The following is a 56834-nucleotide window of genomic DNA, read 5'->3' as shown; positions in this document are numbered from 1 at the left end:
ATGCGTTGCTGGAATAATGTCCATAAACGAGGAACGGAAATAAACAAGGTTGGACGATGCATTTTGACATCGTCGATGAAGGTATCTAGCGATTCAGGGAAGGCAACTTGCATACCAGACATTACTGAAGAGCCGAAGATATAAACTCGCTCTGTAATGTGAGCAAGGGGCAGATAAGAGAACAGACGTTCGCCTTCTTGCATGCCAATATGATCCACAAGGCGCTGTGCTGACCAGGCAAATGAGCCATAACTTAGCATCGCACCTTTAGGGAGACCTGACGTCCCTGAGGTATACACAATAGACATCAAATCATCTTGCTGATGGTCTGGTCGTTCCTGTGAAGGCTCATGTTGAGCAAGCAAGCTATTGAAGTCGTGGTCACATTTAGGGGCCGACGGGTAGTTAAAACTGATAGAGAGAATTTCAGGGTGTTTCTCCATGACAGTTAGGGCGGCTTTGCTGTCATCTAACTTACCAATGAGGACCGCTTTTGTTTCACTGTGTGTTAAACAGTGCTCAACGGTTTCTGGCCCCGCAGTTGGGAAAATAGGAACACTGATATAGCTACCCAACATTAGCGCAAGGTCTGAAATGAACCATTCCGCACAGTTTTTCGACATGATGGCGATGCGATCACCGGGTTTGAAGCCTTGGGCACGAAGGGCGCTGACAAGCTTCAGTGCTTTGTCAGCTACCTCTGCATATGTAAAATCAACAAATTGTCGGTTGATGATCTGGCGAAGATACACATCATCTGCGCGTTCTTCTGCCCATTTAAGAATCATTTCCGTTGGCAGTGGTTGAGTCATCAGAGTATCCCTTAAGCGATCCGATTGCAGAGGTAGAGTCATACTTCGATCCTTCCGTGTTATGGTAATGTTAAAATAATGCTATTTTCACTGTTTGGTCAAGCAGTTATTTACGATACGCAGCTTCTGGAAAAACATCCTAGTTACATAAAACCGTAAAAAATAATTAGTTTTCAAAGATTAAAATAGAACAAAATTCAAACAGGTGTACAATTTTTTTAATATTGCTGGCCTGTTCATAAATTCCTGTTTCTATTACAATAGTGCCAATTTCATGTAGTGAATGAAGATGTTCATGATGTTAGATTAGTTACAGCTAGTTCAAAGCACTGTAAATATTGGGTTTTAAGTGTAAATAAGCCGAAAATGTAATTTAATGTGGTCATTTCCCCCGATTGTTGATTTTCAGTATGCTAAGGCGGAGTTAATTTTTCATTTTATGACATATTTTGACTTGAAACTGACGATAGAACGGTAATATTATCGATTAACGGAATGACATCCTGTATTGTGTTACTCGTTATTAATATGACGTAGAGGCATCAATCGGATTTCAACACATTTGCTTATATGGTTACGTAGCCCGTTTGGGAATTAGGCGGGTCTTTGGGTGATCAAATAGAATCATAGAGTCAAAGCATTATGCCGAAGCGTAGTAAAGAAGATACTGAAATTACCATCCAAACGATTATGGATGCGGTAGTGGATCAAATTTTGACGTTGGGGTACGACAAAATGTCGTATACCACCTTGAGCAAGCAAACAGGGATATCTCGTACGGGTATTAGCCATCACTTCCCGAAGAAGCAAGACTTCGCGACCGCTCTCGATGGTCGTATCTTCCGGATATTTGTTGAAAAGCTTGATCTAGATAATGGCTTGGCTGGATTTACGAGTAGTTGGATTGCGGCTTTGGATGATGAAAAATTCAAGGCGACGCTACGTTTGCTGTTTCACCATATCGCCTCCTCAGAGACGACCAGCGAATTTGCAAAGCGCGGTATTGATAGACTTTATAATCTATGCCTTGAGCGCTTTGGTGAAGAAAGCCAGAAAGAACTTGAATGGTTACTAGGTAAGTCTCTTATTAGCCTAGTCCGCTAATGTAAGCTTGGGATTGAAACAGCTTCTTCGGAAGCTGTTTTTTTTCACAGGTATATAATTTTAAAAAGAGGCTGGAATTGCCTCATATGTTCAGTTTGCGAAGAGAAGATTGAGATGTTGAAATATATCGTACTGGCTTTGGTCGGTTTTGGAATTTACATCGGTGTGACCTACAAAGATCAAATTGAAGATCTTACCGATTCACGTTCGTTTGAAGACGTTCAGGATGTATTTGAAGATGTATCTGACAAAGCCTCGGATACCGCTAGCGACTTGAGTGACAAGTTCGAAGAGCTAAAGAAATAACAATTCTTAGGCCTCCTTTAAAAAAAAGACCAGCGTACGTGCTGGTCTTTTTGCTGGGTTTAACTCTGTTAGTGCGAAGAGATGATGTAGAAGTAGTAAATCATCGATGAGGCAATCAAATAGACTGACCAGTGATCTTCTTTATATCGTCCGGTTGCCAGCTTCAAGAAGGCATAGACCAGCATTGCTGCCGCAATACCATTACCAGCGTTAAAGCTAAAGACACTCATTACGACACAGACGAATGCCGGTAGGTACTCAGTGATATCATCGTAGTTGATTTTCTTCATTGAGCTCATCATGGCAATACCGATATACATCAATACGGGAGCGGTAGCGGCTGTCGGTATCATACCCGCTAGTGGAGCAAGGAATAATGTGAGACAAAAACAACCTGCTGTTACCAAGGCGGTAAACCCAGTTCGACCGCCAGATTCAACTCCCGCAGAGCTTTCAACATATGTGGTCATCACAGGGCATGAGAATAGTGCACCAAAAGTTGTGGCACTAGAATCAACGTGAAAGTTCTTTTCAATACCCGGCAAGTTACCGTCTTTATCGAGATATCCTGCTTGTGCCCCTATGCCCAGCATCGCACCGAGCGTTGAGAAAAAGTCTGGAATAAAGAATGCCAGAAGAAACGGCAGATAAGCAGGGCTTAGTGCGCCCAATACATCAAGCTGGAATGTCATGTCAGCAATGCTACCCGGCATGCTGAAAAAGTTATCAGGTATAGAGGTTATTCCCAAAGGCAGGCTAAGAAGGGTGGTGAGAATAACGGCCAGAATAATACCGCCCTGGATTTTTCTTGATACGAAAAAGAGTACCATAAAAAAGCCCAGTACAGCTGTAACCACCTCAATAGATGCAAGATCGCCGAAAATCAGAACATTTTTACGAGGATCGGCAATGACAACACCCGCTTGTTTGAACCCTAGTAGGGCGATGAACAAACCTATGCCAACACCTACCGAGACTTTTACGCTGTGGGGAATAATACGAACGACAAAGTCCCGAACGCCGAGAAAAGAGACCAGCATAAAAAGCACGCCACTGACAAAGACAATACCCGCAGCAATACTTAGTGGGACGTCATTACCCAGTAAGGTGAATGAAAAGATGGCGACGCTACCAAGCCCTGGGCCTAAAACAAAAGGTCGGTTGGTGTATAGCGCCATCGCGATAGTGGTGATCACTGTCATCAATACAGTGACGGTGAGGGCGCTTTCAAACGGAATGCCGCCTTTGCTCATCATCCCCGGTACGACTGCGACCATATAGGCCATCGTCGCAAAGGTTGTTAGGCCTGCGATGATCTCGGTTTTGAGGTTGGTATTATTTCCTTTAAAGTCAAACCACTTTGCGATGCTCAAAGCTGGTTTGTCAGCTACAGTTTCCATGGATTCCCTCTACATGTCTTTTTAATATTTATTGAGTTGATTAGCGTCGGTAGCAAATTTTCATTTCCGGCGCGATAGTTGGCTCTGCGACTAAGTTTGCTGCTAGGACATCAAACTCATAGCTCCATTCAGCCAACCATTGTTGTTTTGTCTCATCTGGCATCCAACTGGCTTCAATGCTGTTGATCATCATTTGTTTCAAGCTACCGATATCAAAACCGAAGTCTTCTACCATTACCCTGTAACAATTAGCGCTGGTAGTATTGTGAATGTGCCAGTCATCCGTACACGGGATGATATTGATCCCAGCTTTGGCCATAGCCCTAATCGGGTGATGCTGGCACCAGTCTTGGTGGTCAGGCCACTGTTTGACGTAATAAGTGTTGGATGGGATTACAGTAAAAGGGACTCCTTTTTGGGCATATTTTTGAGTGAGGGTCGGGTTCTCGATGATGGTATAACCGTGATCAATACGATCAACATCGATCAACTCAATGCCGGTTTCAACGTTACGCCAGTGCAAACCAAACTCGGAGCAGTGGGCAGTCAGCTTGTAGTTATGGTGTTTTGCTAAACGGTATGCTTTCCAGAACTTTTCAACCGGCGCATCATGCTCTTTGTAGTCAATGCCAATTCCTAGAACATAAGGGTGCGGGCTTGCAATCATTTCATCAACCATAGCAACGGCTTCTTCAGGTGACTTCTCACGGTTGATAGAAGGAATGAGCCGGATAACAATTCCCATGTCATGGTAGGCATTGTCGATAGCATCAGCTAAAGCTGTGTTAACGTCGGCGTAGCTAAGTACGGTATCTGATGGATTCCAAAACGTTTCAATATACTTCACACCACAGGCATGAGCATCTTCGGCGACTTCTCTCAAAACTCTGGCATAGTCGCTTGGCTGCTGCATTAACTGATAGAGGAAGGTTAGTGCTTCAATACCACCTTTAACGATCCCGGTCTCTTCTTGATGGGCGCGATAATACGCTTTTGCTTCAAGCTCTGTGAGAGGGACCTGGTACTTGTCTGCAAACGACAGCATGGTTTCCAGTCTGACTCCGCCAAGCAGATGATAATGGAGATCGGCTTTTGGAAAGCGATGATAAAACTCGGAGAGTGTAATAGGGGTTGAATTCACAGTTACCTCTTTGACGCAACTATTTGCGCAAACGATTGCCTTTGGCGAGAGTATCACTCCGAAATGGCGTAATGTGAAATGCAATTATTGGTATGCTAGTGCCGATTCGGCACTAGGTTAGCGGTAAATAACGTATTTGGCTCTACATCAAGCCTCTTGGGATCAATTGGGCATCTTACGTTATACGGGTTGCCAGGGCCGATTGACTTGCCAGCCTGCTTTAACGTTGTGCTGCAGGCACGCCCATAATTGCTGAGCATCATGCCGGAGGGGAGCAGAGTTTCGGTATAGCCTGATTTGATAGGGCAGTCTGAATTGTTCTGGGGCGATGGCAACAAGCTCGCCAGAGTTAAGCTCCTTGCGAATTTGAGCATCAGGTAGCCAGGCTAATCCTTTTCCTCTTAATGCCATGTCTTTGTGGAGCTGACACATTGAACTTTCAAATACTGGATAGGTGTTGAGTGTTTCAAATTGCGGCTGGTATTGCTCGATAAGCCTCGCACTGTAGGATTCAGCACTGTATTTGAGGATAGGACAGGCTTGAATAACGGGGTTGTAGAGTGCTTTTCCCTGATTATCAGTGGCTGATACAAGAAGAAAATCACCATGCCCTATGCATATGTTTTGAAAAGGCGGTTGCAGCAGTGACAAAATTTCAAAACCCAGAAAAAAATCGCAGTTAGACTCGGTTAATGATGCAACTGCAAAATCTACCCGAAGGATATCAATAGAGAAGTGCACGTCATGTTGCTGGTTGACGTATTCCGTTAAGTCTAAAAGGGTAGGTGAAGACAAAGAGTGCGGTGTGGCAATACGTATTGGATTCTGAAGCGGCTGCTCAATACCATTAAGCATTTTCACCCCATCTTCCATTTGTAAAACCATGTTCTGTGCAATGGCTCGAAATTGCCGGCCTGCTGGTGTGAGGCTTATCGGAGTTGTTGTCCGATCAATTAGCGAGTGGCCGACCGCTTTTTCCAGTGCACGGATATGGCGGCCGAACGCAGGCTGAGTGATGTGTCTGGCTTCCGCTGCACGGGAGAAGTGCTGCATTTCTGCCAGCATCAAGAAGTCTTCAAGCCATTTAGTATCTAGGTTCATTTGGTATTTAAGCTTTGGTCAGATTTTTCCGGAAAGACTATAACGGAAAAGCACCCCTAGAGGTGCTTTAGTTTAGATTTTACACTGAGGTTTCGGTGTACTATAGCTAGGTAGTTTAGCGATTTCGGCCCTCAAGTCATCAATTCGGGTTGAGTGGGAAGGGTGGGTCGATAGCAGCTCTGGTGGCTGGCTACCACCGGATGCTTTTGCCATATTCTTCCATAGATTGATGCTCTCATAAGGATCAAATCCCGCTTCGGCCATCATCCTCAAGCCTATAATATCCGACTCTGATTCTTGCGCACGGCCATAAGGCATTAACACGCCATACTGGACGCCAAGCCCCAAACCCGCCATCGCCGCATCATGGTAGTCTGTCCCGCCGATAGCAGCACTGGAAATTTGCATCCCCATATTGGCAAGCTGGGAGCGGGAAAGCCTTTCGTTACTATGTTGGGCAAGAACATGGCCAATTTCATGACCGATGACTGTGGCCAGCTGATCTTGATTCGTTGCCACGTTCAGTAGGCCGGTGTATACCCCAATTTTGCCACCGGGTAGGGCAAAGGCATTAACCTGCTCACTGTCAAAAACGACGACTTCCCATTGCCCTGTGGCTTGTTGGCCTCCTAAACGGGTCGTTAAGGTATCAGTAACGCATTGAACATATTGATTGGTTTTAGTATCAGTGTAGATCTTCTCTTGTTCTTTTAAGGCGTCAAAAGACTGTGCCCCTAGCTGGGACATATCCTGTTCAGAGAACAGCAATACCTGCTGCCTACCTGTCGGCGAGCTGCTGCAAGCTGATAGTGCTAGCGTAGAGGCGATTAAGCCTGCAATAGCAAGAGGTTGAAAGCGATTCATCCTAGACTCCTTTCATTTGTATATACCCAAGTAAACTCGCCCTCTGGGAGCCTCATCTTGAAGCTACTTGGGTAAAAACCGCAATAGCGGAATTATACAGTTGGTGTATCATTCTCTCCAAATAAGATTGTTTGGATAACGTGATGAGTATTTGGAAAAAATCCTTCACTCTTGAAAGTTTAAATGAGACTTCGGTAAATACGCTAGTTGAGCATCTCGGTATTGAGTACTCGGCATTTGATGACAACAGTTTGTCTGCTGTGATGCCTGTTGAAGCACGGACTCATCAGCCGCTGGGAATGCTACATGGTGGCGCATCTGTGGTATTGGCAGAAACCCTAGGCTCGCTAGCTGCCAACATGTGTGTCGATGAGGGTAAGTATTGTGTCGGTCTTGATATCAATGCCAACCATCTGCGAGCAATGAGGAGCGGCCACGTTATTGGTAAAGCTTCGCCAGTACACCTGGGGGCGAAGACCCAAGTATGGCAAATTGATATTACTGATCCCCGAGGCCGTATGGTTTGTACCAGCCGCCTCACAATAGCAGTCATGAAACATAAAAAGGCGGTTGATCAATGACAATTGTTTTTTCAGCTGGGCGCATCATAGCCAATCAACATGAAGTTGTTGTTCGATTAGACGGCGCTGCACGCGCATCATTACAGGCCGCGGCAGATGATATTACTTTGCTTGGGAATGGAGCGAATGTAATAACGGCGATGGGATCGGGGGTCAACTGGTCTTTCCGGCTCGACTCTGAGCAGCAGCTTGAAGAGCTGGCTGATGTACTAGGTATCGCCATTCAATAAAATGATTATACCCAAGCATCTTGAAGTTACTTGGGTATATAGGGGCAAGCCCAGCATATTACTGCCTTGCCTCTTGCTCAAACAACTTTAGCCTAATCAAACACTTCAACCTTTCTTTGTTATACCTCCTGTTTCTTGTACTTCGTCCAAAAGCACTATTTGTGAGAGGTTGAACTCATTATTGACCATGATGAACCCAAAATTGCTTCTAACAGGTTATGGTAATACAAGGTGAAGCTAATATTATCTATATAAAAACATTGCTTTAACCGATAAAGTTAATGAGTGAGAAAGGAAGCCAGATTGAGTAGATTGCAGCTAAAAAGGATTGCAGAGTTTAGCTATAAAACAATGTTTCGAAAGGCTCCACAAGTCAGTGAAATCCATGAAACATTTTATGGTTGGGTTGTTTTCTTGGCATCAGACAATGCCAAGGTCGTTGTTAAGTTTTCCCGCGAAATAGGGCGGTTAGCAAAAGAAGTTAAGGGGCTAGATCGTTTGCGTCAAGCATTACCATGTCCTGTCCCTGAGGTACTGTTTTTTGGCCGGGAAGAAGGCTACGATTTTATTATGCTGGAGTGGCTGCAAGGGATTTCGGCGCATCAAATTCCTAATGAAAAGCATGCAATCAAACGTTTTTCAGAAAGCTACCTAGAGTTATTATACACTTTGCATAGCATCTCTGATCCCAGAGGTTTCGAGCTAGAAAGCGAGCGGTTTGACACCAGTTTAAATCAGGCTTTTACGTTCTGGATGGAGCCAGTTTACCGCTATGTTGTTAGTGACGGCTCTCCCTTCACTGTTGTTCAAAAGCAAGCATACCGTTCTCTTTGGGAGAGGAAAGAGCATATTTTGTCCGGGGCCTCGCCGGAATCTTCGTTGACCCATGACGATTGCCATGTCGGCAATATTCTGGTTGATCCCAAATCATTTGAAGTTACTGCGATACTTGACCCATGTGACGTTGGTTTTAAACACCGTGAAATGGACATCTTCCATCTGTTTGATGTGAGACCAGAGATACAGCTTGCCGAGCGCTATCAGCAAGATGTGCCATTACAGCCGGGGTTTGAATTACGCCGTTGGTATTTTAGTTTGTGGGATGATGCAAAGCACAGTAGAAATATGGGGTGGTACGATGAAGCTTGGACTCAGAATAAGCTTTCTCAGTTCGATAAGATTGTAAGTGCTGAGTATGGCTCTGTTATATAATGTGATCTTACGTAGCCGCAGAATCTATTTTTAAGGTGCCATTGATTAGGCATACTATGATATAGCCAAGTATTTTGATGCTGTTTGGGTATATATTAATAATACGTATTTGGTCGTAATGCATATCTTGATGTTGTAGGGATGAATTGAATGAGAATATCGGCTATCTATATTGCGCTGTTGATGTTGGCAGGCTGTGCACAGCAATCCGGGCAGCAGACGGAGCCAACACCTGAACCGGAGATCGGGGGAGGGAATGTTGAGCAACCTGTAACACCACCGGTTGTTGATACGGGGACACCAGTCACCCCCGATCCAATTCCAGAGCCAGAGGTTAAACCGCTACCTGAGCCAGAAGTGAAGCCAGAACCCAAGCCACAACCCGTCGTGACCAAAACCGACGATGGCAAGCTGATTTTAGGTAATGAAGAGTGGTTGTGGATTTCACAAGCTCAGCAGCATATTCGGGCTAAGGTCGATGATGGTAAGACGCTTTCATCTATTGGCGTCAGCAATTTACAGGCATTTGAACGTGATGGTAAAGACTGGGTGAAATTCAAGGCTGGTGGCAAAGACGTTGAGCTACCGGTTGAGCGTTGGCTCAAGTCGAAGAAAAGCGAAAACCCACAAGCGGTTGTTAAGCTTAGGGCTAAACTCGGCGAGCTCAATGAGTTGACTGAATTTGCGCTTAGCGCAGGAAAAGGCATTGTGTTGGGTGTGAATTTTATTCGGGATGTTGCTGTTGTAGATAGCAGCAGGAAGTTTGTTCAGCCCAAAGTAAAGTAGTGTTTAGCCATATGTAAAAAACGGCTGTCGTCACTACATGTAGTTGTTGTCTCTACATGAAGATGATACACAGCCGTTTTTTATTGTCCGCTTATTGTTTGATTGTTTTGGCTGTTAGCTCTCAGGCGTATCGACTGAGACTTCATAGCTGGTGAACTTTCGAATATTTATCACACCGGTGTCAAAAATCAGGTACTGGCCTTTGATCCCCATCAGGGTGCCTTCCACCACAGGCTCTTTGTCAAAGTTGTGCGAAGCGATTTTTTTCGGGTATTCATTGACTGGGTATTGGATAGAAACAATTTCTTCATCCAGTTTCTCGACCGCGTCTTCCCCGTATAATTCAAGCAATTCGTTAATACGTTGCTCTATCTCAGGCAGTAGGCGCTGAGCTTCATCTTGAAGTGCCATATCGGCGTTATCGCCTTTTAACATGGCACGCCAATTTGTTTTATCTGCAACTAATTCAGCCAGAGCGATTTCTGCTAATCCTGAAATTTGGCGTGTTTTTACTTTCAGAATCGGCAACGCCTGTGTCGCACCTTGGTCAATCCAACGGGTTGGTAATTGGGTATGACGTGTAATGCCCACCTTTAGTCCTGATGTATTGGACAGGTATACATAATGAGGAACCATGCAGTTGGATTCGCCCCATTCTGGCTCACGGCAGGTGCCTTTTGCATAGTGGCAGGTTTCCGGCTTCATGATACACATGTCACAACGTGCGAGCTTCTTCATACATGGAAAGCAGTGACCTTGTGAATAGCTTTTCTTTGTTTTCTTACCACAGGCATCACAATAGATATTACCCGTGTGCGTAAGCTTGAGGTGCTTACCAATCAGCGGGTTTAGGGGGAGTAGTTCATCGCCAACGGGAAGTTGATATTCAACTACGTCACCGAGCTGAGATTTCATTTTGCTGAGTGTTCCTAGCATGACTTTGCTCTTTGTTATGTTTTAACTCATCATAACATTTGTCAGGTATGAGTGCTTGTTCGTGTGTTGTTAGGTGATGCGAAAGTCATCGCTCGTTCATTAAAGATGGCGATGAATACCTTGCAGGAGTTTGTTACCGTAAACACCATGGTTTGTATTTGCGATAGATGAAACTAGGGGCCGAAGGGGCAAACACTTTGTTTGTAAATCTTTGTAATCTTTAGCTCACAATCATTTACATGACTGTATCCCACTGTATCATTTCCATATGACACTAAGCACTCTCTTCTCATGATGAAAGGGCTTAGAGTTGCAATGAATGGAATAATAACAAAGGGAAAGAAAGTCATGAAGAAAGTATTGATTGCTGGGTGTATCATGTTTGCAGCCAGTGTTTCTGCGTCTCCGTTTGAGAAGCCTCAAGATGCAATCGAATATCGCCAAGCCGCATTTACGATGATCGCGACTAATTTTGGCGATTTGGCCGAAATGGTAAAAGGCCGTAAAGATTGGGATCAGCAAACGTTCAGCCAGCGTGCTCAATTTATTTCACAGCTGACCTATATGCCAGAAGAAGCCTTCAAGGTAGATGGTACAGATAAAGGCGAGACGAAAGCAAAGCCTGAAATTTGGTCCGATTGGGATGGTTTCAGTGCTAAGTTAGATAAGTTTCAAGGTGACATGGCTAACTTGGCGAAAGTATCGCTAGAGGGTGATGAGCGTGCCACCAAGCGTGCATTTGGAGAGGCGGCTAAGAACTGTAAGTCTTGCCATAGTGATTATAAATATCGCTAGTGTTTAAGATTGCCCACAAGGTAAAATTTCGTTGAAAATGCCAGACATTAGTCTGGCATTTTTTATGAGAACAAATATGCCACGACGTCTTGGGCGAGGGTGAAATATATGACAGTGCCGATAATAATAAATATCGCCCAAGCTAAAATACCATTGACCACTTTAGGAAGAGTATCACCGGCCACCTCTTTCTTTCCGGTCAGCATGGGTGTAATGAGATTGTCTTTTCGCAAAAAGTAGAGCGTGATCGCCGCTAAATGTATACAAATCGCGCCGAGGATAATATTGAAGTTGATGGCATGGATTTCAGTGAGGAAACTGCTGGTTTCACCGCTGACGAGATAGGCAAAAGGCCCTTCTGAAATAATATCATCGCTGGCAAATAAGCCGGTAGAAAGCTGAGTAATAAGCAGAAGCATGAAGGCAATAACCATATAAGCACCTGCTGGGTTATGGCCAGGCGATGAGGTACTGTCATCGTTGGCATTGCCACGGATTGTAGCGAATAAATATTGAATCGCTATTTTTGGAGAGCGGATGAAGTGGCGGAACTGCGCTGTTTCACTGCCAATAACTCCCCAAATCAGCCGAGTGGCTAATAGAGCCAGTAAGAAATACGCCAGGCTAAAGTGCCAGTCCATCAGTCCCTCGGTACCGGTATACCATAAACCACCGATAGTCATCGCTTGTAACCAATGGTAGCCGCGGATAAAACTATCCCATACGGGATGCTGATGGGGTTGGGTCATGGCGGGTTCCTTCCTGTAGTGACTTGGAGATGCCTATTTTACCCTGTTTAAACATACTTGCTACATTGTTTGTCCTTTCTTTTCATTCATTTACAATTCATTCGCTATTCTGCCAAATTAAAAGGCCCCTACAGGGGCCTAATGGTTAATGCGATTAAGGTTTGGTTATCGATTAGCGGTTCTCTATCCGGTTATAGTCAAGCAATCCTGCTTCAATCGGAAACATTAGCTGGTTTATCTCATTCAATTTGTCACTGAACGACCAGAAGTCCGGGTTGGTCCTGCGAACGCCGTACTTATCTAGGAAGGCGCGGTAGTCTTCTTCCGTTTGTATTGTACTTATTTGATTCGCTGCGGATGTTAAGTCAGCTTCTTTTACATGCCAGAAGGCTCTTGGGTAGCTTCCTAGTAGGCCACGGACCAAAGTGACTGTATCTTGCGCATAGAGTCGGTTAGATTCCTCATTAAATAGGCTGGAGATATTTTTGTGTGCACTATTTCGGATCAGAGTAAAAAGCTCTGCCTGTTGATCAGGTTGAGTCGGTTCGACCATGATAAAAGTAATCTCGGGTAATAAGTTAGCTTGTTTGCCGCTTATACGGTTCAATTTATAGAGAGCCAGTGAGCCATTTCGAGTAAACCTTGATTGAGTGAAATCATAGCGGTCGGGTAAAACGACGTTTAGCTTCTTTTGCAGCATGCCAAAAAGCTCATTTTTGGGATGTGTCGTTTGGTAATCAATACCGGTTGGCTGATCAAACTCGTTGATATCTCCCTGCAAATAATCACTCAGGTGTTTATTTGCTCCTTGATACCAATAGGCCAATTCTTGATGGCGGGCTTCAGCGGGAAGTAGTGAAAGGAAGTTTGACTCACCCTCCATGCGCAAAAAGTCCATATACATACGTGTGACAAGCTGGTGGCCGAAATTACCGTATACATCAAAACCGGCAACTAATAGATAGTGGATTCGCTCTAGTAGTGAATAATCAATTACCCAAGCGGTCTTTGGTTGACTACCGACTAGTCCTTTGGTGACCGTCGCACTATCAAAATGGCGGAATACGGTGAGACTGGCATTATCGTTATAGTTGTCACCGTCCCAAATTAATTCAGTGGTTAGGTGCTCGCCATTTGCGAATGCGTCGTTAAGAAACGCGTTCTTCGCTTTAAGGAAGCGGCCCTGCTGTTTGGAATAAGAAATCCAATTAGCGACAGGTAGGGTGTTGCTTTCATTTTCCGCCGGTAACCTTAGGTTTTCTGCCTGTGATTCATAGAACTCATCGACAGAGGGGGTATTGGCCATGGCCGGGTCGACAAAGAACACCCAGAAGTGATCGTTGATGACATTGAGTGCAAGCTGCCCACGGCATACAGGCCCCTTTATAAAGCCCATGATGGTATTTTGGGCATTGTCGATCATAAAGCGGTAGCGGCTATCAACCGGTATCTGCTTGAATGAAATTAGAGGGTTGGCAGCAACATCAGGGTGATAGCTTGGTAGATATGTTACTTCATATTTCGGCTCGATAAACAGTGTATTGAACCGAGTGAGCTTGGCACTGTTAAGTGCGTAAGGCATGTGGGTTTTATCTACGATAGTTTCACGAACAGGCTGGAAGCGATAGAACACACGTTCGACACCTGGGTCATCATAAGGACGTCGAGTGGCTATGAGGTCAATCGGCTTACCTGGTGCGGTACGGGAGCGAACCAGATTGAAAAAGGTAGGTTGCTGCTCATCAGAAAAGTACAAGTGGGAAACAAACAAATGTTCATAGATATAGCGACTAGCAAGCTGCTGCTTCAGGCTACTTCCATTAAGGAAGGCTTCCCAGTCAGCAACTTTCTCTAAAGTATTAGCACTTGGCGGTGGTGCGGTTGCCATTAAGGCACCATTGGCAAGCCAGTCCATTAGCACTTGGTTTTCTTTATCGCTTATTTGCGGTAGACCATATGGCATACCCCACTTAGGATAGTTTTGCTCAAAACGGGTCATCTCCTCGATGGTAGGACACTGCTGATCGCGATCTAGTGAAAAGTCCCAGTCATCAGGGTTAAGCACTTCTTGTCCAGGAAGAGGGTGTGCTTGCTTAAGCTGTAGCATTCGGGCCATGACCCCTGCCTGGGTATTGGCTTCTTCAGTTTGGACTCGTTCATTCAGGACGGGATTGAAGCCCTTGTCTCGCCATTCGCTGGTTGATTGAGCATCAATAAACATACGTGTGGTATTGGCCGCGAGTAGCCGAGTACCCTGATAGACTTTTTCTTTGTTAGCGCCACGATCGATGCCTTCTGCAGATGACATTTTTAACTGGCAGGGTGCGTCATAACAAGCATGGCAAACAACACAGCGGTTCTCGATAATTGGTTTGACGGTATCGATATAGTGGTTTGCAATGGACGATGATGCTGTTGCTATTCTTTCCTGAGGCTGTGGTTTTCCAAACAACTGATCTAAGTTAAGGCCAGCATAGGCGGCACAACCGGAGAGGACAAGTAGCAGCGCAACAATCCCTATACGCTTAAAGTGTCTGTTTTGTAATATCATTTTTATTTTTTCTTTTTATTTACGCAGGCAAATTGCAGTGCGTTCATAGCTAATGTTTAAGTTAAGTCTATCAAAATACGGACATAACGTGGAAAAGCTATGCTAGCTTGTTAGTCATCACCGTTATCGAAACCAAGTAACTTCAAGGTGAAGCAAGCTATTAATCGACCAGTCTGAGCGGTGACCCTGTTATTTCACCGCTTGTCGTTTGTAGTTGAAAATTTTGGCATCTTTATCACTGTTATGGACCCAAAATATGCCCACCTGATCATTTAAAACCAAATCAATATAAGGTTGCTGATAAAGCAAATAACTATAGCTGACGCTTTTACTGAGGAATTGATCTCTGAGCTTAGTCTCTAATGCTAGCGCGGTCGATAGCTCTTCAGTAATGAACTCATTTGCTTGGTACGCCCAATGGTACATCATCGGTTTTAGCTCTATTGTAGAGATAAACGGTGATTCATTTTCAACCACGGTTAATGTAGCAGAGCTGATAGACAACGCATGGTGATAGCCGGTCTTCTCTTCCGAGATAAAGTTCAAGTAGGAAAAATTAAACTTATTTTGTTCATCTCTGGTGATGTAGTGGTACACAACTTGGGAGTCGATACCGGAGTTGTCAATAAAGTTCATGTAGACTTGCGATGTAGGCTCACGGGCCAGATCTGTTTGGATTATTGGATAGGGGCGTGAAAGAGGAAATTCCATTAACACTTCACTGGTGAACTTTGTCCAACCTTCTGTGCTGATCTGGTACGAAAAATCAGTTTGTGGCAAACACTGCTTGTTTTCGTCGATGCGACACCATGCAAGAGAATAGGAGTCAGGTCCTTTATAGGCGTAAAGCTTTATATTTGTTAAATCCGGTACGTTCTCTAGTTGGACATAACGTCGATGAAGTTCATCAAGTTTCGCTTGAAGCTCGACAACACCTTCTTCACTGGTTGATATTAGTGTTACGGTGCTATTTTGCAGCATGGCATTTCGGATGACATACTGGTTTTTCTCCGGGTACTTGTATCCTGTCAACCATAGGTAACCCCCCACCAGTAGTAAAACAGCGGTTAGTAAAACGATTGAAAAATAAGGCAAGAAAGGTGCTGTCTTCTTTATAACTGCAGAGGTCGATAAGTCTGAGTATTTTTCGGTACTGACTTGGGTGATCTGATAGCCAACACGAGGGAGGGTCTCGATTATCTCGCCTTTAGTCTTTTCCTGTAGTTTTACCCGTAAGCTACGGATCGCTTGAAATAGGGATGCTTCAGAGACGACACGATCAGGCCAACCTGCCTTGAGCAAATCGTCTTTCGTCACAGGATGGCTCGCATGCTCAATAAGATAGAGCAGGATGTATTGTTCAGAGAGGTTGAGTTTTTGGCTGGTATTATCTGACTTAATTACTCCTAGAACAGGAATGAAATTAAGCCCATTGGTAAATTTGAACTGCTTTTGACCAGGCATTGATACCTCAGAACCATCTCATATTGGATATTGTAGTGATTGATTGGCGTTTAAGGTTATTAGGGGGCGACGCCTGATTCATTTAAGGTACTTATTTTATCATGAAAAAAATTAAATGGTATGCGAAAAAACAGGGAGGGCACGAAGGCCCTCCCGAGTATTAAACAATATTAATTGTAAAATGCTTATTTCTTGAAAATTTCCAGAAACTCACGCTTCATTGGCGGGTTTCGACGGGCTTTTTTCAATTGCTTACCCATATCTTTCACGCAGTTGTGAAGAACTCGGTCAAGCGTCACTGCTTTGTAGTCAGTGTACTCTTCTTCAGTCATATCAGAAGGCTTTTCTGTTTCTTGCATTTCACCTAGGAAGTCTACGCCAGAGTAGCTCTGGCTTAGAGCTACCAACGCGTGGAATTGCTCGAAGTTATCCAATACATTTTGCGCACTTGCAGGTAGCTGATCCCAAGCTTCACGAGAAGTAGGCTCAGATGCTTTGTAAACGTTAATTAGCATGTCAAGAAGCTCTTCTGGTACTTCTTCAAACTCAACAACTTGACGTAGTTCTGGTGAACAATCGTCGAGAGTGAATTTCACTTCTTCAATGGTTTGATCTTCTGTTTTCTCGATGTCAGACATAGCTAATTCCTAAAGCATGAATTGTTTAAGGGAGGGAATCCTAAAGCCCTCTATGTAAAAGTCAACAGATATAAGCGACAGGATACAAGATAGCGTAATAACCGTGGCAGTCACGTTAAATTGCTCACGTTTAGACCTTTTGGAGCTGCTAGATTAGTAAAATCTAGCAGAGAATTAAAAGGTCATATGCTCTTGTTTGCAACGAAGAACATCATCGATTGACTAGGAAGTTGTACAAAGTTATCGAAGATAGCAAAAAGCCGCGTTATTCTGTGCTATAAATAGTCTAAGGAATAGTCAATATATCAATAGGATGCTTAAATGGAAGCGATGCGGATATTACTGGTTGATGATGTGCATCTTGAAAGAATGCAACTGGCTATGCGGTTACAGCGACTGGGGCATGTTGTTGAAGCCGTAGCTTCAGGTCATGAGGCCATTGAGAAATATCCGCTGTTTGATCCTGATTTACTGTTGCTCGATGTTAGCATGCCGGATATGAGTGGCACTGAGGTGGCGGAGCAAATTAGAATCAAACACCCCGAATGGGTTCCGATTATCTTCCTGAGCGGCCACGATGAACCAGAGATGATTGCCAAAGCCATTGATATGGGCGGTGATGACTACATTGTAAAACCGGTAAACAAGATTGTACTGGCGGCAAAATTAAAAGCGATGCAGCGAATTGCTCATATGCGTCATCAACTAAAAGATACAACAAAAAGCCTAGAGCAAGCTAATGAAAGACTCTCACAACAGGTAAATGAAGACGGGCTGACAAAATTGGCAAACCGTCGTTACCTTGACACAAAACTCGCAGAGTTTATCTCTTGGCATGGCCGTAATAACTTCCCCTTTACTCTCATCATGCTGGATGTCGATCACTTCAAGTTGTTTAATGATCATTATGGGCACATTGAAGGCGACCGATGCTTGCAAGCGGTTTCATCTGAGCTAAAGAAGAAGTTTAGTCGAGCCGGTGAACTTGCGGCTCGCTACGGCGGTGAAGAATTCGTGATCGCTCTGAGTAATTGTGACAAAACGCGTGCGGTACGTGAGTGTGAGCGACTTAAAGAGTGTATACAGAAACTTGAAATTCCCCATTCCAAATCAACCACGGCTGAAATCGTCACCGTTAGCCAAGGTATGGTGTCTTGGGTGCCTACGGGTCTGGAGACAGTGGAAAATATGTACCAAATTGTTGACCGTGTGCTTTATAAAGCTAAGGAACAAGGTCGAAATCGCTTCGTTGCCGCTGAGTTTACCTAAATCTCCTCCCTCTTATTCTTTGATCCAGTTAACATTTTGTAGCTTATCAAGCGTTATTTGGCTGTTTTACAGTCAAATAACCTTTTCTATGCTTGCTGTAACTATCCGCAATGATAATCTGCTGGTAAATGAATGGCCCTGATCAGTGTACATTCTCTTGGGTAGCAGTGAATTCCTTGTGCTAATACGTACATGTTTTCGGCTATGCTCAATGGAATTTGTATTGTATGAAAAAGAAAGGGTGAGGGAAGATCATGGATATTTGCTTTTCACAGACAGAAGCACGCGTGTTAGGTTGCATGCTTGAAAAAGAGGTGACCACACCTGATCAGTACCCATTAACACTGAATGCACTGACGACAGCTTGTAATCAAAAGAGTAACCGTGAACCTGTTATGTCGCTTGACGAAGCCACGGTGCAAGATACGATAGAGGCATTAAAAACTAAGCGATTTATTCAAGAAGTTACCGCTGGAACGGGCAGCCGTGTTGCAAAGTACCAGCATCGTTTCTGCAATACTGAGTTCAGTACTTTCCAATTCAGCCAGCAAGAAAAAGCGATCCTTTGTGTAATGTTGCTGCGCGGTCCTCAGTCGCCGGGTGAACTTCGTACGCGCACCAACCGTCTTTGCAACTTTTCTGATGTGAAGGAAGTAGAGTCAGTACTCGATACTCTGTCTGAACATCCCAAAGGACCATTTGTTGTTAAATTGCCGAAAGAATCGGGGAAACGCGATTTTCGTTATATGCACCTGCTCAGTGGTGAGATAGATATTGAAGCTCTGCAGCAGCAAAGCCAGGCAGTAGCCTCGGCAGCACCTTCTTCACCAACATCTGAGCGCCTGACGGCTTTGGAAGACGAGGTTGTAGAGCTTAAAAAAGAAGTACAAGAATTAAAAGCACTGCTTGAATCTTTAACGTCGTAAGTGTTCAATACGATAAGTATGATATCAGCCCAGCTATAGCTGGGCTTTTTTGTAAGGGTAAACAGAAACATGACCGGCAAGCAGAGCGACCAGCCTAATGATATCGATATTGAATCGAATAAAGTTGGCAAATGGTCGGTCTATTTAATTAGGACGGCAGCAAATCAATTGTATTGTGGTGTCACAACAGATGTTGAAAGGCGGTTTAATGAGCACCTATCTTCTAAAAGAGGGGCCAAATACTTAAAGGGGAAGGGTCCATTACAGCTTGCTTGGTCAGAGCGCGTTGGCGACAAGCGGTTAGCTATGCAGCTTGAATATCGCATTAAGCGGCTACCTAAGCGCACCAAAGAGCAACTTGTTGCAGGCATTATCAGTGTGTTTAGCTTGGTTGAATAATGAACTATCTCAAATCACTTAACGTATAAATGTACATTGATTGATTTTTTTTAACTTGTATTTACGTATAAATCTATTTTTTATCGTTTGCTAGTCAATTGAAATTGAACCTTCTCTGTGTTCAAACTACACTGCGCTTATCATTTTTGTATTATTTTTTTATTTTCCCAGGACATTCTTATGGCACTTAAAGCCACTATCTACAAAGCTCAGTTCAATGTTGCGGATCTTGACCGTCATGTGTACATCGATAAACAGCATACACTGGCGTGCCATCCATCAGAAACGCTGCAACGCCTAATGCTACGTCTAGTTGCATGGGGCTTCAATGCTGATGAGGATTTGCAGTTTACGAAAGGGCTCTGTGAGGCGGATGAGCCTGCACTATGGAAGAAAAGCCTGACTGATGATATCGAGCTTTGGATCGACCTTGGGTTGCCTGACGAGAAGCGACTGAAGAAATCAGCACATAAAGCGGACAAGGTAATTATTGTTGCTTACGGTGATAATGCGGCACCAGTGTGGTGGAAACAACATCAGGCGAAAATTAGCCAATACGGTAATATCTCAGTTGTTTTCTTCAATGATGAAACACTTGCTGAACTAGAAGCTATGGTTGAACGCTCGATGAACCTTCAACTGACTATTGAAGCTGAGCAGGGGTGGTTAATGCTCGATGATAAGAGCTGCACTCTTACTCCGGAGTGGTGGTTACGTTAATCCAAATGGATTGATAGAGGTGGTTGTCACTCAATAGTCATTGAACCCCGTCATCATAGCTCTAGTTGCTGCCTGTTATTCAGGCAGCTTTGCATCTTCAAGCAATAAGGAGTATTGCAATGCCAACAAAAGTGCATGCGTTAGCAACCAAGGTGTGGAACTACCACCATCTTAACCACACACTCACTCCAAGTGATTGTATCTTTGTGCTCTGTAGTAATGATATTCGAGTGGCAGAATATGCGGCGAGATTGTTCCTCGAGGGCTATGCACCATATATGGTTTTTTCTGGTGGCGAAGGTGAGCTAACACGAGGTATGTATAAAGGCTCTGAAGCCGAGGCTTTTGCGGAAGTGGCATTGGATATGGGTGTACCACAGCACGCTATTCTACTTGAGCCGCAATCGACGAATACAGGGGAAAATGTTCAGTTCACCCGTGCATTGCTTGAGATGAAAGGGTTAGACCCAGAGAGCCTGATTATTGTTCAGAAACCATTTATGGAAAGGCGCGCCTATGCAACATTTCAGCAGAACTGGCCGGGCAAAAAGGTAGCGGTTACTTCACCGAATATTGATTTTGATGAATACCCAAATGAAACCTTGTCCTACAGTGATGTGATTAATGTCATGCTCGGCGATCTGCAGCGGATCAAAGTATACCCTAGTTACGGCTATTCGGTAGAACAAGAGATCCCTGAAGATGTGTGGAAAGCCTATCAACAGTTAGTCGATATCGGCTTTAAAGAACATTTACTCGCGTAGGTTGGGGGCGGGTTAGTGTATTCTCGCATTCAGTGATTTAACTGGTGTTTCTGAACACCCTCTCGGATAAAAGAAAGCCCTGTAAATTTTGACAGGGCTTCTGTTTTTTTACTTACTTCACAGCATTCATGCCTTGCTGCCAAAAGGCCACTTCCATGCGCGTTGCGGTTTTAAATATTTCACACAAGCGCTGCCCGCGTCGGCTGTGAAGCGGGATTTCTTCCAGCATTTTGTCTAGTCGACGGACAGTTTCATCGACACCGGATTGAAAATCTTCACCGCTGTATAGTTCAATCCAACTGCGGTAAGGGTTACCGTCCAAGATGGTTTGTTGCCAGCTTGCAAGGCGCTTACCGATCACTGCATAACCGATCGCACAAGGTGCCAGAGCGACGAATAAGTCAGTACGATCGCCCGCCATGCCAGTATCCAGTACATAGCGTGTATAGCTAACAGTACCGAAATCCTCTGGCTCTGCTTCCATATCCGTTTCGGTCAAACCCCATGTAGAACAATACTCCACATGGTGCGACATCTCAGTTTCTAGTAGGGCGGTAAGGCTAGGCAAAGGCTCACGCATTTCTTCAAGGGTTGTTGATTTAAAAATAGCTAAAGCATAAGCGCGGGCATAGTGTTTTAGGAATAGAAAATCTTGCTTGAGGTAGTGTAAATATGCATGCTTGTTCAACGATGACATGGCCAATTGGTTTACGAAGTCATGCTCGGTATATTCATTCCAGTCTTGCTGGCAGTAGCTAATCAAATCTTGATGGTTCATGATGAGTCCTTAACGCTTAAATATGTAATGTTTAAAATGTCAGCACGTAGTTTTTGGCTTTTGGCAGCGTTTTTATGATGTCATGTTGTTTCATAAATTCAGCATACTCGTCATAGCGTTTCAGCTCTGCAGCGCCAGGGCGTAGGGCAAAACGAGTCAATGTATCTTCCCAAGCGCGTCGGTTCAGGTCGTTATCTAATGTATCTGGTGAGTAGGCAACAAATTCCGTCCACGCTTGCTCTGGGTGGTTGATTAGGTAAACCGTTGCTTTTTCGATGGCAGTGTTGAACTTGGTGATCGTTTCTGGATCGTACTTATGTTTGTTGGCGACAAAAATCAACTCGTCGTATGGTGGTACACCATGCTCTTCAGGGTAGAAAGCTGTTGCGTTATAGCCTTCGATAGCCAACTGGTTAAGTTCGAAGTTACGCAAGCCACCCCAAATTGCATCCACTTTCCCTGACGCTAGTGAAGAGGATAGGGCCCAGCCAACATTGATAATTTTCACGCTGTCCATATCTACACCTTCCGAGCGCAGCATGGTACCAATCGTCGCATCTTCATTACCGCCGATAGCAACGCCAATATTTTTGCCTTTGAGATCCGCCAGTGACTTGATGCCTGATTTATCTAACACAATCAATGAGTTTAAAGGGCCTGAAATCAAGGTTGCCGAGCGAACGAGTGGAAGATCAGCCGCTATACTGGAAATCAATGTGCTTTGGTATGAAACCGCAAGATCAATACGACCCGCGGCAACTAATTTATCAGGCACACTTGGGTCCGCAGGCTCTTGAATTTGGACGTCCAGGCCTTGCTCTGCAAACCAGCCTTTTTCTTTGGCAAGGATAATTGGGCCATGGTTTGGGTTAACGAACCAATCCAGCATCAGAGTTACCTTCTCTTCTGCTGAAGCGCTGAATGAAGCGAGTAATAATGCGGTAAACGCAATAATTTGCGGTTTGCCCGCTTTTAAAAAAGAGGATTTCATTCTATTTCCTTGTTGTTGAGCGAAGTAAAGCATTCCGTGTTTTGTTTAACCTTGTTATTGGCTTTGCCATGGAATGGCTTTTTTTAATAAAAGATCGGTAATGAAGTACAGGCTGATTGATAAAAAGGCCAAGATAAACAAAGCCGCGAACATCTCATCGACGAACATCCGCGCATTGGCTTGGAGCATCAAATACCCCAGCCCCTCACTAGAGCCAACCCACTCACCAATGACTGCACCGATAGGTGCAACGACGACAGCAACGCGTATACCCGATGCTAAGGCGGGCAAGGCTGCAGGCAGGCGAATTTGCAAAAGCTGTTGCCAACGCGTGGCCCCCATGGTGGTTGCTAAATCTAGGTAGCCTTTAGGTGTATGACGGAGGCCGTCATAACAGCAGGTGGTGACGGGGAAAAATATGATCAGGGCCGCCATGACAATTTTGGATGCCATGCCATAACCTAGCCAAAGCATCAGGATAGGGGCAATAGCGAAAACAGGAATTGCCTGACTGGTGATCAATATGGGTAGTAGCCAACGTCTGAGAGGCTCAAATATTAGCATCTGTAGAGCGAAAAAAAGTCCCATCGCTAAGCCAAGAAGAAGGCCGAAGAGTACTTCAGTCCCTGTTACTAATGTATGGTGCCAGAGTACATCTGAACGCTCTATCAGCTTGGTGAGTACGGCAACAGGGCCAGGCAGAATAAAAGCTGGAAGGTCAAAAATGACGACGCAGGCTTGCCATAGCCCCATGATGATAGCGACGCTGATCATGAAGCGTACTACATGTTGCGAGACTAATGACTTACTGCCTTTGTTTGCTTGCTGATTGGCCGCTTGCTGTTCCAGCAAAGGATTGCTCAATTTTGACGACATGGATTGATCAGACATAGTCATTCTCCAGTTCGTTGATAATCCCTTGCTGGAGGGCCGCGAGCTCACCATCAAATTGCCGAGGCGGGATACTTAATGGTACAGGTAATGGCTTAATTGATGCTGGAAAGCCAGCCATCATGTAAATGTGGTGGCCAAGGCGCAGTGCCTCTTGGGGATCATGGGTGATCAACAAGACTGTTTTATCTGCAAGTAGGGTTGCAGACAATGACTGTAATTTATGGCGTGTGACAGCATCGAGTGCAGAGAAAGGCTCATCCATCAGCACCAAGGGTTTGTCTTGCATTAAGGTACGAGCAAGAGCCACACGCTGACGCATGCCACCAGAAAGCTGGTTTGGCATAGCATTTGACTTATCTGCAAGCCCAACTGCGTCGAGCATTGCCATTGCCTTTTGCTTATCGGTTTTTTGGGAAGAACCAAAGCGAGCACTCAAGCACACATTGTCGATGACATTTAGCCATGGCAACAGCAGGTCTTGCTGTGCCATGTAGGCAAGATTGCCACCAAGTGGTAATGCATTGCTGGTAGTGATACTGCCAGCCCAATCCACATTATCTTCAAGTAAACCGGCAAGGTGACGAAGCAGGGTGGTTTTACCGCAGCCACTTTTACCAAGCAAACAGGTCCATTTTCCTGCTGGCAATGTAACATCGAGGTGTTTGAACAGCGGGTGTACAGCATCATTATATCGAAGCGTTAGTTGATCGATATTGACGGCCATCCCTACTGCTTTGTCAGCGGCAAGAGTGTTGTTCATTTTGTTGACAGCTTCCATGCTTATTCAGGTTTAAAATGGCCGGAAAAGAAATGATTTACCGGACCGTGCCCTGAGCCAATTTGTAACTCATCCGCATGATCGATAGCCTTGGTGATATAGCTTTTAGCATGTCGAACCGCTTGTTCTAGAGGGTATTCCTGGGCAAGGAAGGAAGCTGTAGCCGCAGAGAGCGTGCACCCTGTACCGTGGGTATTGCGAGTTGCTATACGTGGTGTGCTCATGCGGATAACGTCATTCTCGAGGATGAGCAGGTCGGTACTGAAGGCGTCTTTTTCTAGATGGCCACCTTTGAGAAGGGTTGAGCGGGCACCAATGGCACGCAACGCTGAAATCATGTCAGACATTTGCTGTTCAGTTTCAGGTAGAGTTGCACCAATAAGTGCTGCGGCTTCCGGTAGGTTAGGGGTGATCACATCGGCAAGGGGCAGCAATTCTGATTTTAGCGTCGAGATAGCCTCTTGCTCCAGTAGAAGATCGCCACTCGTTGCCACCATTACCGGGTCGATAACCAAGAACTTAGGTTGGTATTGGCGCAGCTTTTTTGCCACCATGCGGATGATATTGGCATCACTCAGCATACCAATTTTGACTGCTTTAACGTCAAGATCTGAAAATACGGCATCCAGTTGTTGTTCGACAAAGGCAGGATCAATACCAAGAATGCCGGTCACACCTTGCGTATTTTGCGCCGTTAAGGCTGTGATGACCGAACAGGCATAGCCGCCAGTAGCGGAAATAGCTTTAATGTCGGCCTGAATGCCAGCGCCGCCACCGCTGTCTGAACCAGCAATCGTAAGGGTGATCGGGGTGTTTGATGGAATTGACATAGTTACCTCTATTAAGACGTAAGGTAGCCAATGCCGTCGAACCAGAAAGGGGTCGAAAAGGGGCAGTGCAGCTAGTTCCCTACGCCATTATTAAATGGATCAGGTTCAACGGGTCCCACTACGTGGTCTCAGCGCTCGGCTCCCCGACTAACGGACAAAATTTTGCTTAAAGGACCAAAGAAATGTATTGGCCTTATTAAATCTGTTTTCTGGCTTAAATGCCTGAAGATGAGGCTAATCTAAACATGTTTTTTCCTATAGGGCAAACATGTTAGGAATAAAATGAGGTGATGGATGAAGAAAAATACAGAAAGGGAATAACAGGCAGCCATAAAATGGCTGCCTGTTTAATTACATCTTTTTGCAGTAAGCCGCGATAATAACCATGTTTGTACCCGCTGCTTTACCTGAAACGTGCAATGGGTTGTCAGTTAGGCGGATACCACGTACAGCGGTACCTTGTTTGATCACAAGGTTTGAGCCTTTTACTGGCAGGTCTTTGATAATAGTTACATTGTCACCAGCTTGTAGGGGAGTGCCGTTTACGTCAATCGTTTTTATCGCGTCAAGCTCAGCGAGTGCAATGCCTTTCTCTGCCCATTCAATCATGTCTTCTTCCATGTACAGCATATCGAGCAAATCCTGTGCCCAAGTTTCAGAAGAAAGACGCTTAAGCAAACGATAAGCCATAACCTGAACAGCTGGTTCTTGGCTCCACATGCTGTCGTTTAGACAACGCCAGTGGTTTTGGTCCAGGGTTTCAGCGTCTTCGATTTCTGTACGGCAAGTGCCACATACCATCACACAGCTACCTGCTGTTTGATCAGGAGACGCAGGTACTTCATAAACGCTCAGGTTGTCTTCTGAACTACACAGTTCACATTTAGCGCCAGAGCGCTCTTTAACGATTGATTCAATGCTCATAGGAATATTCCAAGGAAGTGTAATGGTGTTAGCTACCATACAGGTAACTATTCTGTTTATTATGCCATTTAATTCTGAGAAGGAAAGGAATCAAGATCATGATCACAATACTCTCATTTACTTACGTTCAAAAAACGTGCTGAATCAATTTTTAAGTAAAAAAAATGCAACAAATTTGTATGAGGTTATGTTGGTTTGGGACTAAGATCAAAGTGCTGGTTCAAGTCGTTATAGAAAGAAAATAGGATAATTTATGAAAAAGGCACTTTTTTTACTTTCATCTTTAGTACTTATTGGCTGTGACGATGAAGACGTTGTCAATACAGTGTCTGGCAACGCCGAGGTATTTTCTGTTACAGGCGCCGAAATTGAGGGAGCACAAGGCTATACAAGTATTGATAGCATTGAAAGTCAGTACCCGATTACGTTGCCTGATGAGCTTCCGGCAGGCTCAGAGGCCGAACTGGATAACAAACTGGGGTCACTTGGAATCGATATTGAAGATACGGATTGCGGTGTAATCGATACCACTGGTGATGTCTGCTTTGGAGCCGGAAGTGATACGGTTTGTGTGCCTGATGAAGTTAACAAGTTGGGGATCAAGCTTTATACCATTGATATCGATGAGGTAAAACGCGCTTATGATAACGGCTTCTATCCGAAACTGGCTGCTGATCTGTTAGGCGATACTTATGCGAATTTTGATATAGAACGTGTAAGCTGCTCAAGCATTGGTCTATAGCTATCACCATGGCAGCCGCTTAACCATGCAACATCAAGTTGCATGGTATTGTTTTTTCATTACCCTTCTCGCAAAAGTCAATGTTTACAATGCCTTGTTATTTTATGTTTGCTAGCTTGCCCTGGTTTAGGTATCAAGGTGAGCGAAGCAATGAAATTGCAATTATTACGTATTTTCGCATTGTTAGGGCTATGTATCCCAGCGATGTCTAATGCCACTAATCCTGTAAGTTATGTGGTGGATGGAACCCTCGTTAATGATATTAGCGAGCAGAGCTGGATGGCTTCCATACGATACACACCTGCTGATACGCAACACATTTGCGGTGGCAGTGTCATAGACAAGAATTGGGTGTTGACGGCTGCTCACTGTGTTGTACATGAAGTTAACGGTAATTATAGGGTCCTGCCGCCAAACAATTTAAATGTTGTTGTAGGTACTTTGAACAAGAGCCTTGATGATCCTGCTCACCTATATATGGTCACCCATGTTGTTGTTCACCCGGATTATTCGTCTTATGCGGAGTTAGTTGTTACGGAAAATATTGACGGTTCAACGACAATAGAAGCTACCAAGTTAGCCCTTGATAACGATATCGCCTTGCTTCGTGTGGCTAGGAAGTTCCCTAGTGAATCCATTAAGCCGATTGAGCTCGCCTCCAGCAAAGTCGCCGACGAAATCCAAAAGCAACTCGATGCTCAATGGACTGGCAGCAATCGGCCCAATAATGTGTCGGTGTCTGGCTGGGGGGCGACCAATAGTGATGGCAGCGGTGAAACGGATGTACTTTTGACGGCTGAGCTTTCTTTCCTGCCTATGGATGATTGCTTTATCAGCCTTGAGTCTGGTAATGAAGGAAATTTCATACTTGATAGCCCAGTAAACCGGACGAAAATCTGCACATTACCGAGTCGTTTTGCAGAAGATGAAGATGGTAATACCCTTGATCATGGTGCTGACTCATGTTTCGGCGACAGTGGCGGCCCTCTACGTGCGAAAGATCTATCGGGTGATTGGGTTCAGATAGGCATTGTGAGCGGTGGCCCTGTTGGCTCACCAGCCTGTGGTTCATTAACTCGCGCGAGTTTCTACACTCGGGTAGGGACATATTTTGAATGGATAGAGAAGTATTTATCTGCCTTACCACAAGAGCCAGTGACACCTCCCAACTTCATCGAAGAGCAGAATGATGGTAGCGGCAAAGACGATGCGCAGAATGGCAACTGTGATCTGAATGTCTCCGGTATCAGCCCCAATAACTGTGCACTGGAATCGACAAGTGGTGGGGGCGCTGTAAATACTATAGGGTTAGTCGGTTTGCTAGGGCTTTTGTATTTTAGAAGACGTTATAACTAGACTAAAGCAAGTTATTTGCCATAAAACAAATCAGCCACCCCCGAAGGGTGGCTGATTTATTTTTAGCAAGTTAGTGGTTTAGCGACGGAAGGAGACAGGCTCTTTACCTTCCGCTAATTCGATATGGGTAACGGCTGGCTGTGTTTCCGCAATGACTTTACCTGCACGGACAGAGTAACGAACAGGTACTTGGCGGCGTACTGCATCAAACCCATTTTCGGCAGGTAGGATGAGCAGATTACCTGGCTTACCTAATTCGATGCCGTAGCGGTTTTGGATATTAAGCGTTGTGGCAGAGTTGGTGCTAATCAAGTCCAAAGATTGGTTGATTTGGTCATAACCCATTACTTGGCAAACATGTAGCCCCATGTGGAGGACTTGCATCATGTTTGCGGTACCCAGTGGATACCATGGGTCAAACACATCATCGTGGCCAAAGCAGACGTTGATATCAGAAGCCAACATTTCTTTTACCCGGGTCACGCCACGACGTTTAGGGTAGTCATCAAAACGTCCTTGCAAGTGGATGTTTACCAGTGGGTTGGCGACAAAACTGATCCCAGACATCTTCAAAAGGCGGAATAGTCGTGACGCATAAGCACCGTTGTATGAGTGCATGGCAGTCGTGTGGCTAGCTGTTACCTTGTCACCCATCTCAAATTTATGGGCAAGTGCTGCAAGGGTCTCTACAAACCGTGATTGCTCATCATCGATTTCATCACAATGAACATCGATTAGGCGATCGTACTTGCGTGCCAGCTCAAATACATAATGCAGAGACTCTACACCGTACTCACGAGTAAATTCAAAGTGCGGAATTGCACCGATGACATCAGCCCCTAGCTTGACAGCTTCTTCCAGCAATTCCTTGCCGTTAGGGTAGGATAAAATGCCTTCCTGTGGGAATGCCACAATCTGAATATCAACCCACTCCTTCATTTCTTCACGCACTTCAAGCATGGCTTTTAAGGCGATAAGTGTTGGGTCGGAGACATCAACATGAGTACGGACATGCTGTACACCGTTGGCGATTTGCCATTTTAGTGTCTGTTTAGCACGTGTCTTTACATCCTCGATAGAAAGCATGGACTTACGTTCAGCCCATCGTTCGATACCTTCAAATAGGGTACCGGAGATGTTCCAGCTAGGCTCACCCGCAGTTTGGGTTGTATCTAGGTGGATATGAGGCTCACAAAAAGGTGCTACAGCCATACCACCTTCGCCATCAAGGACAGGGCCGGTAAAGTCAACCTGCTCGTCCATTGGCTTGATTGAGTGAAATTTACCTTCGTTAATCAGTATCTGATGCAGGCCATCCTTGCCTTTGATGGTGACGTTTTTTATTAGCATATTTGAGGTTTGCATCTTAGTTGTCCTTACGCGTTGCTTGCACAAGCATTAGTTTCGCGATTTAGCACCGGGTTGAGAATAAGGTAGCTGATAGCACCACCTAGTACCGCATTGATAGGTACTACACCAGGCAGGAGGTGGCCGGCAGCGACACCAACAGCAACACCGATAATCGCTGCCCAGTTAACTGTTTTGAATTCGGCATTTGCGAAATCTTTGTAACGATGACGGTTTTTCAAGAAATCTGCAATGATAATTCCACCAATTGGAGGAATAGCCGCCGACAAGAAGGTTAACCAACCAACGAAGTTATTGTAGAGCCAAAGTGCACACAAGGTACCAATCAGGCCATTGGCCATTGATAGGTATTTACTCGGTAATCCCGTTACGTTTGAGAAGCCAAGACCAGAAGCGTAAAGCGCATTGTCATTAGTTGTCCAAATGTTCAGTCCAAGCACAATAACGGCGGGAATCAGTAACCCTTGCGCAATCATCACTTCAGAAATATCAGATTGGCCCGTTGCTGCAGCGCCAGCGGCACCGAAGATGAACATCAGTGAATTACCGATAAAAAAGGCCGTCATGGTGACCATTACTGCACCCATTGGTTTCTTACCAAAGCGGACAAAATCGGCAGTCAGAGTACCAGCTGAAACGAAGGAGCCAACAACCAGTGCCAGAGCCGTCGAGAATTCGATTGGGTTCTCAGGTGTAATGGCTTTCAATCCGTCAATTCCACCGGTGCTGCCGACAGCTTCGAAGACAGAATAGCCACCAAGCAGAGCGATTGCAGGAACAGCGATCGCGGAGAGTACCATCAGTGCTGCGATACCAAAGTAAACGGTCGCTGTCATTAACAGACCAGAGATCAGAATGAGAAGGTTGGTATCGATACCTGTTGCTTTATGAACTGGGATAGCAAACATGGCTACACCCACGCCGAACCAACCGACCTGTGTACCGCCAAGAAGTAAAGAAGGAAGCCAAGAGCCTTTAGAGCCAAAAGAGAATCGAGCAAGAAGGTGAGTAGAGAGGCCAGATGAAGCGCCGATGTAGCCGAGGAATGAAGTGTAAATACCGAGAATGAGGTTACCAATGAGAACAGCGAGGAAGAAATCATCATAGGAAAGGCCGGTTCCCAATGTGCCCCCTGTCCACATACTGGCTGAAAAGAAGGTCAGTCCCAGCATCACCATAGTAAGTGAAAGTACCCCTTTACGTGCCGACTGCGGCACAGGTCCTAGACTGTAGTTGTTGTCACCAGCCATTGAAACACCTCAAACGTCATTTAAATAATAGTTCTGATTTCCAGATAAACGGCGCGTATTTTAGTGAATGAAAATCTAATGTCAATTGGCATTTTGATTGATTTTGTTGTTTTAAGTCTTGTTCTTATAAATTTCCTTTTAATACAGTGGTTTATTTTTAGTGTTTATTCTGTGTTGAAAAATAGAAAACGATTTTATGGTCTAATTTTCGGCTTTAAATTGTCAAAATTTCACAAAAAAATCAGTTTTCATCTTAATGTCTTGTTTTTGATGTCTCATGGTTGCTTGATGGTATATGCAATCGATTTCCCTTGAGGCTGGGTAACTAAATTCGGCTTTCCAGTTAGTACAATATGCTTTTTTTCTAAGTTTTGTGTGGTAAATGAGCCTTTGAGTGTTGTTTTTCTTTGTGTTGTTGTTTTATGTGTGGAAACTTGGGTTTTTAGTGTGATTTTTTACCATTAAACTCGCTATGTAGTGTGAGGGTTGATAAGTGCTGAGATGTTGTGGATAACTTTGTTATCCACAAAAAGTGTGAGTAACTCTGTGGGAAATGGTTGTGAGCTAATACCCATGCTGGCTACAGTAAAGTCAATACCTCGGTTCATGAAAAAACTATAAAAACATCATGAAAAATAGAGGTTTTTGATGTAGCTCAATTTCGCTTTGTGCCTATAGAAAATAGGGCCGCTGGATGATTTAGCTGCGCTTGACGCGTACTGACATCATTATGCTCTTGATTGGGGGGAGGAGAGGTATGATAATGCTACTCAATTGATAATGATTTATATTAGTGTAATTTGTTGTGTCTAAGATCCTTGTTGTAGATGATGATATTGTTCTTTGTGAACTGCTCCAAGAAGTACTTGAGGAGGAGGGTTATGACGTTCGTTGTGAGCATTGTGGAAAAACCGGACTTGCTTACTTGCAGGAGCAGCCAGTAGATCTTGTGCTTTTGGATGTCATGTTACCTAATATCGATGGTATGCAGATGGCCCGTAGAATATGCCAACGTTTTGCAACTCCAATAATTATGCTAACGGCGTTGGGCGATGACTCTTCATTACTTGATGGTCTTCAAGCTGGAGCCGATCATTATATGGCGAAGCCATTTAAAGTCCCCGAGTTGCTCGCTAGAATAAAATCAACAATGCGACGAGTTGGTCTAGAAAAGCAACGCGGAACTAATTGTACTGGTGATATAGGTATTACGGAACAGTTAAGGCGAATACCGCTGACTGGGACCGAAAGCGAATTGTTGGAGTATCTTGTTAAACATAATGGGATGATTGTATCAAAAGCGGAACTGCAAAAAGCGGTACTAAAGAAAGAATTGAGTCCCTTTGATCGAAACCTTGACATGCACATAAGCAACATTCGCCGCAAAATAGTTCAATCAGGGTTACCAAAACAACATATAAAAACGGTCAGAGGGAAAGGGTATAGCTTCTTGGAAGTGATTGGCGTTTGAAGAAAATAAAGAGTGGCGCGAGAAGCGCCACTCTTTAGTTTTATTTACTATAGGAACTAGCAATATTATCAATACGCTGGTTAGCGCGCATTGCTTCCTGGTATGCAGCGTCTGATGCCGCACGAGCATCGTTAACTGCACCAGCCATTTGATCTTGCTGGCTTTGTAATGCGCCTACCTGATCAGAGAGCATATCAACTTTATTGGTTAGTTGCTGCATTTGGTCAACTTCATCTGAGCTAGAACAACCAATGAGTGTTGCACTCAGAATAATACCGGTAAGGATAGATAATGAACGGTTCATTTTTCTTTCTTCTCCTTTGTTTGCCACTACAGACTGATTGTTAAAAGTTCCAGTCGGCAAATTCATTATGGCAGAAGTTGCGCAAATTGCTGCTTAAAGTGAAGAAAGAGTCATATTTTTTTCTCTCAAAGATGAGAAAACCCGCCTGGGCGGGTTTATTTATGCGGAGTACAGTATTTACGCAGGTACGTTATCTTCTGCGAGAATTCGGTTGATAGCATCGACTAATATATTCGGGTTCAGGGTATGTTGGACTTTTTCTACCAAGGTGCCATCAGCGCGAAGGAAATAAAAGTAAGAGCTGTGATCTACCGCATATTCCAATGCCGATCCTTCGAGTTCTGTTCGCATGTATAACACGCCATATTTTTCAGCCAATGCTTTAGTTTGATCAGCATTTCCTGTCATACCTATAATTTTTTTATGGAAGTACTGAGCATATTGCGCACTCTTTTCTGGCGTGTCTCGCTCTGGATCCAAGGTGATAAAAATAGGCCATAACTTATTTAACTGTTGATCATCGATTTGCTTGAGTGCCGCAGACAACACAGCAAGGGATGTTGGGCATACGTCAGGACAGTGGGTATAACCGAAGTAGATAACCCGGATACGTTGGTCATTAGGGTTATACAAATCAACATTTTCTTTACCACTTTTCAGAAGGTTAATCGGTTCGCTGATTTGAGCAACAGGAGATTGGCGATCAACAATCACGCTGGTGATAAGCCCTGCAGCCAAGGCTAATGCGAGTATAATCCATTGATATTTCACTTTATCATCCTTATTGAAACATATATTGGTTGTTGTGAGCTGATGGTAGTTGCAGTGATTTTACCTTGCCAAGTCATTTCATCAGACACGCAGAACGGCAATAATAACTCTCCCGAGAACTGGTCACTACCAACCTGACGTTGAAGAGTTTGCCGATATATCCCCATCATCATTTCCTCCCCTTCTAAAGTTAGCTCAATGGTATCGGCTTCTGAAGGTAACAATGGCCATTCAACTTGAATTTTAGCGGCTTCCATTGGCCTGATGGTTGCTCTATCCAATGCAATTATTTTTCCCTGTATTTCACAAGCTTCATTACTTAATGGGCAATGATGAGATGGGAAGGTGCCATCTTCTGCGATCGATAGGGCAGCCCCTGCGCTTTTAAGGGCAGGGTAGGCGTAGTGGAAAAAACTGTAACTCCCCAAAAAAACTAGAATGGTGAGGAAAACATATCTGTAACGTTTACTACGTACCACTGTCTGTATCATCTGTCTAAGTTGCAAGGATTTGTGAATGTTATCACTGACTTGGTTAATAAAATCAGACATATGTTGAAATTTGTGAGGAGGGTAATACTTGTGAATGGCTGTATCGGTTGAAGGTTGTTAATCATGTGATTGGGTGTTAGCAACTGTTTGTAAGGTATAGATAATCAGTTAACCTCTTGAGCGCAGTCGCAAAATGTGTAGTTGGGATCACTTTTTTAATATTATAAAAAGTGATGTATACCACAAAAGTATTATCTATTTAGAATAGTATCTTATTCATTGACTTAATAATGAAATAAAAAACCATAAGGTGTTAACGATGAAGAAGAATGCTGTTTCTGTAGGTATGTTCTTAGCGGGTATGTGTTTAAGCTCTATGAGCTTCGCTGGTGATTTACCAAACATTCAGATTTTAGCGACAGGTGGCACTATTGCCGGTGCGGGTCAGTCTAGCACTGAATCAAACTATACTTCCGGCAAAGTTGGCGTTGAAGCGTTAATCGAAGCCGTGCCAGAGATGACAAAGCTAGCGGATATTTCTGGTGAGCAGGTTGTTAGCATCGGCTCACAAGATATGAATGATGAAGTGTGGCTGACACTATCTAAGCGTGTCAACGAACTGCTCGCAAAAGATGATGTTGATGGGATTGTCATTACCCATGGTACTGACACCATGGAAGAAACGGCTTACTTCCTTGATCTTACAGTAAAAAGTGACAAGCCTGTCGTGCTTGTTGGTGCAATGCGCCCTTCTACGGCGATGAGCGCAGATGGTCCAGTGAACCTGTACAATGCAGTTGTAACAGCGACAGATCCTGAATCTACTGGTCGCGGTGTGTTGGTATCCATGAATGATACGGTATTTGATGCACGCGACGTGACCAAAACCAATACAACAGCCGTTAACACCTTCCAATCACCGAATACAGGTGCGTTGGGTTACATCCACAATGGTGATGTGAAGTATCAACGCAGCCCTGAGCGCATGCATACAACAGAAACCGTTTTTGATGTATCTAAGATAGAAAGCCTACCGAAGGTGGGTATTGTTTATAACTATGCCAATGCAACAGCGTTACCGGTGCAAGCCATGATGGAAGCGAATTATGATGGTATCGTCAGCGCTGGGGTTGGTAACGGTAACATGTTCCATACCATCTTTGATGAATTAGCGAAGGCAAGTAAAGATGGCACTATGGTTGTGCGTAGTTCGCGCACGCCTTCAGGTTCAACAACCTTGGATGCAGAAGTGGACGATGATAAGTATGGATTCGTGGCTGCAGGTTCTTTGAACCCTCAGAAAGCGCGTATTCTTCTGATGCTTTCGCTTACACAAACTCAGGATTACCAAGACGTTCAGAAGATGTTCCAGCACTACTAAGTACTGTCTTCTTGATAAATGAAGGTACGGTAATAAACACCTTGTAGTGAAATACCGTAATGACCAAAAGCCGCCTATTTAATAGACGGCTTTTTTGTTGTTAATCCGTAGTGGTGTAGTGGTAATCAAACACTGATTCCGAACTAGTATTCGGCATGCTATGGATGGTATGCCCAGCCGTGGCTGTTTTGTCACCAGAGGTGGTAAGTTGCATTTCTAATAGTGTGCGATCATCTCCCTTAACCTGCGTTAACTGATAGGTGGCGACAGCTGATTTTTCGCCAGCAGTAGCAAGATGAAAGTCCAACACGCTGTTTGCAAGTGTAGATGCCGATGACAGAACGAGGGCTAGGTAAAGAAAATATGTTTTTTTCATAATTGACACTCACTAAAGCTTATCTGATAAGCAGACATTGCAGCTTACCGAGGTTAATGTTTACTTGTAAGGCTGTGCCTTAGCTGTTGGAAGTCATACTAACAAGCTGAATGAAAGTGTGTGTCTAGCTGTGTAAATCAGCGCAAATAAAAAAGCACCTTTAGTCAAAGAGACTAAAGGTGCTTTACAAAGCGGTATCTATTTTAAGGAAACAGATAGCGGCTATTTGTCAGCGACTTTCTCAAGGCCCCATACGATGCCGATTCCCAGGATCATGGCAAGGATGGCGTAGCCAAGTAGAGCGGGCTGCCCTGTTATATGTTCAAAGTTAAAAGGGGACAAATTTTGCTCAATCAGTGGGACTTGTTCACCACTGGAGTTAGTTCTCCAAGTTAATGTTTCTTTCCAAGGCCAAATTTTACTTAAGGTGCCAAGCATCAAGCCTGTGAGGAAAGTCAGCGCAATGTCGCGGTAGTTGCGCAATACCCACGACAAGAGGTGAGAAAAGGTAAGAAGACCAATGGCACAGCCGCAAGCGAACAAGCCTAAAGTAACAATATCCAGAGATTTTGCTGCACCAAGAATTGGTGTGTACATGCCTAGCAGCAGCAAAATGAAGCTACCTGAAATGCCAGGTAAAATCATTGCACAGATGGCAATTGAGCCTGCCAGTAGAATGTTAAAATAGGTTGGTTCAAGCGTAAGCGGATGAAGAACGGTAATGCCGTAGGCGAAAAGCGCGCCGGCTATAACAGCGATGATCCGTGTAGGGCCCCAGTGAGTGATCTGTTTGAACATATGGATCACCGAGATAATGATCAAACCAAAGAAAAATGACCACAGTGGGATAGGGTGTGTATGAAGCATCCAGGTAATGACGCGAGCAAGGGTAAAAATGCTGGTCAGGATCCCCGAGAGCAACAGGATAAGGAATGTGCCGTTGATATGATTGAAGGCGGCCTTGAACCCATCTTTGCGCCAAATGCCAATCAAGCTTGGATTAACACGTCGAATGCTCTCAAGAAGCGTGTCGTAAATGCCTGTAATAAATGCGATTGTTCCGCCAGAGACGCCCGGTACGACGTCAGCCGCCCCCATAGCCATCCCTTTTAGGAAGGTAAACACTTTGCTCATAGTTTTCCGTTAGTTACCGATGAGAATTAAACTGGCGCTATTATACCTACAATAAGTGAAAAAAAAGTGTTTTCCTGCTGAACCAATTTGAAATTAGACTTTTTTTTGACCTTACCATTGCTACCGTGTTTACGTAGCGGATGGTTTTGGAGCCAATTTAAGTGAATTTATTGAAAAATAGACGCTTTTTAAAGTTTGCGATTGTCGGAGGGTGCGGGTTTCTGGTGGATGTTGCTGCTACCTATATGCTATCTCAATTTGTAATTGTAGAAGTGGCGAGAGGTATCGCATTTTGGATCGCAGCAAGTTCTAACTGGTGGTTAAATAGACAGTTCACTTTTGAGGGTGTGTTGCAAGAGCGTCCGGTTAAGCAGTGGTTGAAGTTTTTGAGCGCATCAAGCATAGGTTTTTTGCCAAACTGGATTTGCTATTGGATTTTACTTAATAGCAGTGTTGAACAGGCCACCTCATTATTGATATCGGTTGATATAGCAATATGGTGGCCATATTTGGCCATGATCCCTGGGATCTTGTTAGGGATGGTGGTTAACTTTACCCTGTCTGAGCGTTGGGTTTTTCGTTTGGTTGCAGCGAAATAGTCGCGGTGCAACCTCGATACTGATTGGTTTGGTGGCTGAGGTGCCATTGATATTTACGACAGATATCAGCGGCAATTAATAGTCCCAAACCATAACCTTTTTTCGCGTTGGTGCTATTCTCTAGTCCCATGCCAGTATCTTCTACAGAAAGCGTGTCTGGTGTCATACGAATGATGACATGGCCTTGTTCGGTATAAGCAAATGCGTTTTTGATTAAGTTGCCCAGTAAGATTTTGAATGCATTTTCTGGCATCTTAATTTCAATTGGGCCTGATGCTTCAACATGCCAATTGACTGACTTTCCATGAAGTAACGAAGAGTGGGCTTTGGCTATATCTTGAACCTCTTTTAGGTCTACCTGTCTGATAGAGACCTTATCCAGATCTTCTTCCCGCGTCAGTGATAGCAAGGTTGTGACAAAATCATTCATTTCCGTACTGGCTTGCTGTAACCGTTTTTGTTGTTTGGCAATGAACATAGGATCATTTGACTGACCAAGCAGGGATATTGCTCCCTTCATAACCATAAGTGGTGTACGTAGTTCATGGCTGGCATATCGATTAAAGGACCGCTCGCGATCCAGTAACGCCTGAATTTGGGCCACATAAAGATTAAAGCTATCAACCAGTTGAAGGACTTCACGTGATGTGATTCCTGATGGGGGGGTGATAGGGGTTAGATCATCAGCATTACGAGAATCAATATCATTGGCCAATTGTGTCAATGGGTTTGTCAATCTGTCGGATACCTTGAGTACGACAACAAAGCTGATGACAAGTAATAGGATTGAGATCCCGAGCTGCTTAAGTTGGTTTAGGAAGATCTGCTCTTCGCTCACTTCATAGATATTATCAAAAAACAGTAAATAGAGATCTTTGCTTTGGCCGGCTACAGTTAGCTTAGTCACCATCGCGAAGTATTCGGTTTCGAAAGAACCACTCGCTTTTAATTCAAACGCCTTGTCTCTCGGATAGCTATCAGGGAGCGTGATCTGTGAAGGGATCAAGCGTGGATCGAGATAGGCATGCGTGAATGGTGGAATAGCGAAATGGGTAATATCATCTTGATCTTGCAGCACCTCTTCTGCAATAGCTTTAGCATGCAGTAGTCTGTTATTGGCATTGATATATTCAAAATCTTCCAATGTCGCATCAAGTAGCGAAAAATGCAGAGTAATAATGGCAAAGGCGATGATCGAGAAGTAGGTAACAGTCAGCTGCTTTGCACTTTTTACTTTAGTTAAATGCTTCTTCACCGTTAATCCTCATCAACCAATTGGTAGCCTACTTTAGGGACATTTTTGATATACGCACGCTTAAAGGGTTTATCAATTTGGTGGCGTAATTGATAAATGTGACTTCTAAGCACATTACCTTCAGGCTCATTATCACCCCATAAAGCAGAGATTAGCTCTTGTTTACTAACGACTTTAGGTGCTTTGATCATCAATAACTTGAGGATGGTGAATAGCGTTGGGTTGAGGGCGAAGGTGCAGTTTCCTCGTTCAACAGTATGGGTGCTAAGATCAAGCGTCATTTCGCTGAAACTCAGTTGGTTTACGGCGGTTTCGCCCATACGACGACGGGTGAGGGCTTTTATTCTGGCCTCCAAAATCTCTAGATCAAACGGCTTGACCAAATAGTCATCTGCACCGTGCGAGAAACCTTCCAAGGTATCTTCCCGGGTATCCCTTGCTGTCAGCATAAGGATTGGGGTATCAATGCCACGTTCTCTTAGTTTTTGGCATACTTCAAAACCGTCCATTTTAGGCAGCATGACATCAAGGATGATTAGATCATAATGTTCGGTACTTCCAAGCTCAAAACCATGTTGCCCATTGTTGGCATAGTCAAGTGTGTAGCCTTTGATCTCGAAGAAATCAAAAATGACGCCAGCAATTTCTTGGTGGTCTTCAACCAGTAGTAACTTCATGCAGGTACCTAAGCAGAAATGGAAAAGTAGTGTCTAAGGCGAATGAAAGCACCTTTGTGTGACATTTTATCATGACACAGCAAGGTGTGAAAAAAGTGTCAATGACCTTTTTCTGACATGGCTTTCAATAACCTATGACGCATTACTCATGTTATGCCATTTTTGAGGTTAACGATGTCCTCCATTACTGTTTTGTCCCAACACAGGGAGCGCCAGATACATATCAGACAACAACCCCTTTTCCTATCAGTCATCATTCCGATGTATAACGAAGAAGAGGTACTCGAGGTTTGCCATCAACGGGTGTGTGAAGCACTTGATGGCTTGGGTAAGCACTGTGAAATCATTTATGTCGATGACGGTAGCTCTGACAATAGTTGGGAAATTGCCAGTCAGCTTGACAGCCAATACCACACTATTAAAACGATTAGGTTAAGCCGAAATTTTGGTAAAGAAGCGGCGATGAGTGCCGGGCTGAAAGCGGTTAATGGTGAAGCTACTGTCTTGATTGATGCGGATCTACAAGATCCTCCTGAGCTGATCCCAGATATGGTTGCACAATGGCAGGCCGGTTTTGATGTGGTTGATATGCAACGCAGCCGGCGGTTGGGTGAAGGGTGGTTAAAGCGCTTTACCGCAGCTGCTTTTTATCAGGTTATCAATCGCCTTAGTGACATGCCTATCCCTGAAAATGTCGGTGACTTTCGGTTGATCAACCGCCGTGTTATCGATGAAATTAATAAGCTTCCCGAGCGAACACGGTTTATGAAAGGTTTGTTTGCTTGGCCCGGCTTTAAACGGGTAACACTGCAATTTGATCGGGATCCTCGCCTTGCAGGTGAAACGAAGTGGAATTACCGAAAACTCATTCATTTGGCTTTTGAAGGTATCACCTCATTTAGTACCCGTCCTCTTCGTATTGCTACTGGGGCAGGGCTATTGACGTCATTTTCTGCCTTGCTTTTAGCCGTAATTGTATTGGCCAAAACATTAATTTGGGGCGATCCCGTAGCGGGGTACCCATCAATGATGATCGTGGTATTGCTCGTTGGTGGCGTTCAGCTGCTTTCTATTGGCTTAATGGGGGAGTATGTAGGCCGTCTCTTTATTGAAGCAAAACAGAGGCCTTTATTTGTTGTTATGGAAGAAAACCAATCAACGCCAAAATTCACTGCCGGAGAAGTACAGGCATGATCACTCGTCAATTATCAAAATTAACGTTAACCCAGTTCGCCATTTTACTTACTGTCGGCACAGTTCTGGTTCGGTTAGCGACTCTGGGTTTTTATCCGTTGATGGATACCACTGAAGCACGTTACGGCGAAATGGCCCGAATCATGTTTGAGACCGGTAATTGGGTCACTCCCATGTTTGATTATAACGTCCCGTTTTGGGGCAAACCGCCACTCTTTACTTGGTTAAGTGCTGGTGGATTTGAGTTAATGGGTGTGAATGAATTTGCTGCCCGAGTACCTCATCTCGTTGTTGGTGTGGTCGTCCTTGTTCTCACGTGGCTGCTGGCTGCCAAAACACGTGAAAAACATGAGGCATGGCTAGCGACCGCAATTCTATCAACCACAACAGCGTTTATCGTGATATCTGGAGCGGTAATGACAGATACCGCCCTGACACTAGCTGTCACCTTGAGCATGGTCAGCTTTTGGTTAAGCTGGGAAAAAGGGAGCAAGCTGTGGGGATATTTATTCTTTGTCGGTTTGGCGATTGGCATGTTGGCAAAGGGCCCATTAACGATGGTGCTGGTTGGTATCAGTCTGGTGATGTGGCTTGCTCAGGAGCAAAGGTGGCGCCGTATTCCAAGTTGTTTGCCATGGAAAGGGGGGATCATTGTTTTTCTGATCATCTCATTGCCGTGGTACCTATTGGCGGAATGGAAAAGCCCTGGCTTCTTGAACTATTTCATTATCGGCGAGCACATTAAGCGCTTCGTTGTTAGTGGTTGGGAAGGGGACCTATACGGATCGGCTCATGACGAAGTGAGAGGTACTATCTGGTTGTTCTGGTTCTTGGCGGCATTGCCATGGGCTCCGATCTTAATGTATCAGGTATCACGCTTTTTCCGTGCTGGAGAAGAAGGAGTGCAAAATACCAATGGTTACATGGGTTACCTATGGTGCTGGATGCTGTCACCTATGTTGCTGTTCACTATGGCGGGCAATATTTTACCAAGTTATGTGATGCCGGGTTTACCTGCGTTAGGCTTGTTGGTCGCTGGGTATCATAGTCAGCAGAAACTCTCTGATAAAGTATTTAAGATTGGTTTGATAACACCTGTTTTGCTGGTGGTTACAGCGGTATTACTGGGTTATAACTTAACAGGTAAAGAGTCAGAAAAAGTATTGCTTTCCCAATGGGCTGAGCAAGTAGAAAAAGAAAACAGTGAATTGATATATATCCGTAAGCGACCATTCTCAGCACAGTTCTACTCTCAAGGTAAGGCGAAATTGCATCAAGCGACATTATCTGGCTTGCTTAATGAACCGACGGAAGATGCTTTTTTTGTGGTTGAGAAAGGGCAGATACCTTCTGGATTTTTATGGGATAAGTCTCGTTGTGAGCTGCGAGCCGAGTCCAATAAGCGACAGCTTGTTCACTGTAAGGCGGGTTAAGCATAAGCAGTTTGGTGCTGAGGGATATGAAAAGATAATCAGTATGGGCTTAGATTGTGATGTTGGTGGTTGGCTGTTTTTTAAACTGTGACATGCGAAGAAAAGCCCATAAATAAAATATGGAATTATGGCTTCAGTGAAATAAAAGATGGAGTCTGATTATGTACCGTGATTTATTACAAATCCCTGCAGAGCATCAGTTTGTCCGTACTGATATGAAGTGGGATATAGGGAAAAAGCAGGATATTGATACATTTTGGTATGACGAGAAAAGTCCTGGCGGTGAAGTTGTCGCAAAATATATTGTGAAAGTTATTAAGTATATTTACCCCCCAAGAAAGTCGGACATTAGCTTTAGAAAGTATTCTGCTGATGCCTTATCCTTGTTAGCTCATGGAGACTTAAGGTTTTGATACACAGTTAAAAGTGGCTTAATAGGCCACTTTTTATTTTGCTATTATGTGTGTCGATAATTTGGAGTGTGTCTCAATCGTGGATACAAGTGTTGATGCAGCATAGGTATCAGTATGACGGTTGTTAGGTGTAACTAAACGGTTGTACACAAGAGTTTGTTCACGAACGGCAGAGAGTGAAATGTACTGGAATGTGATTTACATCATGGAATGTACGCCGTCGTTATTAACGTGGTTGAATAAGATGTGGCTGGGGAATACACTACCCCGGTAGCAAGTTAAATGGAGTTAAATTTCAATATGATACCGCAAGATTCGACATTAAGAGTGGTAAGACCAACAGACAATGTATCCCAAATTGCAGCCATGTACCGACAGGCACTGGGTTTCGATTTACTGAAGCAATTTGACGATTACGAAGGTTTTGATGGTGTCGTTCTAGGGCATAAGCATCACCCATATCATATCGAGTTTGTTCACAAGATTGGTTCTGAAGTGGGCCAAGCCCCTAGCCATGAGCATTTATTAGTTTTTTATGTTGATTGCAGTCAGGCTTGGGAACGTGCTTGTAGAAAAATGATTGATGCAGGCTTCTCGGTTGTGGAGTCGAGTAACCCATATTGGGAGCAGGTCGGGAAAACGTTTCAAGATCTCGATGGCTATCGTGTTGTGCTGCAAAATCGAGATTGGGAAAGCTAATTTCTGATATTAGCCAGTATGCATAAAGCTCAAGCTTAATAACTTGAGCTTTTTTAATGCCTGTCGTCGAAATTAATGCTGTTGGCTAGCAAGTGATTGATATGCTGATTTAAACATTAATGTAAATCCTGCCTGCGTAAGATCTTTTGCAGATATATCCGCTTTTTCTAGCCGACGGTAGCACTCATCCAATGCGAGAAGAACGGTATCTGCCTGATTGTTTTTTAACTGTTGTAGTTGCATGACATTATTCCCATCAAGATAGCTTGCCAAATAGATATTGATGAATCCTTGGAATTCCTTCTAAGCATAACGCTGCTTAGGTGAATGAATTCTGAATAAGGTTGCTCGTTTTCTGTTCATTGGCAAAGATTATGAGAAATATCTTAGTCAGCCTGCGTTAGCCATCTGTCATGATATTGTCAGGGGGATGTCAGAATCGAACTTTTCGATTTAGCAAAAAGCAGCGCAATCTCAGGGGGAAGGGAAATTGCGCAATATTGGGTGCTGTTGGGGCGTTTTAATAGTTTTTATTGATTTCGTCTAATTTATGAATAAATTCCTGTATTTGCACTTCGTTATTATTATGAAATTCAGTGGTGGTTTGGTTGATCACCGACTCTGGGTCTTCATTCATGGTATGGAAGTGATAGGTATTGTGGAAATTGATATCCAGCGTGACTTTATCATCCGCAAGACTGACACTATAGCCGTCGGGTGACTCTGTACATTTGATATCATCAAGTTGGCTACCAAACTCAATGGTCTGGCCTTGGCTTTTAATTTTCTCATAGACACTGAGCAGGGTACGTACATCGACTCTGTTTTTCATTTTGGCCTCCATCATGTACTAAAGGTACAGATTCTGTATCCAGCAAGATAAGTATATAAAACGCAGCTTTCCTACCTTAAATTTAGGCGTTTGTAGCCAGTCTGCAATACAAGTCAAAAAAGGTTTAATCTAGATCAAAAACTGTCATCGATGGGCTTCACATTATTGAATTTTATAGAAAATGAAAATGTTGCAAATTCATGATGACGGAATGGAGTTGAAGTGGTAGCTTGAAAGGAATGAACGACAACTAAACGGAATTTTATCATGTTTAAGCAACTTGCCGAGGCGCAGTTAGATCCGATCCTATCGCTTTCTCTTGCTTATCGCGACGATCCTCGAGAAAACAAGGTTGATCTTGGTATTGGCGTGTATCGCAATAGTCAGGGGGAGACCCCAATTATGAAGGCGGTACAGTTAGCGCAGCAGCAAGTACAGGCGAGCCAGACAACGAAGGCATATGTTGGCCTTGCAGGTAACGAGCAGTTCAATCAGTCTATGATGGATCTGCTTTTGACCGGAACGTCTGCCAAGCCAAGGGCTGCCGCAGTACAAACCCCTGGTGCTAGTGGTGCGCTGCGTATGTTAGCTGACTTGATTCATCTTGCTGAGCCTGAGACGACAGTTTGGATTTCTAATCCAAGTTACGTTAACCACAAACCCGTGATGGAAGCTGCTGGGCTGAAGGTTCGGTACTACCCGTATTTCGATGCTGCAACAAAACAGGTAAATAGTGAGGCCATGCTGAAAGAATTGGCCAAAGCAGGACCCAAAGATGTGGTATTGCTGCACGGCTGCTGTCATAACCCAACTGGGGCTGATATTTCTTTTGCCGATTGGCAGGCTATAACTGAACTGGCCAATAAAAATGGCTTCATGCCATTTGTTGATATAGCGTATCAAGGTTTTGGCGATGGGCTGAGCCAAGATGCCGCAGGCTTGCAACATATGGCTGATAATATCGAAGAGATGGTGATTGCGACATCCTGCTCGAAGAATTTTGGCTTGTACCGGGAGCGCACCGGTGCTGCAATCTTGGTTGGTGAAAACTTACAGGAAGCGCAAAAAGCGAAAGGGCGTATTCTTAACCTCGCTCGCTCAACTTATACTATGCCGCCAGATCATGGTGCCGCTTTAGTATCGACGATTCTTAATGATGCGTCACTAACACAAACATGGAAGCAAGAGCTGAGTGAAATGCAGCAGCGTTTGTTAGCATTGCGTGCGGGCTTAGTGTCTGAAGTTCAGGCGTTGGGAACAGACCAATTCGACTTTATTCAACAGCATAAGGGGATGTTCTCGGTAACGGGCTTGTCACCAGAGCAAATCACTCGTTTGCGTGATGAGTATGCCATTTATGCGGTAGATGACGGCCGTATCAATATTGCAGGCTTGCAAGAGCAGCATTTGGGTTACTTAGCCCAAGCGCTTGTAGCGGTATCAAAATAGCAATGATGACTCTGTATTGATTTCATTGCTGTTTTAAAACACAAAAAGGCCAGTCATATGACTGGCCTTTTTTGATTGTTCAAATCGGTGACTTTATTGAGCTCTATGCAGCCATTGTATAGCGTTGAATAAATTCAATAGAATGCTGGTTGAACTCGTCTGGGCGTTCAACATTACAAACGTGACCACAGTTTTCGAATTCTGTCAGGTAGCTATGCTCGTGTTTATCAACCATTTCCTTTACCGGCTTGATGAACATATAGTCATTGCCGCCCATTAAATAAAGTGTCGGAATAGGTAGTGCTTTTTCCTTGAAACATTTCATTAAGGGGTTGACGTCTGTTGCCAGTTTAAACCAACGTTTGAATTCTTTCTGGCACAACTTTTTAGCATCGTTCACAAACATTAATCGTGATTCTTTTTGCGTTCTCTGCGGCATAACCACGTAGGCAAACAGTTTATACAGCCACATGTAAGGGATGAAATGCTTGCACATATTGCCCGCAGAAATTAACACTTGAGATCGTGTATTCAGGCGTGTAACAGCGCCACCTAACACCATGGTTTTCACTCTTTCTGGTGCCAATTCAGCCAAGCTGCGAATAATGATCGTGCCGAGTGAAATCCCGACGAAGTGAGCTGATTGTATCTTAAGGTGATTTAACACTTGTACGATGTCTGTCGTCACCGTTTTAAACGTGTAGGGATTTTTGATCATGTCTTGGAACATGTTGTTTGAGCGACCGTGCCCTCTTAAATCGAGAAGGAGCAGGTTGAAATGCTGCTTATAGGCTTTTATCTGTTTGAACCAGATAGATGAACTGCCTCCGGCACCATGAACAAATACAACCCAATCTTTGCTGGTTGGGTGATGGTAAGTTTTATGAAACAACAAAGTATCTGACATGTATCGACTCATTTTTATTTTCAGCAGGCATTATAACACGGGCCCCCTAAGACTTTGCTCCGATGTGTGACGCTTTGTAAATTTTGGGCTTAGGGGGAATTCAAGTTATTGATTGTGAGGTCAATGATAAATATTGAAAATACAATATTGTGACTGTTGTCACGTATTGGTTTGAGTGTTGATGCTCTCTTGTACGACAAATAGCAAAAATCGGCATAACCGATGGTTATGCCGATTTGCGTTACAGAAGCTGAAGGCGATCCACTTCAATTTCAGGGGTATTGCCACCTTCATATTCACCATATAGACGTAGCCTTGTTGTGGCATTGATGGCGGCTGGGATGCTGATATCGTCATCAATTTCAACTTGGATCTCTTTGGTACCGTCGCTGAAAATGAAAGTGTCTGCATTGATTTGTTTAATCAGATTACCTTCAACAATTGCCTTTTTCTCAGTAAACATGCTTGTGTCATTCAGCAGCTCAGCAACGCTGACCGTCTCTACCGGTCCAGAATAATTCAAAGCACTTTCATTCTTGTTGTGGTCTCCTGCAAAAGCAGCAGTTGGTAAAATGATAGCGGCAGTGGCGATAGCAATAACAGTATTCTTAATCATAATTCGGTCTCCTTGTGTTGATGATTCTATTAAACAACACTGGTTCTGAATTAATGATGAGTTGGCTATTCATAAATGGTTCATATACCAAATAATTTGCGCATATGAACCTTTAATTCTATTTAATTTGCCATAGGGTAGGTGAAAAACAAGAGGTGCACCAGGTTGAAAGCAAAGTGAATCACCACGGCAAATGCGAGTCGGCCTGTCCAATAGTATGTCAGTCCATAAAGCAGTCCGGCGAGTGTTGCAATGGCAATGAACAAGATACCGCCGGCAAAGTGGGCCAAGCCAAACAGAATGCTGGCAACGATAATACCTACGATGGGGTTAAAGCGTTGAATCAAGCGCTGCTGGATATATCCTCGAAACAGTGCTTCTTCAGCAACACAAGTAAACAACAGGTTGTTGATGATAAACACCCAAGTCCAAACTGGCAGCGAAGCTTCAGGCTGTACGATACCCGTGCTCCAGGCAAGAAAAGGTAGCGCGACAAACAGCAAAGCAAGAATAGTTAATTGTGGTCTCGATATCACAGTGGTTTGTTTGAGCATACTCGGAACAAGTAAAAGTAACCCGAAGACAATCAACGGTTTGTCTAAGTTTAAATACATTGTAAACGGAATACTGTTTGCACCTGTGAGGGCTTTGTCGATTACCAAAAGGTTGTTAAAGCCGGGTACTAGGTGAAGTACAAAAGCGATCGCCCAGATGATGACGAAACCATGGCAAATAGCTTTGTAAGCCCCTGTTTGACGTTGGCTCAACTTGGCAACAGCAAGGCCAATGACGACAACCCCAAGGGCTAGGGGAGAAATGCGAGAAAAGTATAGTGCGGCGACTGCTGTCAGGCTGAGTAAAGCCGGCCACATTTTGGGTTTAAAGAATAGCGATAATACGGTGCTAGCAAGAAGTAGCCAAACAAGGCCATCTGGCCATAGGTCATTAAGATGAAACATAGTATTGTAAGCTGAAATGAGCGTTATAATGATAAGATTGACTACTATGGTAACGAAAAAACGCCATGTTTTCATTGTGATAATGGATAAAGGTTAAGGAATGGCAACTGAGTTGGTACTGGGTGGGGCGCGATCGGGCAAAAGTCGTTACGCAGAATCTGTCGCCCAAAAAAATGGAAAGCCTGTCATCTATATCGCGACAGCGACCGCGGAAGATGAAGAGATGGCGGAGCGTATTGAGCGCCATCGGCAGGACCGCCCATACGAGTGGACTGTCATTGAAGAACCTACTGCTTTAGCTCAAGCCATTATTGAATCATCAAGGCCCGATAACTGTTTGTTAGTCGATTGCTTGACTTTGTGGTTAACCAATTGCTTGTTCAATCGCGATTTTAGTATTGACTGGCAACAGCAGAAAGCTGAACTTCTTGATGCGCTAAACAAGGTTGAAGGAGATGTTGTCTTAGTCAGTAACGAAGTCGGGCAGGGCATTGTGCCGATGGGCGAAATGTCGAGACGTTTTGTCGATGAAAGTGGTTGGCTTCATCAATCAATCGCAGCACAAGTTGATCGAGTGACTTTCGTTACGGCAGGGATCCCGCAGCACTTGAAGGGGGCATGAATGGCTCAATGTATAAAGACAAGAATTGATATCTTGCGTCATGGCCTGCCTGAAGGCCACGGTTGTTTGAGAGGGCATACCGACTTTCCTATTACCTCGATAGGCCTGTCACAAATGTCGAGTGCCGTAAAAGGGCTCGATGATATCGAACAAGTGATTGCTTCTCCTTTACAGCGATGTAGTGACTTTGCCAATCAATTTGCTCAGCAGTTCTCCTTACCTTGTCAGCATTTTAGTCACTGGAAGGAAATGAATTTCGGAAACTGGGACGGACAAAGTCATGATAGCTTGTGGCAACAACACGGCGGGTTATTGGAAACCTATTGGCAGAACCCATGGCTATCGACGCCACATGGTGGGGAAACGCTACAAGCGTTTGATCGTCGAATTCAACAAGCATGGGAGCAGTTGTTAGCTAACTACTTAGGCCAAAAAATATTACTGGTGACCCATGCTGGAGTGATGAAGCAACTGATGCGGATTCTATTAGAGATGCCTGAAAATACAAACTACCTTCATCGTATCGATTTACCTTACGCGGCACGTTACCGCGTCACTGTGACGACAGATGAAAATGGAATGCACTGGCCACAGATCCAGTGGCCCGTAGAACAGCAGTATTAAGCGAGAACAAATGCAATCAACAACAAAAGCCTTGATGGTGCAAGGTACGACTTCAGATGCAGGTAAAAGTGTTTTAGCTGCAGGCCTGTGTCGGGTACTGGCTCGAAAAAATATTAAAGTCGCCCCATTCAAATCACAAAATATGGCACTAAACAGTGCGGTAACCAAAGATGGTGGCGAGATAGGCCGTGCACAAGCAGTACAGGCGCAGGCAGCAAAGATTGAGCCGACGGTACACATGAACCCGGTATTGTTAAAACCAAATACCGATATTGGTGCGCAGGTTATCGTTCAGGGTAAGGCCTTGGCTGATATGGATGCAGTGGGTTACCACAACTATAAAAAAGTGGTGTTAGGCCCAATCATGGAGTCTTTCGACATTCTTCAGCAAGAATATCAAACTGTCATTATCGAAGGGGCGGGCAGCCCTGCCGAGATCAACTTGCGAGAAAATGATGTTGCCAATATGGGGTTCGCCGAAGAAGCCGATGTGCCGGTGATCATTGTGGCAGATATCGATCGCGGCGGGGTGTTTGCTCACCTTTATGGCACATTAGCCCTGTTATCGGAAAGTGAGCAAGCGCGGGTAAAAGGTTTTGTGATCAACCGTTTCCGTGGCGATATCAAATTGTTGGAATCTGGTTTGGAATGGCTGGAGCAGAAAACCGGAAAGCCCGTTTTAGGGGTGTTACCTTATTTGCACGGTTTGATGCTAGAGGCGGAGGACGCCATTGACGTTCAGCAAGTGGATGCGGACGGTGAGCAATTAAGGGTTTCTGTCCCTGTGTTGACCCGTGTTAGCAACCATACTGACTTTGATCCGTTGCGTATGCATCCACAAGTCAATATGCAATTTATCGGTAAAGGGCAGCAAATTCCGCCATCTGATCTTATCATTATTCCAGGGACTAAAAGTGTTCGCAGTGATCTGGACTACCTTAGGGAGCAAGGTTGGGACCAGCAAATCGCCCGTCATCTTCGCTTAGGCGGTAAGGTGATGGGTATTTGTGGTGGTTACCAGATGCTGGGAGAGTCCATTGCGGATCTCGATGGTATTGAAGGTGAACCGGGCACGAGCCGGGGACTTGGATACTTATCCGTATCGACAGTATTAGCCCCTCATAAACAACTTAAGCAGGTAACAGGTAGCCTGACAATGCCTGAACAGGACAGTGTTCCTGTTAGAGGTTATGAAATCCATGCCGGTGTCACAGAAGGGGTTGGTCAAGACTCGCCAATTTGTTTAGCAGGTAACAAAGATGGCAAGTTTGGTATTGATAATCAGGTGTTTGGTACTTACTTGCACGGTATTTTTGAGCAACAAGAAGCCTGTGATGCTATTTTAAAATGGGCTGGTCTAGCGGCAACTTGCTCCCCGGATTTTGATTTAATCCGTGAGCAAGGCATTGACCGAGTTGCTGATATGCTTGAGGAGTTTATGGACTTTGAAAAGTTATGGCCGGAATGGCCAGAACATTTTGGCAAGAAGGAGAGCTAGCTTCTCCTTTTGTTAACCACTGAGCCTAGAGCGAGATACGAGCTAGGCTCTGATAAGAGGGATGAATATGATTTTAGATGTGTCGCCGAGTATTAAAACTCAACGTCTTTATACCAGACCTTGGGATGATGACGATCTTGCTGGTTTATACCGGATAATGTCCAATCAATCAGTTCATACCTTTACGGAAGAAGAACCTTGGTCTGAAGAAAGGGCGAGGCATGAGTTACAGAAATTCCATGTTGATCCATCAATGGGTTATGGTCGCCGTGGTTACTTTAACTGCCCGCTTATTTTATCTGACTGCGACACTTTGATTGGCCGGGTGGGTTTGCATCCCTATGGTGACAATGAATCAACCGCTGAAATCGAGTGGGTAATTTGTGAGGACCATTGGCATCAAGGTTATGCCACTGAAATCGGTCGGGCGATTTTAGAGTATGGTTTTCGAGAGGCGGGTTTTCACAGCATCATAGGCTTTACCTGTATTCGCAATATGTCAGCACGCCAGGTAATGAAAAAAATAGGGATGGAGCACATTGGAGACAGAGAGCTTCACAACAGAAAGCTCAGTGTATTTCAAATTAAGAGGGAGCCATAAGCCGGCTCCCTCTTGCTTTTCAGTTGATTGTTTCGGTGGGTTGTTACACTGCTTCCGGATACGTACTTGCGTATAGGCTATCTTATTTGGTGATGTTTCTGAGAGTGCTTTTCAAGATAACTGAATAGCACCGAGAGTCCAAAACACAGGATGAGATAACCTGCACCTACCAGCAACCAAATTTCGAAAATAAGACCCGATGAATTGGCAATTTCACTACCAACAAAGGTTAACTCCTGAATGGAAATCAGCGAGATAATAGATGAATCTTTAACTAAAGAAATAAACTGGCCTGCCAGTGGCGGTACGATACCACTTAAAGCCTGTGGGAAAATGATAAACCGAAATCGGTCTAACCGTGACAGGCCGAGTGAGTCAGCGGCTTCCCATTGTCCTTTGGCAATGGCATCGATCCCTGAACGGACAATTTCAGCTATGTAAGCGGCAGCAATTAACCCAACACAAAGGATCCCTGAAAATAGGTTTTCCCACAGCTTGGCGGGTCCAAATAAGAAAGATTGCCAAGGGCTGATCTCGGTAGGCGTATTTCTCAATACGTTTGCTAAACCCAGTGCAGGGATCAATTGACTTGAAATGAAAAAGTAAAAGATAAATACGAATACCAGTGGTGGAATATTTCTTACCAGCTGGATATAAGCCTGTGCAGGTAGCCTCAAGAAAAACCACGTTGATCGGCGTGCTAAACCAAGCAGTAAGCCGAGTAGGCCGGCAAAAACCATACCCCATAGGCTGAGTCGCAGTGTTGCCAGCAGCCCTTGAAAGAAGTAGGGGAGCTCGCCATTGCGACCTGGCGTCATAACAAGAGAAAAAGCCTTGTCCCAGTTCCACTGGTAATGCACCCCAGCAGATGAGCGATACCAAAGCCAACCGACAGCCGCGGCTAACAGCAGGATTAATATGCCATCAAGTTTGTTCAGTTTTAATCGTGCCGAGATTTTTTCTCCCGGCATGACTTGGATCTTGTTCTGTGACAACACTTATTGTCCTTGTGCGATCTGGTCTTCCCAATCAAGGGTGGTAAACCAGTATTCATGACGCTCTTTCAACCAACCGTCCTCGGTACGAAGTAAAATCCAGTTGTTGAAGAAATTAAGCAAGTCAAATTCACCATGGCGGATTGCAAAAGCTTCAGAGCCACGGCTCAAACGCTCGTCAAAAGGAATATACAGCTTGTCACTGTATTGAATTGCCATGTGCTCTGGCTTAGGCGATGAGGCGAGGGCTGCATGGGCATTACCATTCAATACTTCTTGGAAGGCCTGTGCTTCATCATCAAATTGGCGAAGTTTGGCTTTAGGGAAGTACTTCTTCGCTGTTTGCACGGTGAAAGCACCACGGCGAACCGCTAAAGTAACACTGCGCTTGTTGTAGTCTTCAAAGCTGGATTTATCTGCTGAAAGCTCTTTGTGAGCGGCAAGTTGAACACCAGAGTGCGCGTAAGGGCTGGTAAAAAGAACGCTCATATTGCGCTCTGGTGTAATCGACAAGCCGCCGATAATAACATCGAACTTACCTGCAAGCAGAGCAGGGATAATGCCATCCCAAGCTGTTGGGATAAACTCTACTTTCAGTCCAGCATCTTTAGCCAAGCGTCGGGCGACATCGACTTCAAAGCCGACGAGTTCGCCTTGCTTGTCTCTCATCGCCCAAGGGACGAATGTAGAAAGGCCAACCCGAAGTGTTCCGCGTTCTTTGATTTCAACCAGCGCGCTTTTGTCAGCGGCCGTTGAGACGGTGGTCATTGTCAGCGCCATAACAGCAATGAATGCTGATAATAATCGTTTCATGCTTCCTTTCTCCTTGTGCAGATTTCTTTATAGTTGATTGCTTTGTGAATTAATGTGACGGTGTATTGAGCCGGTGTGCTAGCCAAGCGGCTAAGCCTGAGAGTGTTAGGGTGACAACAAGATAAATACCGGCAACGGTAAACCAAACCTCGAACGGCATGGCGGTGTCAGCGACGATGTTTCGTCCTTCAGTAGTCAAATCGAATATGGCCATCACACTGACAATCGAAGAGTTTTTGACGAGAGAAACCGCTTCATTGGTCAGTGGGGGTAAAATACGCTTAATTACTTGCGGCAAAATAACAAAGCGATAGCTATCTATGGTGGATAAGCCTAGGCTATCACTGGCTTCAAATTGCCCTCGTTCAATATTGGTTAGGCCGGCTCGGAATATTTCTGCCGTATAAGCACCTTGGAACAGAGAGAGTGCCAATACTGCGGTAGTAAATCTCTCAAGCCCAAGCACTGGACCGAAAACGAAATACAACAAGTAGATTTGAACCAATAAGGGGGTGTTTCGAATCAGTTCAATATAGCCTCTGGCAATGCCACGTCCAACCATAGAGTCTGACAGGCGAAGTAATGCGGTCACTAAACCAATCGCTAATGTAAAAAACAAGCTAACAGCAGAGATTTCCAAAGTGACCTTTAGGCCGTCGAGCAACTCTGCTGGGAACCATTGGCCATCTTCAACGAACCAGAGGTATTGTGGAATGCGATACCATTGCCAGCGGTAGTTCATTGCATCCGCCCCGGTGTCGAGTAACCACATCAAGAAAAAAGCCACCAAGCCAACTTGCAACAACCCCGAAAAAAAAGGCTTGGAAATACATCCCATAATGCGAAACCAACGTGATGAACCTACAATATTCTGAACCATAGTAAAGCCCTTAATAACTTAGGATCTGCTCAAGGAACAGTTGGGTTCTGGGATGTTTAGGCGCATCAAACAGTAGTGCTGGTGGGGCAATCTCTACAATTTCGCCTTCGCCCATAAATACCACACGATCTGCCACTTTTCGCGCAAAACCCATTTCGTGGGTCACACAAATCATGGTCATTCCTTCCTCGGCCAGTTCGGTCATGACATCCAGAACTTCGCGGATCATCTCTGGGTCGAGTGCAGATGTCGGTTCATCAAACAGCAGGATATCTGGTTTCATACACAGTGAGCGGGCTATAGCCACGCGCTGTTGCTGGCCACCGGATAACTGGGAGGGATATTTATCTGCTTGATGGGCAATGTGGACACGCTCCAGATACTCCATCGCTAATGAATCAGCATCTTGTTTACTCATCTTCCGGGTACGGCGAGGTGCTAGCGTGAGGTTTTCGCGTACTGTCATATGGGGAAACAAATTGAAATGCTGGAAAACCATACCGACCTGGCCTCGAATACGCTTGAGATGCTGCGTATCAAGGGGATGACCTGAGACCTCGAGTTGCCCGTCATTGAATTGCTCAAGTCCGTTGATACACCGGATCAAGGTTGATTTGCCTGAACCTGAGGGACCGCATATGACAAGCTTTTCCCCGCGGGGAATCGTCAAGTTGATGTTCTTTAGTGCCTGGAAATCTCCATACCACTTATTGATGTTCTGAAACGAAATAACGGTTTCTTTGGTCATCCAGACCGCTCCAAAGAGAAGGTGTTTATGGTTCTATGTTATTGCTTTGTAATGTGGAATTCAAAGAGATGAACGGATAATAGGTAGATTACTGTGAAATCATACCTATTACGCATCGTGTTGATTAAATAGCAACCGTTCTGAAAAAAAATCACCAAATTGGCCAATTAGCGTTTGCACTGCACATAAAAGGCAGATAAGTTAAAGTCAATTGGATTTGGAATATACTGTCAACGAAGTCTGTAATTATTAGTTTACAGCTGACAAATGCGTAAAGTAGGAAGTAACAATGCATAAAACCGATGATGTTCGCATTAGCGAAATTAAAGAGCTTCTCCCTCCAGTTGCAGTACTGGAACGTTTCCCTGCAACTGAAAATGCGTCTGAAACGGTATATCAATCTCGCCAGTCAATTCATAAAATTCTCAATGATGAAGATGATCGTCTACTGGTGATTGTTGGCCCATGTTCCATTCATGATACCAAAGCCGCACTGGAATATGGCCAGCAGTTAAAAGCACTTCGTGAAGAGCTGAAAGGCGAACTTGAAGTGGTTATGCGTGTTTACTTTGAAAAGCCACGTACAACAGTTGGCTGGAAAGGGCTGATTAACGACCCTTACATGGATAATAGCTTTAAGCTTAACGATGGCCTTCGTATGGGCCGTAAGCTACTGTTAGACCTGACTGATATGGGCGTACCAACAGCGGGTGAATTCCTTGATATGATCACGCCACAATACATGGGCGACCTAATCAGCTGGGGTGCGATTGGTGCACGTACCACTGAATCTCAGGTTCACCGTGAGCTGGCATCAGGCCTATCATGTCCTGTAGGCTTCAAGAACGGTACGGATGGCAATATCAAGATAGCAACCGATGCAATTGGCTCTGCAAGCGCTCCACACCACTTCTTGTCAGTAACCAAATACGGTCATTCTGCCATTGTTTCGACTGCCGGCAACGAAGATTGCCATATCATTCTACGTGGTGGTAAGGAGCCAAACTACAGCCAGGAGCACGTGACTGGAATCACCGATCAACTTGAAAAAGCCGGTCTACGTCAAAAAGTGATGATTGACTTCAGTCATGCAAATAGCCTTAAACAGTACCAGCGTCAGCTATTGGTGTCTGAAGATGTTGGTAGCCAGATCGCAGAGGGCAACACAGCCATCTTCGGTGTAATGATTGAAAGTCACCTTGTTGAAGGCCGTCAGGATATCGTGGAAGGCCAAGAACCAACCTATGGCCAGAGCATCACTGATGCCTGTATCGGCTTCGGTGACACCGAGAAGGTACTTCGTCAGCTGGCTGGTGATGTGAAGAAGCGTCGCGAGAAGTAATAGTTACCTCGAATTAAGTTGTGAAAGCCAGCTGAATTATCAGCTGGCTTTTTCATTCTTGACACAAAGACTGTGCAGTAACTGAAAGCATAATTTGGGGAATAATAGCTATACCTAAGTGACTTCAAGGCTATAAGGTATATACTTAGTTGAGGGAGCTTTATATACAAGGAATAGTATATGCTGAGAAAGTCATTACTGTATAATATTATTATTTATTTTGTTCTGATAGGACTGATCTACTTTTGCTTTAATCTACATTTTTCAAAGAATAACTTGTACTTATTATATGATTCCAAGAGGTTTTATGTCGGAACGGTTATTCTGCTTTCTTGCGTTTTCATACTTGTTTCGAAAAATATTAGAAATGGCATTGCTCATGCGGTGATGGATGTACCAGTATGGGTGAAAATACTTATTATTATGTTTGCTCTGAGTATGTTTATATCTACATTGAACAGCAACAAGCTGGCATACTCAATCCATTATTATTTATATTATGCTGGTCTTTCTATTTTATGCTGCTTGTTATATGACGCGGTGGTACAACAAAAAACGCAAATTTATAGTCTATTTTGCTTATTGGCTATCTTACTGTTTTTATCTGTAGGAATGGCATTTTGGTTGACGATTTACTTTGGGTTAGATGTAAATAAATATACAATGTTGAGCTTTTCCAATCCCCGGTTCCTTAACCAAGTTCAAATATGGCTTATAGTTCCCTTATTGTATTTGGCTGTTTTGAATGAAATTAGGAAGAGAAATAATTATTTTATATCATTAGGGTTGTTATTAAGTGTTGCTACAATTATTGCTACAGATGGTCGAGGTATCAGTATTGCACTTATTTCATCTGTATTTCTATGGGCACTTATTGATAAATCGTGGCGAAGAAAAATACTCATCTTGAGTATAAAAATAATTATTGGCGGTTACCTTGTTAAATTAATGTTTCTTTCGCCTTTACCTGCCTATATTTTTTCGGATGGAATCTGGGACCTAGGCTCTATACGAACAGATTCCCCAGGTCGTGTACAGCTATGGAAAGATTCACTGAGCTTTATTAGTCTTTTGGGTAATGGGGGAGGCTT

The 56834-nt window shown here is 44.3% G+C and carries 61 protein-coding genes, 1 pseudogene and 1 riboswitch (2 of these 63 only partly in view); of the genes and pseudogenes, 28 read left to right on the top strand and 34 right to left on the bottom strand.

What is annotated here, in order from left to right; translation table 11 throughout:
* On the bottom strand, positions 1–854 hold the 5' portion of the coding sequence (locus L4D79_RS04660; RefSeq protein WP_428648013.1) for an AMP-binding protein. 841 nt of this gene lie to the left of the window's left edge; the window shows 854 of its 1695 coding nt (coding positions 1–854); it begins with the start codon at positions 852–854; its stop codon lies off the left edge, out of view.
* A 600-nt stretch (positions 855–1454) separates the two neighbouring features.
* Between L4D79_RS04660 and L4D79_RS04655 the strand changes: the two genes are divergently transcribed.
* A complete protein-coding gene (locus L4D79_RS04655; RefSeq protein ID WP_428648010.1) occupies positions 1455–1916 on the top strand; it encodes a TetR/AcrR family transcriptional regulator in 462 nt (153 codons plus the stop codon).
* 114 nt (positions 1917–2030) lie between these two features.
* Positions 2031–2222 (top strand): YtxH domain-containing protein, encoded by a 192-nt coding sequence (locus L4D79_RS04650; RefSeq protein ID WP_428648007.1) that lies wholly within the window; start codon positions 2031–2033, stop codon positions 2220–2222.
* 68 nt (positions 2223–2290) lie between these two features.
* Here L4D79_RS04650 and L4D79_RS04645 read toward each other — a convergent pair whose 3' ends face one another.
* The 4 genes from L4D79_RS04645 to L4D79_RS04630 form a co-directional block, all read right to left on the bottom strand.
* Positions 2291–3622, bottom strand: a complete 1332-nt coding sequence (locus L4D79_RS04645) for an NCS2 family permease (RefSeq protein WP_428648004.1) — start codon at positions 3620–3622, stop codon at positions 2291–2293.
* A 40-nt stretch (positions 3623–3662) separates the two neighbouring features.
* Positions 3663–4763, bottom strand: coding sequence for an adenosine deaminase family protein (locus L4D79_RS04640; RefSeq protein WP_428648001.1), 1101 nt, complete (start codon positions 4761–4763; stop codon positions 3663–3665).
* A 180-nt stretch (positions 4764–4943) separates the two neighbouring features.
* Positions 4944–5864: a LysR family transcriptional regulator gene (locus L4D79_RS04635; protein ID WP_428647998.1), complete on the bottom strand. Its 921-nt coding sequence runs from the start codon at positions 5862–5864 to the stop codon at positions 4944–4946.
* Between the two features lie 72 nt (positions 5865–5936).
* Positions 5937–6728: a M48 family metallopeptidase gene (locus tag L4D79_RS04630; RefSeq protein WP_428647995.1), complete on the bottom strand. Its 792-nt coding sequence runs from the start codon at positions 6726–6728 to the stop codon at positions 5937–5939.
* A 143-nt stretch (positions 6729–6871) separates the two neighbouring features.
* Between L4D79_RS04630 and L4D79_RS04625 the strand changes: the two genes are divergently transcribed.
* The 4 genes from L4D79_RS04625 (at position 6872) to L4D79_RS04610 (ending at position 9537) form a co-directional block, all read left to right on the top strand.
* Positions 6872–7309, top strand: coding sequence for a hotdog fold thioesterase (locus L4D79_RS04625; RefSeq protein WP_428647992.1), 438 nt, complete (start codon positions 6872–6874; stop codon positions 7307–7309).
* A complete protein-coding gene (locus L4D79_RS04620; protein ID WP_428647989.1) occupies positions 7306–7539 on the top strand; it encodes a DUF3389 family protein in 234 nt (77 codons plus the stop codon). The genes L4D79_RS04625 and L4D79_RS04620 overlap by 4 nt, the downstream gene beginning before the upstream one ends.
* A gap of 285 nt (positions 7540–7824) precedes the next feature.
* Positions 7825–8751 carry a phosphotransferase gene (locus L4D79_RS04615; protein WP_428647986.1) on the top strand — a complete coding sequence of 309 codons (927 nt, stop codon included), beginning with the start codon at positions 7825–7827 and terminating at the stop codon, positions 8749–8751.
* Between the two features lie 150 nt (positions 8752–8901).
* The gene (locus L4D79_RS04610) at positions 8902–9537 is read left to right on the top strand and encodes a putative ATP-dependent zinc protease (protein ID WP_428647983.1); all 636 of its coding nucleotides are present in this window, start codon (positions 8902–8904) and stop codon (positions 9535–9537) included.
* 114 nt (positions 9538–9651) lie between these two features.
* Here L4D79_RS04610 and L4D79_RS04605 read toward each other — a convergent pair whose 3' ends face one another.
* A complete protein-coding gene (locus L4D79_RS04605) occupies positions 9652–10473 on the bottom strand; it encodes a DUF2797 domain-containing protein (RefSeq protein WP_428647981.1) in 822 nt (273 codons plus the stop codon).
* A gap of 348 nt (positions 10474–10821) precedes the next feature.
* Between L4D79_RS04605 and L4D79_RS04600 the strand changes: the two genes are divergently transcribed.
* Entirely contained in the window at positions 10822–11268 is a 447-nt protein-coding gene (locus L4D79_RS04600) for a c-type cytochrome (protein ID WP_428647978.1), read from the top strand.
* A 62-nt stretch (positions 11269–11330) separates the two neighbouring features.
* On the opposite strand, the gene L4D79_RS04595 is transcribed toward L4D79_RS04600, so the two are convergent.
* From L4D79_RS04595 to L4D79_RS04580, 4 genes are all read right to left on the bottom strand, one after another.
* The gene (locus L4D79_RS04595) at positions 11331–12017 is read right to left on the bottom strand and encodes a cytochrome b/b6 domain-containing protein (protein WP_428647976.1); all 687 of its coding nucleotides are present in this window, start codon (positions 12015–12017) and stop codon (positions 11331–11333) included.
* 172 nt (positions 12018–12189) lie between these two features.
* Positions 12190–14568 (bottom strand): fatty acid cis/trans isomerase, encoded by a 2379-nt coding sequence (locus L4D79_RS04590; RefSeq protein ID WP_428647973.1) that lies wholly within the window; start codon positions 14566–14568, stop codon positions 12190–12192.
* Positions 14569–14757: 189 nt separating this feature from the next.
* Positions 14758–16032, bottom strand: coding sequence for a winged helix-turn-helix domain-containing protein (locus tag L4D79_RS04585; protein WP_428647971.1), 1275 nt, complete (start codon positions 16030–16032; stop codon positions 14758–14760).
* Positions 16033–16217: 185 nt separating this feature from the next.
* Complete coding sequence (locus L4D79_RS04580) at positions 16218–16670, bottom strand: DUF3069 domain-containing protein (protein WP_428647969.1); 453 nt, start codon at positions 16668–16670, stop codon at positions 16218–16220.
* A gap of 321 nt (positions 16671–16991) precedes the next feature.
* Here L4D79_RS04580 and L4D79_RS04575 point away from each other — a divergent pair, with 321 nt between their 5' ends.
* From L4D79_RS04575 to L4D79_RS04555, 5 genes are all read left to right on the top strand, one after another.
* Complete coding sequence (locus tag L4D79_RS04575) at positions 16992–17939, top strand: GGDEF domain-containing response regulator (RefSeq protein ID WP_428647966.1); 948 nt, start codon at positions 16992–16994, stop codon at positions 17937–17939.
* Positions 17940–18193: 254 nt separating this feature from the next.
* On the top strand, positions 18194–18865 hold the full coding sequence (locus L4D79_RS04570; protein ID WP_428647963.1) for a YceH family protein: 672 nt from the start codon (positions 18194–18196) through the stop codon (positions 18863–18865).
* 69 nt (positions 18866–18934) lie between these two features.
* The gene (locus L4D79_RS04565) at positions 18935–19264 is read left to right on the top strand and encodes a GIY-YIG nuclease family protein (protein WP_428647961.1); all 330 of its coding nucleotides are present in this window, start codon (positions 18935–18937) and stop codon (positions 19262–19264) included.
* A 180-nt stretch (positions 19265–19444) separates the two neighbouring features.
* On the top strand, positions 19445–19984 hold the full coding sequence (locus L4D79_RS04560) for a YaeQ family protein (protein WP_428647958.1): 540 nt from the start codon (positions 19445–19447) through the stop codon (positions 19982–19984).
* A 119-nt stretch (positions 19985–20103) separates the two neighbouring features.
* Positions 20104–20748, top strand: coding sequence for a YdcF family protein (locus L4D79_RS04555; protein WP_428647956.1), 645 nt, complete (start codon positions 20104–20106; stop codon positions 20746–20748).
* A 112-nt stretch (positions 20749–20860) separates the two neighbouring features.
* On the opposite strand, the gene tenA is transcribed toward L4D79_RS04555, so the two are convergent.
* The 6 genes and pseudogenes from tenA to L4D79_RS04525 form a co-directional block, all read right to left on the bottom strand.
* A complete protein-coding gene (gene tenA / locus L4D79_RS04550; protein WP_428647953.1) occupies positions 20861–21526 on the bottom strand; it encodes a thiaminase II in 666 nt (221 codons plus the stop codon).
* Between the two features lie 31 nt (positions 21527–21557).
* Positions 21558–22517, bottom strand: coding sequence for an ABC transporter substrate-binding protein (locus L4D79_RS04545; protein ID WP_428647951.1), 960 nt, complete (start codon positions 22515–22517; stop codon positions 21558–21560).
* 54 nt (positions 22518–22571) lie between these two features.
* Positions 22572–23297 (bottom strand): annotated as a pseudogene (locus L4D79_RS04540) (ABC transporter permease); the annotation flags it as partial.
* 103 nt (positions 23298–23400) lie between these two features.
* Positions 23401–24171: an ABC transporter ATP-binding protein gene (locus tag L4D79_RS04535; protein ID WP_428647948.1), complete on the bottom strand. Its 771-nt coding sequence runs from the start codon at positions 24169–24171 to the stop codon at positions 23401–23403.
* Between the two features lie 20 nt (positions 24172–24191).
* Positions 24192–25019: a bifunctional hydroxymethylpyrimidine kinase/phosphomethylpyrimidine kinase gene (gene thiD / locus L4D79_RS04530; protein ID WP_428647945.1), complete on the bottom strand. Its 828-nt coding sequence runs from the start codon at positions 25017–25019 to the stop codon at positions 24192–24194.
* Positions 25020–25078: 59 nt separating this feature from the next.
* A riboswitch (TPP riboswitch) is annotated at positions 25079–25175 on the bottom strand.
* Between the two features lie 195 nt (positions 25176–25370).
* On the bottom strand, positions 25371–25943 hold the full coding sequence (locus L4D79_RS04525; RefSeq protein WP_428647943.1) for a PhnA domain-containing protein: 573 nt from the start codon (positions 25941–25943) through the stop codon (positions 25371–25373).
* 253 nt (positions 25944–26196) lie between these two features.
* On the opposite strand from L4D79_RS04525, the gene L4D79_RS04520 reads away from it, so the two are divergent.
* A complete protein-coding gene (locus tag L4D79_RS04520) occupies positions 26197–26685 on the top strand; it encodes a hypothetical protein (RefSeq protein WP_428647940.1) in 489 nt (162 codons plus the stop codon).
* 150 nt (positions 26686–26835) lie between these two features.
* The gene (locus L4D79_RS04515; protein ID WP_428647938.1) at positions 26836–28041 is read left to right on the top strand and encodes a S1 family peptidase; all 1206 of its coding nucleotides are present in this window, start codon (positions 26836–26838) and stop codon (positions 28039–28041) included.
* Positions 28042–28119: 78 nt separating this feature from the next.
* Here the strand turns inward: L4D79_RS04515 and L4D79_RS04510 are convergent, their stop codons facing one another.
* Together L4D79_RS04510 and codB are read right to left on the bottom strand one after the other, a co-directional pair.
* Positions 28120–29406 (bottom strand): cytosine deaminase, encoded by a 1287-nt coding sequence (locus L4D79_RS04510; RefSeq protein ID WP_428647936.1) that lies wholly within the window; start codon positions 29404–29406, stop codon positions 28120–28122.
* Between the two features lie 11 nt (positions 29407–29417).
* Positions 29418–30659, bottom strand: coding sequence for a cytosine permease (gene codB, locus L4D79_RS04505; protein ID WP_428647933.1), 1242 nt, complete (start codon positions 30657–30659; stop codon positions 29418–29420).
* Positions 30660–31464: 805 nt separating this feature from the next.
* Here codB and L4D79_RS04500 point away from each other — a divergent pair.
* Entirely contained in the window at positions 31465–32130 is a 666-nt protein-coding gene (locus L4D79_RS04500) for a response regulator transcription factor (RefSeq protein ID WP_428647931.1), read from the top strand.
* Positions 32131–32170: 40 nt separating this feature from the next.
* Here the strand turns inward: L4D79_RS04500 and L4D79_RS04495 are convergent, their stop codons facing one another.
* From L4D79_RS04495 to L4D79_RS04485, 3 genes are all read right to left on the bottom strand, one after another.
* On the bottom strand, positions 32171–32434 hold the full coding sequence (locus tag L4D79_RS04495; RefSeq protein ID WP_036821101.1) for an Lpp/OprI family alanine-zipper lipoprotein: 264 nt from the start codon (positions 32432–32434) through the stop codon (positions 32171–32173).
* 177 nt (positions 32435–32611) lie between these two features.
* On the bottom strand, positions 32612–33205 hold the full coding sequence (locus L4D79_RS04490) for an SCO family protein (protein WP_428647927.1): 594 nt from the start codon (positions 33203–33205) through the stop codon (positions 32612–32614).
* On the bottom strand, positions 33202–33756 hold the full coding sequence (locus tag L4D79_RS04485) for a hypothetical protein (RefSeq protein ID WP_428647924.1): 555 nt from the start codon (positions 33754–33756) through the stop codon (positions 33202–33204). Before L4D79_RS04485 ends, L4D79_RS04490 begins: the two co-directional genes overlap by 4 nt.
* A gap of 259 nt (positions 33757–34015) precedes the next feature.
* Here L4D79_RS04485 and ansB point away from each other — a divergent pair, with 259 nt between their 5' ends.
* Positions 34016–35077 (top strand): L-asparaginase 2, encoded by a 1062-nt coding sequence (gene ansB / locus L4D79_RS04480; protein WP_428647922.1) that lies wholly within the window; start codon positions 34016–34018, stop codon positions 35075–35077.
* A gap of 100 nt (positions 35078–35177) precedes the next feature.
* Here ansB and L4D79_RS04475 read toward each other — a convergent pair whose 3' ends face one another.
* Both L4D79_RS04475 and L4D79_RS04470 read right to left on the bottom strand, forming a co-directional pair.
* The gene (locus L4D79_RS04475; RefSeq protein WP_428647920.1) at positions 35178–35453 is read right to left on the bottom strand and encodes a hypothetical protein; all 276 of its coding nucleotides are present in this window, start codon (positions 35451–35453) and stop codon (positions 35178–35180) included.
* Between the two features lie 222 nt (positions 35454–35675).
* Positions 35676–36587 (bottom strand): polyprenyl-phosphate transporter, encoded by a 912-nt coding sequence (locus L4D79_RS04470; protein WP_428647917.1) that lies wholly within the window; start codon positions 36585–36587, stop codon positions 35676–35678.
* A 161-nt stretch (positions 36588–36748) separates the two neighbouring features.
* Here L4D79_RS04470 and L4D79_RS04465 point away from each other — a divergent pair, with 161 nt between their 5' ends.
* Positions 36749–37186, top strand: a complete 438-nt coding sequence (locus L4D79_RS04465; protein WP_428647915.1) for a GtrA family protein — start codon at positions 36749–36751, stop codon at positions 37184–37186.
* Here the strand turns inward: L4D79_RS04465 and L4D79_RS04460 are convergent.
* Together L4D79_RS04460 and L4D79_RS04455 are read right to left on the bottom strand one after the other, a co-directional pair.
* Complete coding sequence (locus L4D79_RS04460; protein WP_428647912.1) at positions 37140–38441, bottom strand: sensor histidine kinase; 1302 nt, start codon at positions 38439–38441, stop codon at positions 37140–37142. The genes L4D79_RS04465 and L4D79_RS04460 overlap by 47 nt on opposite strands.
* A 2-nt stretch (positions 38442–38443) precedes the next feature.
* Positions 38444–39118 carry a response regulator transcription factor gene (locus L4D79_RS04455; RefSeq protein ID WP_428647910.1) on the bottom strand — a complete coding sequence of 225 codons (675 nt, stop codon included), beginning with the start codon at positions 39116–39118 and terminating at the stop codon, positions 38444–38446.
* Positions 39119–39292: 174 nt separating this feature from the next.
* On the opposite strand from L4D79_RS04455, the gene L4D79_RS04450 reads away from it, so the two are divergent.
* The 4 genes from L4D79_RS04450 (at position 39293) to L4D79_RS04435 (ending at position 42857) form a co-directional block, all read left to right on the top strand.
* Entirely contained in the window at positions 39293–40312 is a 1020-nt protein-coding gene (locus L4D79_RS04450) for a glycosyltransferase family 2 protein (RefSeq protein WP_428647907.1), read from the top strand.
* Complete coding sequence (locus L4D79_RS04445; protein WP_428647904.1) at positions 40309–41745, top strand: ArnT family glycosyltransferase; 1437 nt, start codon at positions 40309–40311, stop codon at positions 41743–41745. The genes L4D79_RS04450 and L4D79_RS04445 overlap by 4 nt, the downstream gene beginning before the upstream one ends.
* A gap of 161 nt (positions 41746–41906) precedes the next feature.
* Positions 41907–42158 (top strand): hypothetical protein, encoded by a 252-nt coding sequence (locus L4D79_RS04440; RefSeq protein ID WP_428647902.1) that lies wholly within the window; start codon positions 41907–41909, stop codon positions 42156–42158.
* A 300-nt stretch (positions 42159–42458) separates the two neighbouring features.
* Positions 42459–42857: a VOC family protein gene (locus L4D79_RS04435; protein ID WP_428647899.1), complete on the top strand. Its 399-nt coding sequence runs from the start codon at positions 42459–42461 to the stop codon at positions 42855–42857.
* Between the two features lie 72 nt (positions 42858–42929).
* Here the strand turns inward: L4D79_RS04435 and L4D79_RS04430 are convergent, their stop codons facing one another.
* Complete coding sequence (locus L4D79_RS04430) at positions 42930–43100, bottom strand: hypothetical protein (RefSeq protein WP_428647897.1); 171 nt, start codon at positions 43098–43100, stop codon at positions 42930–42932.
* A 277-nt stretch (positions 43101–43377) separates the two neighbouring features.
* Positions 43378–43689 carry a DUF3081 family protein gene (locus L4D79_RS04425; RefSeq protein WP_428647894.1) on the bottom strand — a complete coding sequence of 104 codons (312 nt, stop codon included), beginning with the start codon at positions 43687–43689 and terminating at the stop codon, positions 43378–43380.
* Between the two features lie 267 nt (positions 43690–43956).
* Here L4D79_RS04425 and L4D79_RS04420 point away from each other — a divergent pair, with 267 nt between their 5' ends.
* On the top strand, positions 43957–45138 hold the full coding sequence (locus L4D79_RS04420) for an amino acid aminotransferase (protein ID WP_428647892.1): 1182 nt from the start codon (positions 43957–43959) through the stop codon (positions 45136–45138).
* Positions 45139–45241: 103 nt separating this feature from the next.
* Here the strand turns inward: L4D79_RS04420 and L4D79_RS04415 are convergent, their stop codons facing one another.
* The 3 genes from L4D79_RS04415 to L4D79_RS04405 form a co-directional block, all read right to left on the bottom strand.
* On the bottom strand, positions 45242–46045 hold the full coding sequence (locus L4D79_RS04415; protein WP_428647889.1) for an alpha/beta fold hydrolase: 804 nt from the start codon (positions 46043–46045) through the stop codon (positions 45242–45244).
* Between the two features lie 241 nt (positions 46046–46286).
* Positions 46287–46658, bottom strand: coding sequence for a YgiW/YdeI family stress tolerance OB fold protein (locus L4D79_RS04410; RefSeq protein WP_428651706.1), 372 nt, complete (start codon positions 46656–46658; stop codon positions 46287–46289).
* A 125-nt stretch (positions 46659–46783) separates the two neighbouring features.
* Complete coding sequence (locus L4D79_RS04405) at positions 46784–47620, bottom strand: CPBP family intramembrane glutamic endopeptidase (protein WP_428647886.1); 837 nt, start codon at positions 47618–47620, stop codon at positions 46784–46786.
* A 100-nt stretch (positions 47621–47720) separates the two neighbouring features.
* Between L4D79_RS04405 and cobU the strand changes: the two genes are divergently transcribed.
* The 4 genes from cobU (at position 47721) to L4D79_RS04385 (ending at position 50965) form a co-directional block, all read left to right on the top strand.
* Positions 47721–48242 (top strand): bifunctional adenosylcobinamide kinase/adenosylcobinamide-phosphate guanylyltransferase, encoded by a 522-nt coding sequence (gene cobU / locus L4D79_RS04400; RefSeq protein ID WP_428647884.1) that lies wholly within the window; start codon positions 47721–47723, stop codon positions 48240–48242.
* Positions 48243–48866, top strand: coding sequence for a histidine phosphatase family protein (locus L4D79_RS04395; RefSeq protein WP_428647882.1), 624 nt, complete (start codon positions 48243–48245; stop codon positions 48864–48866).
* 10 nt (positions 48867–48876) lie between these two features.
* Complete coding sequence (locus tag L4D79_RS04390; RefSeq protein WP_428647879.1) at positions 48877–50364, top strand: cobyric acid synthase; 1488 nt, start codon at positions 48877–48879, stop codon at positions 50362–50364.
* A gap of 67 nt (positions 50365–50431) precedes the next feature.
* Positions 50432–50965 (top strand): GNAT family N-acetyltransferase, encoded by a 534-nt coding sequence (locus tag L4D79_RS04385; RefSeq protein WP_428647877.1) that lies wholly within the window; start codon positions 50432–50434, stop codon positions 50963–50965.
* A 77-nt stretch (positions 50966–51042) separates the two neighbouring features.
* Here L4D79_RS04385 and L4D79_RS04380 read toward each other — a convergent pair whose 3' ends face one another.
* The 4 genes from L4D79_RS04380 to L4D79_RS04365 form a co-directional block, all read right to left on the bottom strand.
* The gene (locus L4D79_RS04380) at positions 51043–51936 is read right to left on the bottom strand and encodes an amino acid ABC transporter permease (protein WP_428651704.1); all 894 of its coding nucleotides are present in this window, start codon (positions 51934–51936) and stop codon (positions 51043–51045) included.
* A 27-nt stretch (positions 51937–51963) separates the two neighbouring features.
* Positions 51964–52740 (bottom strand): transporter substrate-binding domain-containing protein, encoded by a 777-nt coding sequence (locus L4D79_RS04375; RefSeq protein WP_428651703.1) that lies wholly within the window; start codon positions 52738–52740, stop codon positions 51964–51966.
* A gap of 82 nt (positions 52741–52822) precedes the next feature.
* Positions 52823–53611, bottom strand: coding sequence for an amino acid ABC transporter permease (locus L4D79_RS04370; protein ID WP_428651701.1), 789 nt, complete (start codon positions 53609–53611; stop codon positions 52823–52825).
* 52 nt (positions 53612–53663) lie between these two features.
* Entirely contained in the window at positions 53664–54401 is a 738-nt protein-coding gene (locus tag L4D79_RS04365; RefSeq protein WP_428647873.1) for an amino acid ABC transporter ATP-binding protein, read from the bottom strand.
* 289 nt (positions 54402–54690) lie between these two features.
* Between L4D79_RS04365 and aroG the strand changes: the two genes are divergently transcribed.
* Both aroG and L4D79_RS04355 read left to right on the top strand, forming a co-directional pair.
* Positions 54691–55743, top strand: a complete 1053-nt coding sequence (aroG, locus tag L4D79_RS04360) for a 3-deoxy-7-phosphoheptulonate synthase AroG (protein ID WP_428647870.1) — start codon at positions 54691–54693, stop codon at positions 55741–55743.
* A 180-nt stretch (positions 55744–55923) separates the two neighbouring features.
* Positions 55924–56834, top strand: partial view of an O-antigen ligase family protein gene (locus tag L4D79_RS04355; protein ID WP_428647867.1) — the 5' portion only. Its footprint extends 493 nt past the window's final position; 911 of the gene's 1404 nt are visible here — the first part of the coding sequence; it begins with the start codon at positions 55924–55926; its stop codon lies beyond the right edge, outside the window.

Source organism: Photobacterium satsumensis (genome assembly GCF_050336935.1).
GTDB classification, from domain to species: domain Bacteria; phylum Pseudomonadota; class Gammaproteobacteria; order Enterobacterales; family Vibrionaceae; genus Photobacterium; species Photobacterium satsumensis.
Note: the sequence above shows the minus strand (reverse complement) of the source record. Positions and strands in the feature narration are given on the sequence as shown.

What these genes read in the sequence shown, in the direction of transcription:
- L4D79_RS04430 (WP_428647897.1), bottom strand. Translation starts at nt 43,100, where the DNA reads ATGCAACTACAACAGTTAAAAAACAATCAGGCAGATACCGTTCTTCTC.
- L4D79_RS04595 (WP_428647976.1), bottom strand. Translation starts at nt 12,017, where the DNA reads ATGACCCAACCCCATCAGCATCCCGTATGGGATAGTTTTATCCGCGGC.
- L4D79_RS04425 (WP_428647894.1), bottom strand. Translation starts at nt 43,689, where the DNA reads ATGAAAAACAGAGTCGATGTACGTACCCTGCTCAGTGTCTATGAGAAA.
- L4D79_RS04570 (WP_428647963.1), top strand. Translation starts at nt 18,194, where the DNA reads ATGGATATTTGCTTTTCACAGACAGAAGCACGCGTGTTAGGTTGCATG.
- L4D79_RS04375 (WP_428651703.1), bottom strand. Translation starts at nt 52,740, where the DNA reads ATGGCGCTGACAATGACCACCGTCTCAACGGCCGCTGACAAAAGCGCG.
- L4D79_RS04475 (WP_428647920.1), bottom strand. Translation starts at nt 35,453, where the DNA reads ATGAAAAAAACATATTTTCTTTACCTAGCCCTCGTTCTGTCATCGGCA.
- cobU (WP_428647884.1), top strand. Translation starts at nt 47,721, where the DNA reads ATGGCAACTGAGTTGGTACTGGGTGGGGCGCGATCGGGCAAAAGTCGT.
- L4D79_RS04485 (WP_428647924.1), bottom strand. Translation starts at nt 33,756, where the DNA reads ATGTCTGATTTTATTAACCAAGTCAGTGATAACATTCACAAATCCTTG.
- L4D79_RS04610 (WP_428647983.1), top strand. Translation starts at nt 8,902, where the DNA reads ATGAGAATATCGGCTATCTATATTGCGCTGTTGATGTTGGCAGGCTGT.
- L4D79_RS04435 (WP_428647899.1), top strand. Translation starts at nt 42,459, where the DNA reads ATGATACCGCAAGATTCGACATTAAGAGTGGTAAGACCAACAGACAAT.
- L4D79_RS04380 (WP_428651704.1), bottom strand. Translation starts at nt 51,936, where the DNA reads ATGCCGGGAGAAAAAATCTCGGCACGATTAAAACTGAACAAACTTGAT.
- L4D79_RS04405 (WP_428647886.1), bottom strand. Translation starts at nt 47,620, where the DNA reads ATGTTTCATCTTAATGACCTATGGCCAGATGGCCTTGTTTGGCTACTT.
- L4D79_RS04575 (WP_428647966.1), top strand. Translation starts at nt 16,992, where the DNA reads ATGGAAGCGATGCGGATATTACTGGTTGATGATGTGCATCTTGAAAGA.
- tenA (WP_428647953.1), bottom strand. Translation starts at nt 21,526, where the DNA reads ATGAACCATCAAGATTTGATTAGCTACTGCCAGCAAGACTGGAATGAA.
- L4D79_RS04560 (WP_428647958.1), top strand. Translation starts at nt 19,445, where the DNA reads ATGGCACTTAAAGCCACTATCTACAAAGCTCAGTTCAATGTTGCGGAT.
- L4D79_RS04565 (WP_428647961.1), top strand. Translation starts at nt 18,935, where the DNA reads ATGACCGGCAAGCAGAGCGACCAGCCTAATGATATCGATATTGAATCG.
- codB (WP_428647933.1), bottom strand. Translation starts at nt 30,659, where the DNA reads ATGGCTGGTGACAACAACTACAGTCTAGGACCTGTGCCGCAGTCGGCA.
- L4D79_RS04630 (WP_428647995.1), bottom strand. Translation starts at nt 6,728, where the DNA reads ATGAATCGCTTTCAACCTCTTGCTATTGCAGGCTTAATCGCCTCTACG.
- L4D79_RS04535 (WP_428647948.1), bottom strand. Translation starts at nt 24,171, where the DNA reads ATGAACAACACTCTTGCCGCTGACAAAGCAGTAGGGATGGCCGTCAAT.
- L4D79_RS04600 (WP_428647978.1), top strand. Translation starts at nt 10,822, where the DNA reads ATGAAGAAAGTATTGATTGCTGGGTGTATCATGTTTGCAGCCAGTGTT.
- L4D79_RS04455 (WP_428647910.1), bottom strand. Translation starts at nt 39,118, where the DNA reads ATGAAGTTACTACTGGTTGAAGACCACCAAGAAATTGCTGGCGTCATT.
- L4D79_RS04385 (WP_428647877.1), top strand. Translation starts at nt 50,432, where the DNA reads ATGATTTTAGATGTGTCGCCGAGTATTAAAACTCAACGTCTTTATACC.
- L4D79_RS04445 (WP_428647904.1), top strand. Translation starts at nt 40,309, where the DNA reads ATGATCACTCGTCAATTATCAAAATTAACGTTAACCCAGTTCGCCATT.
- thiD (WP_428647945.1), bottom strand. Translation starts at nt 25,019, where the DNA reads ATGTCAATTCCATCAAACACCCCGATCACCCTTACGATTGCTGGTTCA.
- L4D79_RS04450 (WP_428647907.1), top strand. Translation starts at nt 39,293, where the DNA reads ATGTCCTCCATTACTGTTTTGTCCCAACACAGGGAGCGCCAGATACAT.
- L4D79_RS04510 (WP_428647936.1), bottom strand. Translation starts at nt 29,406, where the DNA reads ATGCAAACCTCAAATATGCTAATAAAAAACGTCACCATCAAAGGCAAG.
- L4D79_RS04420 (WP_428647892.1), top strand. Translation starts at nt 43,957, where the DNA reads ATGTTTAAGCAACTTGCCGAGGCGCAGTTAGATCCGATCCTATCGCTT.
- L4D79_RS04525 (WP_428647943.1), bottom strand. Translation starts at nt 25,943, where the DNA reads ATGAGCATTGAATCAATCGTTAAAGAGCGCTCTGGCGCTAAATGTGAA.
- L4D79_RS04650 (WP_428648007.1), top strand. Translation starts at nt 2,031, where the DNA reads ATGTTGAAATATATCGTACTGGCTTTGGTCGGTTTTGGAATTTACATC.
- L4D79_RS04620 (WP_428647989.1), top strand. Translation starts at nt 7,306, where the DNA reads ATGACAATTGTTTTTTCAGCTGGGCGCATCATAGCCAATCAACATGAA.
- L4D79_RS04585 (WP_428647971.1), bottom strand. Translation starts at nt 16,032, where the DNA reads ATGCCTGGTCAAAAGCAGTTCAAATTTACCAATGGGCTTAATTTCATT.
- L4D79_RS04625 (WP_428647992.1), top strand. Translation starts at nt 6,872, where the DNA reads ATGAGTATTTGGAAAAAATCCTTCACTCTTGAAAGTTTAAATGAGACT.
- L4D79_RS04605 (WP_428647981.1), bottom strand. Translation starts at nt 10,473, where the DNA reads ATGCTAGGAACACTCAGCAAAATGAAATCTCAGCTCGGTGACGTAGTT.
- L4D79_RS04495 (WP_036821101.1), bottom strand. Translation starts at nt 32,434, where the DNA reads ATGAACCGTTCATTATCTATCCTTACCGGTATTATTCTGAGTGCAACA.
- L4D79_RS04415 (WP_428647889.1), bottom strand. Translation starts at nt 46,045, where the DNA reads ATGTCAGATACTTTGTTGTTTCATAAAACTTACCATCACCCAACCAGC.
- L4D79_RS04365 (WP_428647873.1), bottom strand. Translation starts at nt 54,401, where the DNA reads ATGACCAAAGAAACCGTTATTTCGTTTCAGAACATCAATAAGTGGTAT.
- ansB (WP_428647922.1), top strand. Translation starts at nt 34,016, where the DNA reads ATGAAGAAGAATGCTGTTTCTGTAGGTATGTTCTTAGCGGGTATGTGT.
- L4D79_RS04370 (WP_428651701.1), bottom strand. Translation starts at nt 53,611, where the DNA reads ATGGGATGTATTTCCAAGCCTTTTTTTTCGGGGTTGTTGCAAGTTGGC.
- L4D79_RS04645 (WP_428648004.1), bottom strand. Translation starts at nt 3,622, where the DNA reads ATGGAAACTGTAGCTGACAAACCAGCTTTGAGCATCGCAAAGTGGTTT.
- L4D79_RS04635 (WP_428647998.1), bottom strand. Translation starts at nt 5,864, where the DNA reads ATGAACCTAGATACTAAATGGCTTGAAGACTTCTTGATGCTGGCAGAA.
- L4D79_RS04555 (WP_428647956.1), top strand. Translation starts at nt 20,104, where the DNA reads ATGCCAACAAAAGTGCATGCGTTAGCAACCAAGGTGTGGAACTACCAC.
- L4D79_RS04590 (WP_428647973.1), bottom strand. Translation starts at nt 14,568, where the DNA reads ATGATATTACAAAACAGACACTTTAAGCGTATAGGGATTGTTGCGCTG.
- L4D79_RS04545 (WP_428647951.1), bottom strand. Translation starts at nt 22,517, where the DNA reads ATGAAATCCTCTTTTTTAAAAGCGGGCAAACCGCAAATTATTGCGTTT.
- L4D79_RS04580 (WP_428647969.1), bottom strand. Translation starts at nt 16,670, where the DNA reads ATGTCTGACATCGAGAAAACAGAAGATCAAACCATTGAAGAAGTGAAA.
- L4D79_RS04395 (WP_428647882.1), top strand. Translation starts at nt 48,243, where the DNA reads ATGGCTCAATGTATAAAGACAAGAATTGATATCTTGCGTCATGGCCTG.
- L4D79_RS04515 (WP_428647938.1), top strand. Translation starts at nt 26,836, where the DNA reads ATGAAATTGCAATTATTACGTATTTTCGCATTGTTAGGGCTATGTATC.
- aroG (WP_428647870.1), top strand. Translation starts at nt 54,691, where the DNA reads ATGCATAAAACCGATGATGTTCGCATTAGCGAAATTAAAGAGCTTCTC.
- L4D79_RS04390 (WP_428647879.1), top strand. Translation starts at nt 48,877, where the DNA reads ATGCAATCAACAACAAAAGCCTTGATGGTGCAAGGTACGACTTCAGAT.
- L4D79_RS04655 (WP_428648010.1), top strand. Translation starts at nt 1,455, where the DNA reads ATGCCGAAGCGTAGTAAAGAAGATACTGAAATTACCATCCAAACGATT.
- L4D79_RS04470 (WP_428647917.1), bottom strand. Translation starts at nt 36,587, where the DNA reads ATGAGCAAAGTGTTTACCTTCCTAAAAGGGATGGCTATGGGGGCGGCT.
- L4D79_RS04520 (WP_428647940.1), top strand. Translation starts at nt 26,197, where the DNA reads ATGAAAAAGGCACTTTTTTTACTTTCATCTTTAGTACTTATTGGCTGT.
- L4D79_RS04440 (WP_428647902.1), top strand. Translation starts at nt 41,907, where the DNA reads ATGTACCGTGATTTATTACAAATCCCTGCAGAGCATCAGTTTGTCCGT.